Source organism: Nocardia sp. BMG111209 (assembly GCF_000381925.1).
GTDB lineage: Bacteria > Actinomycetota > Actinomycetes > Mycobacteriales > Mycobacteriaceae > Nocardia.
In genome coordinates this window covers 1,657,876-1,714,599 of sequence record NZ_KB907308.1, presented here as the reverse complement: position 1 = coordinate 1,714,599, position 56,724 = coordinate 1,657,876, and the positions used below count along the sequence as shown (strand labels likewise).

The 56,724-nt window shown below is 68.5% G+C and carries 53 protein-coding genes (1 of these 53 only partly in view); 35 read left to right on the top strand and 18 right to left on the bottom strand.

Annotated features, from left to right (window positions below):
* Positions 1 to 81: 81 nt before the first annotated feature.
* Both G361_RS0131210 and G361_RS0131205 read left to right on the top strand, forming a co-directional pair.
* Positions 82 to 1,266, top strand: a complete 1,185-nt coding sequence (locus G361_RS0131210; RefSeq protein WP_231387141.1) for a sensor histidine kinase — start codon at positions 82 to 84, stop codon at positions 1,264 to 1,266.
* Positions 1,263 to 1,919 carry a response regulator transcription factor gene (locus tag G361_RS0131205; protein WP_036496104.1) on the top strand — a complete coding sequence of 219 codons (657 nt, stop codon included), beginning with the start codon at positions 1,263 to 1,265 and terminating at the stop codon, positions 1,917 to 1,919. Before G361_RS0131210 ends, G361_RS0131205 begins: the two co-directional genes overlap by 4 nt.
* Here the strand turns inward: G361_RS0131205 and G361_RS0131200 are convergent.
* Both G361_RS0131200 and G361_RS0131195 read right to left on the bottom strand, forming a co-directional pair.
* On the bottom strand, positions 1,892 to 2,614 hold the full coding sequence (locus G361_RS0131200) for a VIT family protein (RefSeq protein WP_019931067.1): 723 nt from the start codon (positions 2,612 to 2,614) through the stop codon (positions 1,892 to 1,894). The two genes, G361_RS0131205 and G361_RS0131200, sit on opposite strands and share 28 nt — an antisense overlap.
* Before the next feature lie 99 nt (positions 2,615 to 2,713).
* Positions 2,714 to 3,283: a YbhB/YbcL family Raf kinase inhibitor-like protein gene (locus tag G361_RS0131195; RefSeq protein ID WP_026343726.1), complete on the bottom strand. Its 570-nt coding sequence runs from the start codon at positions 3,281 to 3,283 to the stop codon at positions 2,714 to 2,716.
* A 591-nt stretch (positions 3,284 to 3,874) separates the two neighbouring features.
* On the opposite strand from G361_RS0131195, the gene G361_RS0131190 reads away from it, so the two are divergent.
* From G361_RS0131190 to yidC, 11 genes are all read left to right on the top strand, one after another.
* Positions 3,875 to 4,720 carry an ABC transporter permease gene (locus G361_RS0131190; protein ID WP_026343725.1) on the top strand — a complete coding sequence of 282 codons (846 nt, stop codon included), beginning with the start codon at positions 3,875 to 3,877 and terminating at the stop codon, positions 4,718 to 4,720.
* 1 nt (position 4,721) lies between these two features.
* On the top strand, positions 4,722 to 5,588 hold the full coding sequence (locus tag G361_RS0131185) for an ABC transporter permease (RefSeq protein ID WP_019931064.1): 867 nt from the start codon (positions 4,722 to 4,724) through the stop codon (positions 5,586 to 5,588).
* Positions 5,589 to 5,592: 4 nt separating this feature from the next.
* A complete protein-coding gene (locus G361_RS0131180; RefSeq protein WP_019931063.1) occupies positions 5,593 to 6,618 on the top strand; it encodes an MlaD family protein in 1,026 nt (341 codons plus the stop codon).
* Entirely contained in the window at positions 6,615 to 7,613 is a 999-nt protein-coding gene (locus tag G361_RS0131175) for an MlaD family protein (RefSeq protein ID WP_019931062.1), read from the top strand. Before G361_RS0131180 ends, G361_RS0131175 begins: the two co-directional genes overlap by 4 nt.
* Entirely contained in the window at positions 7,601 to 8,683 is a 1,083-nt protein-coding gene (locus tag G361_RS0131170; protein WP_231387140.1) for an MlaD family protein, read from the top strand. The genes G361_RS0131175 and G361_RS0131170 overlap by 13 nt, the downstream gene beginning before the upstream one ends.
* Positions 8,683 to 9,774, top strand: a complete 1,092-nt coding sequence (locus tag G361_RS0131165) for an MlaD family protein (RefSeq protein ID WP_019931060.1) — start codon at positions 8,683 to 8,685, stop codon at positions 9,772 to 9,774. Before G361_RS0131170 ends, G361_RS0131165 begins: the two co-directional genes overlap by 1 nt.
* The gene (locus tag G361_RS0131160; protein WP_081635651.1) at positions 9,771 to 10,832 is read left to right on the top strand and encodes an MlaD family protein; all 1,062 of its coding nucleotides are present in this window, start codon (positions 9,771 to 9,773) and stop codon (positions 10,830 to 10,832) included. The genes G361_RS0131165 and G361_RS0131160 overlap by 4 nt, the downstream gene beginning before the upstream one ends.
* Positions 10,829 to 11,785: an MlaD family protein gene (locus G361_RS0131155; protein ID WP_019931058.1), complete on the top strand. Its 957-nt coding sequence runs from the start codon at positions 10,829 to 10,831 to the stop codon at positions 11,783 to 11,785. Before G361_RS0131160 ends, G361_RS0131155 begins: the two co-directional genes overlap by 4 nt.
* Positions 11,786 to 11,799: 14 nt before the next feature.
* Positions 11,800 to 12,420, top strand: coding sequence for a hypothetical protein (locus G361_RS0131150; RefSeq protein WP_019931057.1), 621 nt, complete (start codon positions 11,800 to 11,802; stop codon positions 12,418 to 12,420).
* Between the two features lie 121 nt (positions 12,421 to 12,541).
* A complete protein-coding gene (locus G361_RS0131145) occupies positions 12,542 to 12,838 on the top strand; it encodes a DUF6412 domain-containing protein (protein ID WP_019931056.1) in 297 nt (98 codons plus the stop codon).
* Between the two features lie 85 nt (positions 12,839 to 12,923).
* Positions 12,924 to 13,757, top strand: coding sequence for a membrane protein insertase YidC (gene yidC / locus G361_RS0131140; RefSeq protein ID WP_019931055.1), 834 nt, complete (start codon positions 12,924 to 12,926; stop codon positions 13,755 to 13,757).
* Positions 13,758 to 13,796: 39 nt separating this feature from the next.
* Here the strand turns inward: yidC and G361_RS0131135 are convergent, their stop codons facing one another.
* The 4 genes from G361_RS0131135 to G361_RS0131120 all read right to left on the bottom strand — a co-directional run bounded on the left by G361_RS0131135 (position 13,797) and on the right by G361_RS0131120 (position 16,058).
* Complete coding sequence (locus G361_RS0131135; RefSeq protein ID WP_155981870.1) at positions 13,797 to 14,102, bottom strand: hypothetical protein; 306 nt, start codon at positions 14,100 to 14,102, stop codon at positions 13,797 to 13,799.
* A gap of 135 nt (positions 14,103 to 14,237) precedes the next feature.
* Positions 14,238 to 14,465: a hypothetical protein gene (locus G361_RS0131130; protein ID WP_026343724.1), complete on the bottom strand. Its 228-nt coding sequence runs from the start codon at positions 14,463 to 14,465 to the stop codon at positions 14,238 to 14,240.
* A 276-nt stretch (positions 14,466 to 14,741) separates the two neighbouring features.
* Positions 14,742 to 15,257 (bottom strand): hypothetical protein, encoded by a 516-nt coding sequence (locus G361_RS0131125; RefSeq protein ID WP_019931052.1) that lies wholly within the window; start codon positions 15,255 to 15,257, stop codon positions 14,742 to 14,744.
* Positions 15,258 to 15,404: 147 nt separating this feature from the next.
* Positions 15,405 to 16,058: a class II aldolase/adducin family protein gene (locus G361_RS0131120; protein ID WP_019931051.1), complete on the bottom strand. Its 654-nt coding sequence runs from the start codon at positions 16,056 to 16,058 to the stop codon at positions 15,405 to 15,407.
* Between the two features lie 139 nt (positions 16,059 to 16,197).
* Here G361_RS0131120 and G361_RS0131115 point away from each other — a divergent pair, with 139 nt between their 5' ends.
* Together G361_RS0131115 and G361_RS0131110 are read left to right on the top strand one after the other, a co-directional pair.
* Positions 16,198 to 16,944: an SDR family NAD(P)-dependent oxidoreductase gene (locus G361_RS0131115; protein WP_019931050.1), complete on the top strand. Its 747-nt coding sequence runs from the start codon at positions 16,198 to 16,200 to the stop codon at positions 16,942 to 16,944.
* Between the two features lie 371 nt (positions 16,945 to 17,315).
* Positions 17,316 to 18,275, top strand: coding sequence for a Fic family protein (locus tag G361_RS0131110; protein WP_231387139.1), 960 nt, complete (start codon positions 17,316 to 17,318; stop codon positions 18,273 to 18,275).
* 39 nt (positions 18,276 to 18,314) lie between these two features.
* Here the strand turns inward: G361_RS0131110 and ctaD are convergent, their stop codons facing one another.
* Complete coding sequence (gene ctaD / locus G361_RS0131105; RefSeq protein WP_081635650.1) at positions 18,315 to 20,084, bottom strand: cytochrome c oxidase subunit I; 1,770 nt, start codon at positions 20,082 to 20,084, stop codon at positions 18,315 to 18,317.
* A 258-nt stretch (positions 20,085 to 20,342) separates the two neighbouring features.
* Between ctaD and G361_RS0131100 the strand changes: the two genes are divergently transcribed.
* Positions 20,343 to 22,937 (top strand): ATP-dependent Clp protease ATP-binding subunit, encoded by a 2,595-nt coding sequence (locus G361_RS0131100; RefSeq protein ID WP_019931047.1) that lies wholly within the window; start codon positions 20,343 to 20,345, stop codon positions 22,935 to 22,937.
* Between the two features lie 70 nt (positions 22,938 to 23,007).
* On the opposite strand, the gene G361_RS0131095 is transcribed toward G361_RS0131100, so the two are convergent.
* The 4 genes from G361_RS0131095 to G361_RS45530 all read right to left on the bottom strand — a co-directional run bounded on the left by G361_RS0131095 (position 23,008) and on the right by G361_RS45530 (position 28,770).
* Positions 23,008 to 24,258 (bottom strand): CaiB/BaiF CoA-transferase family protein, encoded by a 1,251-nt coding sequence (locus tag G361_RS0131095; RefSeq protein WP_019931046.1) that lies wholly within the window; start codon positions 24,256 to 24,258, stop codon positions 23,008 to 23,010.
* Positions 24,259 to 24,346: 88 nt separating this feature from the next.
* Positions 24,347 to 26,395, bottom strand: coding sequence for a hypothetical protein (locus G361_RS0131090; RefSeq protein ID WP_026343720.1), 2,049 nt, complete (start codon positions 26,393 to 26,395; stop codon positions 24,347 to 24,349).
* A gap of 117 nt (positions 26,396 to 26,512) precedes the next feature.
* Complete coding sequence (locus G361_RS0131085) at positions 26,513 to 27,811, bottom strand: NtaA/DmoA family FMN-dependent monooxygenase (protein ID WP_019931044.1); 1,299 nt, start codon at positions 27,809 to 27,811, stop codon at positions 26,513 to 26,515.
* An 11-nt stretch (positions 27,812 to 27,822) separates the two neighbouring features.
* Positions 27,823 to 28,770 carry an LLM class flavin-dependent oxidoreductase gene (locus tag G361_RS45530; RefSeq protein ID WP_196814664.1) on the bottom strand — a complete coding sequence of 316 codons (948 nt, stop codon included), beginning with the start codon at positions 28,768 to 28,770 and terminating at the stop codon, positions 27,823 to 27,825.
* Positions 28,771 to 29,041: 271 nt separating this feature from the next.
* On the opposite strand from G361_RS45530, the gene G361_RS0131075 reads away from it, so the two are divergent.
* From G361_RS0131075 to G361_RS0131040, 9 genes are all read left to right on the top strand, one after another.
* Entirely contained in the window at positions 29,042 to 30,445 is a 1,404-nt protein-coding gene (locus G361_RS0131075) for an IS1380 family transposase (RefSeq protein ID WP_019925568.1), read from the top strand.
* A 360-nt stretch (positions 30,446 to 30,805) separates the two neighbouring features.
* The gene (locus G361_RS0131070) at positions 30,806 to 31,075 is read left to right on the top strand and encodes an ADP-ribosyltransferase (RefSeq protein WP_019931042.1); all 270 of its coding nucleotides are present in this window, start codon (positions 30,806 to 30,808) and stop codon (positions 31,073 to 31,075) included.
* Complete coding sequence (locus tag G361_RS48710; RefSeq protein WP_081635648.1) at positions 31,072 to 31,395, top strand: ADP-ribosyltransferase; 324 nt, start codon at positions 31,072 to 31,074, stop codon at positions 31,393 to 31,395. The genes G361_RS0131070 and G361_RS48710 overlap by 4 nt, the downstream gene beginning before the upstream one ends.
* A complete protein-coding gene (locus G361_RS0131065) occupies positions 31,382 to 31,618 on the top strand; it encodes a hypothetical protein (RefSeq protein WP_019931041.1) in 237 nt (78 codons plus the stop codon). The genes G361_RS48710 and G361_RS0131065 overlap by 14 nt, the downstream gene beginning before the upstream one ends.
* 228 nt (positions 31,619 to 31,846) lie before the next feature.
* Positions 31,847 to 32,431, top strand: a complete 585-nt coding sequence (locus G361_RS0131060) for a VOC family protein (RefSeq protein ID WP_036496095.1) — start codon at positions 31,847 to 31,849, stop codon at positions 32,429 to 32,431.
* A complete protein-coding gene (locus G361_RS0131055) occupies positions 32,428 to 33,354 on the top strand; it encodes an acyl-CoA thioesterase II (protein ID WP_019931039.1) in 927 nt (308 codons plus the stop codon). Before G361_RS0131060 ends, G361_RS0131055 begins: the two co-directional genes overlap by 4 nt.
* Before the next feature lie 58 nt (positions 33,355 to 33,412).
* Positions 33,413 to 34,492 carry a dihydrodipicolinate reductase gene (locus G361_RS0131050; RefSeq protein WP_019931038.1) on the top strand — a complete coding sequence of 360 codons (1,080 nt, stop codon included), beginning with the start codon at positions 33,413 to 33,415 and terminating at the stop codon, positions 34,490 to 34,492.
* Positions 34,489 to 34,986 (top strand): carboxymuconolactone decarboxylase family protein, encoded by a 498-nt coding sequence (locus G361_RS0131045; RefSeq protein WP_019931037.1) that lies wholly within the window; start codon positions 34,489 to 34,491, stop codon positions 34,984 to 34,986. The genes G361_RS0131050 and G361_RS0131045 overlap by 4 nt, the downstream gene beginning before the upstream one ends.
* Positions 34,987 to 35,016: 30 nt before the next feature.
* On the top strand, positions 35,017 to 35,361 hold the full coding sequence (locus G361_RS0131040; protein ID WP_019931036.1) for an MmcQ/YjbR family DNA-binding protein: 345 nt from the start codon (positions 35,017 to 35,019) through the stop codon (positions 35,359 to 35,361).
* Positions 35,362 to 35,365: 4 nt separating this feature from the next.
* On the opposite strand, the gene G361_RS0131035 is transcribed toward G361_RS0131040, so the two are convergent.
* Positions 35,366 to 35,971 carry a TetR/AcrR family transcriptional regulator gene (locus G361_RS0131035; RefSeq protein ID WP_019931035.1) on the bottom strand — a complete coding sequence of 202 codons (606 nt, stop codon included), beginning with the start codon at positions 35,969 to 35,971 and terminating at the stop codon, positions 35,366 to 35,368.
* A 197-nt stretch (positions 35,972 to 36,168) separates the two neighbouring features.
* Between G361_RS0131035 and G361_RS0131030 the strand changes: the two genes are divergently transcribed.
* Entirely contained in the window at positions 36,169 to 37,362 is a 1,194-nt protein-coding gene (locus tag G361_RS0131030) for an amidohydrolase family protein (protein ID WP_019931034.1), read from the top strand.
* Positions 37,363 to 37,481: 119 nt separating this feature from the next.
* Here G361_RS0131030 and G361_RS0131025 read toward each other — a convergent pair whose 3' ends face one another.
* Positions 37,482 to 38,441 carry a TauD/TfdA family dioxygenase gene (locus tag G361_RS0131025; protein WP_019931033.1) on the bottom strand — a complete coding sequence of 320 codons (960 nt, stop codon included), beginning with the start codon at positions 38,439 to 38,441 and terminating at the stop codon, positions 37,482 to 37,484.
* Between the two features lie 286 nt (positions 38,442 to 38,727).
* Here G361_RS0131025 and G361_RS0131020 point away from each other — a divergent pair, with 286 nt between their 5' ends.
* The 6 genes from G361_RS0131020 to G361_RS0130995 are packed head-to-tail and all read left to right on the top strand — an operon-like array spanning position 38,728 to position 46,685.
* Positions 38,728 to 39,813, top strand: coding sequence for a PotD/PotF family extracellular solute-binding protein (locus tag G361_RS0131020; RefSeq protein WP_019931032.1), 1,086 nt, complete (start codon positions 38,728 to 38,730; stop codon positions 39,811 to 39,813).
* Positions 39,810 to 40,856 (top strand): ABC transporter ATP-binding protein, encoded by a 1,047-nt coding sequence (locus tag G361_RS0131015; RefSeq protein WP_019931031.1) that lies wholly within the window; start codon positions 39,810 to 39,812, stop codon positions 40,854 to 40,856. The genes G361_RS0131020 and G361_RS0131015 overlap by 4 nt, the downstream gene beginning before the upstream one ends.
* Positions 40,837 to 41,742 (top strand): ABC transporter permease, encoded by a 906-nt coding sequence (locus G361_RS0131010; RefSeq protein WP_155981869.1) that lies wholly within the window; start codon positions 40,837 to 40,839, stop codon positions 41,740 to 41,742. The genes G361_RS0131015 and G361_RS0131010 overlap by 20 nt, the downstream gene beginning before the upstream one ends.
* A complete protein-coding gene (locus G361_RS0131005) occupies positions 41,735 to 42,550 on the top strand; it encodes an ABC transporter permease (RefSeq protein WP_036495615.1) in 816 nt (271 codons plus the stop codon). The genes G361_RS0131010 and G361_RS0131005 overlap by 8 nt, the downstream gene beginning before the upstream one ends.
* Positions 42,547 to 44,739 carry a hydantoinase/oxoprolinase family protein gene (locus tag G361_RS0131000; protein ID WP_019931028.1) on the top strand — a complete coding sequence of 731 codons (2,193 nt, stop codon included), beginning with the start codon at positions 42,547 to 42,549 and terminating at the stop codon, positions 44,737 to 44,739. Before G361_RS0131005 ends, G361_RS0131000 begins: the two co-directional genes overlap by 4 nt.
* A complete protein-coding gene (locus tag G361_RS0130995; protein WP_019931027.1) occupies positions 44,736 to 46,685 on the top strand; it encodes a hydantoinase B/oxoprolinase family protein in 1,950 nt (649 codons plus the stop codon). Before G361_RS0131000 ends, G361_RS0130995 begins: the two co-directional genes overlap by 4 nt.
* A gap of 52 nt (positions 46,686 to 46,737) precedes the next feature.
* Here G361_RS0130995 and G361_RS0130990 read toward each other — a convergent pair whose 3' ends face one another.
* Both G361_RS0130990 and G361_RS0130985 read right to left on the bottom strand, forming a co-directional pair.
* Positions 46,738 to 47,505: a deoxyribonuclease IV gene (locus tag G361_RS0130990; RefSeq protein ID WP_019931026.1), complete on the bottom strand. Its 768-nt coding sequence runs from the start codon at positions 47,503 to 47,505 to the stop codon at positions 46,738 to 46,740.
* A gap of 74 nt (positions 47,506 to 47,579) precedes the next feature.
* Positions 47,580 to 47,825: a hypothetical protein gene (locus G361_RS0130985; protein WP_026343717.1), complete on the bottom strand. Its 246-nt coding sequence runs from the start codon at positions 47,823 to 47,825 to the stop codon at positions 47,580 to 47,582.
* 372 nt (positions 47,826 to 48,197) lie between these two features.
* Between G361_RS0130985 and G361_RS0130980 the strand changes: the two genes are divergently transcribed.
* Entirely contained in the window at positions 48,198 to 49,565 is a 1,368-nt protein-coding gene (locus G361_RS0130980) for a serine/threonine-protein kinase (protein WP_155981868.1), read from the top strand.
* On the opposite strand, the gene G361_RS45525 is transcribed toward G361_RS0130980, so the two are convergent.
* Positions 49,562 to 50,284, bottom strand: a complete 723-nt coding sequence (locus tag G361_RS45525; protein ID WP_196814663.1) for a phosphatase PAP2 family protein — start codon at positions 50,282 to 50,284, stop codon at positions 49,562 to 49,564. The two genes, G361_RS0130980 and G361_RS45525, sit on opposite strands and share 4 nt — an antisense overlap.
* A gap of 101 nt (positions 50,285 to 50,385) precedes the next feature.
* Here G361_RS45525 and G361_RS0130970 point away from each other — a divergent pair, with 101 nt between their 5' ends.
* Complete coding sequence (locus G361_RS0130970) at positions 50,386 to 51,156, top strand: ABC transporter ATP-binding protein (protein ID WP_026343716.1); 771 nt, start codon at positions 50,386 to 50,388, stop codon at positions 51,154 to 51,156.
* 3 nt (positions 51,157 to 51,159) lie between these two features.
* Complete coding sequence (locus G361_RS0130965) at positions 51,160 to 53,676, top strand: ABC transporter permease (RefSeq protein WP_019931021.1); 2,517 nt, start codon at positions 51,160 to 51,162, stop codon at positions 53,674 to 53,676.
* Positions 53,677 to 53,986: 310 nt separating this feature from the next.
* On the opposite strand, the gene G361_RS0130955 is transcribed toward G361_RS0130965, so the two are convergent.
* Complete coding sequence (locus G361_RS0130955) at positions 53,987 to 55,201, bottom strand: VWA domain-containing protein (RefSeq protein WP_019931020.1); 1,215 nt, start codon at positions 55,199 to 55,201, stop codon at positions 53,987 to 53,989.
* A gap of 190 nt (positions 55,202 to 55,391) precedes the next feature.
* A protein-coding gene (locus G361_RS0130950) for a DUF5682 family protein (RefSeq protein WP_019931019.1) crosses the window boundary here: on the bottom strand, positions 55,392 to 56,724 show its 3' portion. 1,031 nt of this gene lie beyond the right edge of the window; only the last 1,333 of its 2,364 coding nucleotides appear in the window; the start codon falls outside the window, past its right edge — the gene reads right to left on this strand; it ends in the stop codon at positions 55,392 to 55,394.

Genomic DNA, 56,724 nt, shown 5'->3' with positions numbered 1-56,724 from the left:
CCGGGATCGACGCCGGGCGGGGGAGCGGATCTCCTCCTTCGGGAGGAGTCGCCCGCCGCCGGTGGGCGGCATCATGGGGTGGTGGATGTGTCGGCGGCGTGGTCCCGGAGGCCGGAGCCGGCCGGGGTCGCGCGCGGGATCGAATGGTTGTTCCACGAGCGGTCGCTGCCGGTGCGGCTGCCCGCGTTGCTGTTGCTGGCCACGGGATGCCTGCTGTGGCTGGGCAATTCGCCGACCATCGTGGATTGGGCACTCGGACTGCTCGCGGTGGCGGCGACCGTGGGTGGCGCCCGTCGGCCGCTGACCACCTCGCTGCTGACCACGGGACTGCTGGTCCTCGGTTTCGAGTTGGGGCACACCGGCCCGCTGGTCGGTAAGGCGGCCGCGGCGGTGGCGTTGACCGAACTGGCGCTGCGCCGGGGCGGATGGCGGCCGTGGCTGGGTGCGGGCGCGCTGGCCGCCGCCTATCTGCTGCATCCGGCCGGTGGCGCCGCGGCGATCGGTTACCGGGCCGTGGTGATGGCCGGGTTGCCGTTGGTGATCGGTGCGCTGCTGCGCAACGCGCTCGACAGCGCTGCCCGCGCGCATCGGATCGCGGACGAGATCGCCGCGCGGCGGCGGGCCGAGGTCGCGGCGGCGCGGACCGCCGAGCGTTCCGCGATCGCCCGGGAACTGCACGATCTGATCGCCCATCACGTGTCGTCGACGGTGCTGCGGGTCGGGGTGGCGCGGCACGCGCTGCCGCAGGCGCCGGCTGCCGTGCTGGAGGTGCTCGACGATATCCACTCCAGTGGCCGGGAAACCCTTGCGGATCTGCGCAAACTCGTTGCCGTGCTGCGTGATCCGAGGCAGACCGACACCACGCTGATCACGGCCGCCGAACTGCCCGAGGCGATCGAGGCGGTGGTGCGCCGCACCTGCCGGCTGGGACCGGTGGTGACGACGGAGATCGGTGACGTGGCCACGGTGGACCCGGTCACCGCGCACACCCTGCTCCGGCTCACCCAGGAGGGACTGGCGAACGTGGTGCGGCACGCCGGCCTCGGCGCGACCGCCCGGCTGACCGTCACGGTCGGCGACGGGATCGATTTCTCGTTGTCCGACAACGGTTCCGGTGCCGAGCCGGCGCCGGCCGGACCCGGCCCGGCCGGGTTGGGACTGATCGGGCTGGCCGAGCGGGTGGAACTGCTCGGCGGCAGTATGACGGCCGGTCCGGTGGCGACCGGGTGGCGGTTGCACGCCTGCCTGCCGGGACGCGCGAGATGACCGTCCGGGTGCTGCTGGTCGACGATCAGCAGTTGGTACGGGCGGGCCTGCGGATGCTGTGCGACAGCGCCGATGATCTGGAGGTGGTGGGTGAGGCCGGTAACGGCGCCGGCGGGGTCCGGCTGGCGGACCGGCTGCGCCCGGATGTCGTCCTGATGGATCTGCGGATGCCGGGCATGGACGGAATCCGCTGTACCGAAACGATTCTCGCCGCGAATCCCGCCGCCCGGGTACTGGTGCTCACCACCTTCGACGACGACGAACATCTGTACCCCGCGTTGGCCGCCGGGGCCTGTGGGTTCCTGGTCAAGGACGCCTCACCCGCGGAACTGCTCGACGGGATCCGCCGCGCGGCAGCGGGTCAGCGGCCGTTCTCGCCGGATGTGCTGGGCCGCGTGGTGGATTCGGCGGTCACCGCGCGGACGGCGACGCCGCCCCCGGTGCCGCTACCTGCGCTCACGCGACGGGAAACCGAAGTCCTGCACCTCGTTTCGCTCGGCATGTCCAATGCCGAGATCGCCGCGGCCCTGCATCTCGGGATCACCACGGTGAAAACCCATGTCGCGGGCCTGCTGTCGAAGACCGGCGCCGTCAACCGGGTGCGCCTGGCGTTGCTGGCGCGCGGTCACAGCCCGGACACTCCCAGCAGCTGACCGATGCCGTAGGTGATCGCCATCGCCAATGCGCCCCCGACCACCACGCGCAGCACCGCGCGCCGGGGCCGGCTGCCGCCGAGCCGTGCGCTGACCGTGCCGGTGATCGCCAGTGCGATCAGCACGGCGACGATGGTGACCGGTACCCGCCAGGTCGCGGGCGGCAGCGTGATCGCCAGCAGCGGCAGCAGCGCGCCGAGGGTGAACGCCACCGCCGAGGATGCCGCCGCCTGCCACGGATCGGTGAGATCCTCGGGGTTCAAACCCAATTCGGCGTCGGCGTGCGCGGCGAACGCGTCGTGTGCGGTGAGTTCCCGGGCGACCTGCCGTGCGGTGGCGGCGGACAATCCCTTGCCCACGTAGATCGCGGCCAGTTCCCGTAATTCGTAGTCGGGTTCTTCGGCCAGTTCGCGTCTCTCCTTCGACAGCACCGCCCGTTCGGTGTCGCGCTGGGTGCTCACCGAGACGTATTCGCCCGCGGCCATGGAGATCGCGCCCGACACCAGCCCCGCGAGCCCGGCGGTGAGGATCGGCGTGACATCGGCCGATACCGCCGCGACACCGACGACCAGGCCCGCGGTGGACACGATCCCGTCGTTCGCGCCGAGCACGCCCGCCCGCAACCAGTTCAGCCGGGCATTGACGCTCTCGCCGTGCGGTTCCCGCGGATGGGTCCGGTGCCGGATCTCGTTCACGTACCGACACTATGCCCGCCCGGTCCGCCTTTCCCGGATTTGCCGCGGTGCTGCCCGCGTCACCGGATCCGCCGCTCGCCGGCGACGGAGGGGATTCGTTCAGGTGCGTTCGTAGAAGCCGTCGATGCGGCCGCGGCCCAGCGGAGTCGTTGCGGCGGTGAGGATGTCGCGCGGCTTGGCGGCCTCGGGCATCCGGCCGCCCGCCGAGGTGATCGGCTCGGCGAGGGCGAACAGCTGGAAGGCGTAGCGGTGCGGGCCGTGACCCTTGATCGGCGCCGGGCCGAGATAGCCGCGGCCCATACCGGAGCGGAGTACCCGCACACCCGGGATCGTGGTGCCCGCGCGCAGCGCGTCCTGCGGCAGCGTGGTGAGGGTCGGTTCCAGCAGGGCGACACAGTGCACGAACGGGCGGCCGGTCGGGGCGTCGGGATCCTCGACGACCAGCAGCAACTGGGATGCGCGGCCCGGCGGCGGCGCCCAGATCAGCGCGGGGGACAGATCGGCGCCGCCGGCCCGCTTGGACGCGTGCACGGGCGGCAGCGGCTGCTCGTGGGTGAAGTCCGGGCTGGTGAGCTCGAATACGGTGTCGCAGGCCAGATTCGGCAGATTCCAGGCCATGCGGTCTTCTCCGGCGTGCCGGTTCCGCAGCAGGGTGCCGAGAACGGCCATCACGTAACTCCTCGGGAGATGGGTGTCACAATTGTCGCGCTTCGTATGGTCGGTGCGATTCTGCCCGATCGGGCCTGCCCACGGCAGCTGCATGGCGTGACCGACACCGGCGTTGCGGTCGGCAGCGTGCGAATCGGCGCGGCACGGATATTCTGCAAACTTCTGGTGAATGCATCTGGATGGATGCCTGATCGTGCGCTGGGCACTGTCCGGGCAGAGGCTTCGGGTCGGTCGATACGGTGAGGCTCGGGTGCGGAAAAGGTTTGCCGATCGCGGCGATTTCGCTGGGAAGAAATCTTGTTCGAGGCTCGTCCGGAGGTCCGTACAGGTCTCTCGGATTCGGTGACGCAGATCATATTGATAGCCGATATCGCATAGTCTTTCGGCATATCGGCTGATAGATAATCAGACTCTCGGTAAGTTACCAGCGAGTTCAGGAAGCTCTCAGCTCCCGTCCGTGAGGCGCACCTCACACCATGATCGGCTTTACTGTTACCATCGGTCACCGATAGCTTCGATGTGGCAGTGTCGCCGATCACGAAAGAGTTCCGCCTTGATGCCCGAGACCCACCCCGCACGCCGGAGTTGCGTATGACGCCGGTAACTCGGGAACGCTCGAGCGCATCGGCGGTCCGCATCGTTCGCAGAAATTTCTCCGCAACCGTGCTGTCGTCGCTGCGTACCTTCGGCCGGGCGGTCGATATCGCCCGTGAATCGGTCTTCGGCGCGCTCGGCGATATCGCGCGCGGACGATTCCAGTGGCGGGAAGCGGTGCTGCAGGCGTGGCGGCTGGTCACGGTGACGGCGATTCCGGCCGTGCTCATCGCCATTCCGTTCGGCGTCATCGTCTCCGTGCAGGTCGGCAACCTCATCCACACTCTCGGCGCGGATTCGCTGCTCGGCGCGACCGGCGGCCTGGGCGTGATCAAACAGGGCGCGCCGCTGGCCACCGGCTTCCTGCTCGGCGGCGCGGGAGCGGCCGCGATCGCCGCCGATCTCGGCGCGCGCACCATCCGCGAGGAGATCGACGCGCTGAACACCATGGGTATCAGCCCGATTCACCGCCTGGTGATCCCGCGGCTGGCGGCGATGCTGTTCGTCGCGCCGCTGCTCAACATCCTGATCATCTTCGTCGGCATCGTGGCCGGATACGCCGTCGCCGTCGGCGGGCAGAACGTCACACCGGGCAGCTACTGGGCCACCTTCGGCTCGTTCACCACCACCGCCGACGTGTGGGTGTCGCTGCTGAAGGCGGTGCTGTTCGGTTTCATCGTGGTGGTCGTGGCCTGTCAGCGCGGGCTGGAGGCCAAGGGCGGGCCGCGCGGCGTCGCGGACGCGGTAAACGCGGCTGTGGTGCTGTCGGTGGTGTCGATCGTCGTGGTGAATCTCGGCATCACCCAGGTGACCGAGATGTTCCTGCCCACGAGGCTGGTGTGAGGTGACCGTCTCCGCCTATCGCCCGAAGGGACTGGCCTGGGCCGGGCGCGTGTACCGGCGCCGGGGCCTGATCCTCACCCGGGTCGAATCGCTGGGCTTCGTGCTCTCGTTCGTGTGGCAGGTGTTGTCGTCGATTCCGGTGACGCTCGAGCGATATCGCAACGAGACGCTGCGCATCATCTCCGATATGACCTGGGGTCGCGGCTCGGTCATCGTCGGCGGCGGCACCGTGCCGATGATGGTCGTGCTGGGCCTGGTCATGGGCGCCTCGGTGGCCGTGGAGTCGTTCACGCTGCTGAACATGCTGGGCATGGGCCCGGTGACCGGCATCGTGTCCGCCTACGCCACCACCCGGGAACTGGCCCCGATCATCGCGGCCATCGGCTTTGCCGCACAGGCGGGTTGCCGCATCACCGCGGAGATCGGCTCGATGCGGATCTCCGAGGAGATAGACGCGATCGAGTCGCTCGGCCTGCGCTCGGTGCCGTTCGTCGTCACCACCCGGGTGATCTCCGGGGCGATCGCCATCGTGCCGACCTTCCTGATCGGGCTGATCCTCTCGTATTTCGCGTGCCGTGGACTGATCACCGTGGTGCACGGGCAGTCCGCCGGGGTCTACGACCACTACTTCTTCCAGTTCGTCTCCGGCTTCGACGTGATCGCCGCGGTGCTCAAGGTGGCCGTGTTCGCCACCGTCGTGATCCTGATCCACAGCTATTACGGCTTTTTCGCCACCGGCGGGCCCGAAGGCGTGGGGATCGCGTCCGGGCGTGCGGTGCGTGCGTCGTCGGTGGCGATCATCGCGCTGGATATGGTGCTCACCCTGCTGTTCTGGGGTGTCGACTCGACCGTGACGTTCACGGGGTAGCGCGATGCCGGGTTACGGAATGCCGGGAGTGGCGGTCGACAAGCGGCGGTCGATGGTCGTGGGGACCGTCGCGATCGCCGTCGTGGTGGCGGTCTTCGCCGCGGTGACGCTGTATCACGAAGTGCGCGGCGACGATTCGCTGCGGGTCTCGCTGCACACCGAGCAGATCGGCGACGGGGTGCTCGCCGGGACGGCGGTGCGGGTGGACGGCGTGCAGGTCGGCACCGTCACCGACATCACCCCCGCCGACGGGGGCACCCAGCGAATCGGCTTGCGGCTGGACCGATCCCAGCTGCACGGCATCGACGACAGTATGCACGTCGACTACGCGCCCGCGAATCTGTTCGGTATCAGCGAGATCGAGCTGCGCCGCGGATCCGGCGGATCGCCGTTGCGCGCCGGCGGCGTCGTGGACCTGACCGGTGATCGCTCCGCGGCCGTCTTCGACGCCACCATGGGCGCCCTGCTGCGCAACCTGTCGCGGACCGGGGACGCGCTGCTGACTCCGCAACTCGCCACCGTCATCGCGCAACTCGCCGGGGATGTGCAGGCGTTCACGCCACTGGTGCAGGCGATCATCTCCGTCGCCCAGACCGTCACCGACAACCAGCGGATGGCCGCCTCGGATCTGGTGGGCCGGCTGGGGCCCGCCTTCGCCGGTGGCGGGCAGTTCGCGGGCGCCACCATCCAAGTGCTGGATCTGCTGCGCAATATCCCACGGCTGCAACAGGATCGGGCGTCCTACGACGCCGGGGTGTCGACGCTGACCGGGCAACTGCTGCCCGGACTGGCGACCTTCGCCGGCGAAGCCGGACCGCAGTTGTCCGGCGCCACAGACGCGCTGGCGCCGCTCCTCACGCTGCTGGCCCGGACGGTGCCGCGGCCGCAGCAGTCCGGCGCCGACCTCGCCGAGTTGCTGCGGCGGCTGAACGCGGCGCTGCCCGACACCCCGGACGGTCCGGTGCTGAACACCGAGATCGATGTGCGCGGGGTTCCGGTACTGGCGCCGCTGCTGGGAGGTGCCCGATGAAGACCGGTGCGGCGCTGTGGCGGCTGGGCCTGTTCGCGGTGGTGATGGTCCTGGTGCTGACCGTGGTGTGCACCGCGATCAAGCGGCCGGTGTCCGGCCCCACCGAGGCGCACGACGCGCTGTTCACCGATGCCAACGGGCTGAAGGTGGGTGACGACGTCCGGCTGTACGGCGTGCAGGTCGGCAAGGTCGGCGGCCTCCGGCTGGACGGCACGCTCGCGCGGGTTCGCCTGTCGCTGAAGACGAATACCCCGGTCTACGACAATTCGAAGCTCGCCATCCGCTACCAGAACCTCACCGGGCAGCGCTATGTCGACCTGCAACAGCAGGCGCAACCCGGTGCGCGGCTGGCCGCCGGCGCCACCGTCGGCACCGACCACACCGTGCCGTCCTTCGATGTGACCAGCATGTTCAACGGGCTGAAACCGGTGCTGGCCACCATCTCTCCGGAGGAGATCAACCAATTCAGCGCCGGCATGGTCGCTTTGATCGAGGGGGACGGCAGCGGCGTCGGGCCCGCGCTGGACGCCATCGAGAAGCTCGCCTCCTACGTCGAGGACCGGCAGCAGGTGATCGGCACCCTGATCCACAACATGTCCGACCTCTCGGACAAGGTCGGTGGCCGGGTGCACTATCTGGTGCCGTTGCTGGCGCGGCTCACCGACGTGTTCCAGGGGTTGCAGCAGAACATCGGCGGGCTGGCGCAATTCGCGATGGCCGCACCGTCGGTGCTGGGGCCGCTGGACAGCCTGTTCACCGCGCTGGGCCTGGACACCGGCAGCGATGTGGACGCGTTGATCCGCAACCTGTTTCCCGATCCGCAGGAGGCGGTGGACGTCCTCGGCAAGCTGCCCGGCCTGCTCGCCGGTGTCGACGCGGCGACACCACACGGACCGGCGGGCTGGAAGGCGCAGTGCAGCAAGGGCGCGGCCGAGGTACCGCCGGTACTGCGGGTGCTGATCTCCGGACAGCAGGTGGCGATATGCAACGGATGACATTGCGGCGCAACGCCGCCGACGGAAACCCGCGGCACCGGCGCACGACCGCCGCGCCGCCCACGACCGCCCGTACGGCGCGCAGGCAGTTGCGGCTGGGCCTGATCGGCGCGGCGCTGGTGCTGGTGTGCGCGGTGGCGGCGGGCCTGCTGTACGTGGTGCCGTTCGGCAAGAAGACCTACACCGCGGAACTGTCCGAGGCGCAATCGGTTCGGGCCGGTGACGATGTGCGCGTCGCCGGGATCATCGTCGGCAGCGTGAAATCGCTGCGACTGAAACCGGATCGGGTGGTCATGCGGTTCACCGTCGACTCGGGGGTGTTCGTCGGCGACGAATCATCGCTGGACGTACGGATGCTCACCGTCATCGGCGGTCACTACGTGGCGCTGTTCCCCTCGGGCAGCGCACCGCTGGGCGGCAAGGCGATTCCGCCGGAGCGGGTCCGGCTGCCGTACAGCCTGACCCAGACCTTCCAGGACGCGATCCGGCCGTTGCAGACCGTCGACGGGGATACCCTGCGGCGCAACCTGTCCGCGCTGGACTCCTCGATCGAGCGGGCGCCGGACGCACTACGGACCACCCTGGACACCGTCGACACATATGTCGAGGCGCTGAACCGGCAGCGCACCCAGGTGTCGAACGCCCTGGCGGTGGCCGACGAGTACGTCACCATGTACGACGGCGCGAAGACCGACCTCGGCCGGTTGATGGACAGCGTCAACCTGCTGGAGAACGTGCTCGTCGACAAGCGCGCCGAACTGCGCGAGGGAATTCGGTTGCTGCGGGCCGTGATCGACCGGCTGGCCGCCCTCGCGCCGACCTGGAATGCCACGCTGAAGCCGAAACTGCAGGAGCTCACCGACGCCCTGCCGCGGCTGGAACAGCTGGGCGGGCAACTGGAACCGGTCATCGGCACGGTCGCGGGCCTGCAGGACAAGGTGCGGCAGTGGACTACGCCGGACGGCCTGACCGTCGACCGGTCCGGCGAAACCGTCACCGCGCCCGCCGGTACCGATCTGCCGGCCGCGCTGCCCGGCGTCTGCGTCCCGGTGCCGGGGAGGGACTGCTGATGAGCGCACTGCACCGGATGCTCGGCTCCCGGGCCTTCATGTCCCTGGTCGGCGCGATCGCGCTCGTCCTGCTGGTCGGCGTCGGCTACCTCGTGATCTTCCAGCCGGCGAAGCGGACCGACTCGTACTGCGCGATCATGCCCGACAGCATCGGGCTGTACGTCGGCAATCAGGTGACGATGCGCGGCCTCCCGGTCGGCTCGGTCACCTCGATCACCCCGCAGAACGGTGCGGTGCGGGTCGAATTCGCCGTCGCCGCAGACAAACCCGTCTACGCCGATGCGGGCGCGACCACACTGTCGGACAGTGTCGTCGCCTCGCGGCAACTCGCGGTGGTGGCCGGTGGACTGAACACCGACCGGTGGAACCGCTCGCAGTGCATCACGAAGACGCTGACCCCCAAGAGCATCACCGAAACCCTGAACGCGCTGGCGCAGTTGTCGGCTCAGCTCGACGGACCCGATCGGGACCATCCGGATGCCCTGGCCCGCGGACTGTCCTCGCTGAACGACGCCACCTCCGGTACCGGGCCGCAGATCAACGCGATCGTGCAGAAGCTCAGCGGCGCGCTGTCCGCGCCGGACGCCGACATCGCCCATCTGGCAGGCACTTTCGACGCGTTCGCCGCGGTGGCGAAACAGGTCGAACTGCACTGGGGTGATCTGACCACCATGCTGACCCGCCTGGCGCCCGTCCTGGACCAGGCCGGTGACGACCTGCTCGCGCCCGGTGCGCAGATCATGGACGGGCTGCGGCAGGTGCTGCCGATGCTGAACGATCTGACCACCGCGTTCGGCGACCCGATCATGAAGGCGCTCGACGATACCGTGCCGCTGGTGAAGTTCCTGCGCGCGAATGTGGGCTCGCTGGCGCAGATCATCTCGATGACACCGGTTCTGGCCCAGGCGTTCCGGACCGTGAGCGGCTCCGGCATCGGTTACGCGCCACCGAAAGTGGCGGTGCCGCAGGCGAATGCCGATCAGGTGTGCGCGGTCGTGAACACCCTCGACCCCGGGCATTGCGATGCGGCCGGTGGGCTGGCGAAGGTCGATCTGGTGCCGCTGGTGCTCGGAACGGCGGGTGTGCGATGAGGATTCGGGGCCGTCGCTGGGCGGCTGCCACCGCGCTGGGGTTGGCCGTCGTACTGCCGGCGGCGGGCTGTGCCTTCGACCCGTCCTCCGTGCCGATGCCGGGCACCACGGTGCCGGGCCCGACCTACCGCCTGCACATCCAGTTCAGCAGTGCGCTGAACCTGCCCGCGCGGGCGAAGATCATGGCCAACGGCGCACAGGTCGGCACGGTGTCGGCGGTGTCGGTGGTGCAGCCGAGCGCGGGCGCCGCCGGTTACGTCGTGGTCGACGCCGATATCTCGAAATCCGTACGGCTGCCGGTGAACACGGTCGCGGAACTGCGGCAGGACACCGTACTCGGCGATATCCACGTCGGGCTCACCACGCCGACGAACGGATTCGGCGCGCTGCTCGGCGCGGGCGGCACCATCACCCTCGCGCACACCAAACCGCCGGTGCAACTGGAGGACACGATGGCGGCCATCGCGACCTTCACCCAGGGCGGCGCGGTGTCCCAGTTGCAGGACATCATCGGCAAACTGAACGCCGTGCTGCCGCGCGATCCGGCCGACACCGCGCGCATCTCCGCGACCCTGGGTGGCGACGCCGCCGATCTGGCGGCCCATCTCGATCGGGTGGACCTGCTGCTGAACGGAATCGGCGCGAATGCCGAAGTGCTGCACGGGATCCAGCCGGAACTCGACGACATCCTCAGCCAGCGGTCGGTGGACGAGCTGAACGGTATCGCCGCCTCGGTCATCGGGGTCTCCGGGATCTTCGGCGCCCTCGGGCCGGTCGGTACGTCGCTGACCTGGCTGGCGCCGCTGCTCGGCAGTGCGGACGGCGCCGTCCGGGCGTTCGTACCGCTGGTGGCCGGCGGCCGCCCACTGGATCTGAGCCGCCCCTCGAATCTGCAGGCGTTGCTGGAGCTGTTGCGCGACAAGGTCATTCCGTTCGTGGCGCACGGGCCGAAGGTGAACGTCACCGGCGTGCACACCGAGGACGCGAGCGGAATCTCCACCCGGGACCAGACCGACTCCATGGTCGCGACACTGCGCATGATCGGCGTCGTGCGATGAAATTCGGCACCCTCACCTCGCTCGGCGGCATCGCCGCGATCACGATCGTGGGCGCGAGCTACCTGACCTTCGGCGTGGTCCGCGCCGGCCCGTTCGCCGACTACACGAACGCCACCATGGTCCTCACCAATTCCGGTGGGCTGGGGGTGAATTCGCCGATCCTGCTGACCGGGATCGAGGTCGGCCGGGTCAGCGCCGTCCGCGCCGGCGCGGGAGGTGTGGAGGTCGGTCTGCGGATCGACGCCGACCGCCGGGTACCCACCGACAGCACCGTCACCATCGAACATCTGTCGGCGCTCGGCGAGCCGTACGTGGAGTTCCGTCCCCGCACCGGCGCCGGACCGTATCTGCGCGACGGGCAACGGCTCGAGACCGCGAATGTGCGCATGCCGCTGTCGATCCCGGATGTCGCGCGACTGGTCGCGAAGACCATCGACCAGCTCGATCCCGCGGTGATGACCTCGCTGGTCGGCACCGCGAGCCAGGCCCTCACCGGCACCGACGGCGCCATCCCCAACCTGGCCCGCTCCGGTGACCTGCTGGCCGCCGCCATCATGAGCCGAAGTCCGCGAATCGCCGACCTGCTCAACAGTTTCCAGGCCGCGGCGGCCGATATGGACTGGGCCGGACCGGCGACCAGCGCGGCGGCGCCGGCCTTCGTGCGCTTCACGCAGACCCTGGACGACCTGGTCGCCGCCGTCGGCCGGCTGGTCGACGCGCAACCACCGCAGAGCTACACCGACGGCAACGGGCTGGTGCCGTTCCTCGGCAAGCTCACCGACGCGCTGCACCGGCTCGGCCCCGAACTGCGATCGCTGGGCCCCGCCCTGCAACCGCTGGCCGACGCCGCGGCCGGCGCGGCACCGAATCTGGACATTTCCACCCTGATCACGCAGGCCCTCGACGACGTCACCCCCGACGGCGCCGTGCGGCTGCGGGTCACCGTCAAATAGAACTGGAGGACCCGATGTCCGACGACATGGGAACCGAACCGAAGCGGGCAGTCGACGCGGCGGGGACCGTCGAGTCCTCCGCGGTGGCCCCCGCACCCGCTGCCCCGGCGCCGCGCACCGTGTCGCTGCGGTTGTCGACGGTGCTGACCACCGTCGTCGTGGTGGCGCTGCTGGCCCTGTCGGTGACCTTCGGCGCGCTGTGGCTGTCCGCGCGGGGGCAGTTGCACGACCACGACACCGCACAGGCGGCCGGGCAGCACGCTCAGCAGGTCGCCACCGACTACGCCGTCGGCGCGTCCACCATCAACTATCAGGACGTCAACTCCTGGCTGACCAAGTTGAAGGCCAACACCAGCCCGCAGCTGTCCACCAAATTCGACGCCACCGGACCGAAATTGCAGCAGATCCTCGTCCCGCTGCAATGGACCTCCAGCGCGACGCCGATCGCGTCCACCGTGCTCGGCCGGGACAACGGCGTCTACAAGGTGGACGTATTCCTCAACGTCACCTCCACCAGCGCTCAGACCCCCGACGGCGCGCAGACCACCGTCACCTACACCGTGAACGTCGACCCGGGCAGCGGCTGGAAGGTGACCGACGTCGGCGGCATGACGGGAGCGCTGCCGAAGCAGTGATCGCCCGAGTTCGCCTGGTGCACAGGCGGTTACCGGACGAAACCGGCACCGCCGATTGCCGTTGGCGTGTCGGGCGGTTCGCAGCGCCGGTGGAATCCGCTCTGCGGGTACGCTCGAACCCATGGTGATCCGGATCCGATCGTCGGCGCTGATGCTGTGCGCCCTGATCGTGTCCGGCTGGGCGGCGGTTCTGCTGCCCGCCAGTGAGCCCAATTCGCTACTGGCGATGAGCGCCGCGGCCCTGCTGGCCCTGGCGGTGGTCACCACCCAACCGGGTCGCGCCGCGCTACCATCCGTGGCCACCTGCACCGGCCCGCCGGTATCGGCCCAGCGCAGACGACGCGGATCCTTTCTCCGGCAGAGCAATCCGGACACGGCGGGCAGAGCCCGCCCGAGGGCGCCGGGTCACGCGGGCTGACCACGCGCAGTGACGTGGTCGGCGAATCCGCTGCCCCTGTTCACCTCACCCGAATCCCGGGTGCCTCTCGACGAGGTGTCGTCCCATGCTCGATTTCGTCTACTATCCCGTGTCCGCCCTGCTGTGGTTGTGGCACACCGGTTTCGCCACCGTGCTCGGCGCCGCCGGCGGCGCGGCCTGGATCCTGGCGATCGTCTTCCTGGTGCTCACGCTGCGCGCGGCCCTCTACCGCCCGTTCCTGGCCCAGGTGAAGTTCTCCCGCACCATGGCGGTGCTGCAACCCCAGGTCCGCCGCCTGCAGGCCGAATTCGCCGACGACCGTGAACGTCTCACCGCCGAGGTGCGAAAACTCCAGCAGCAGCACGATTTCAACATCCTGCGCGCCTTCGCCCCCATGATCGTCCAACTCCTGATCTTCCTGGGCCTCTACCACGTCCTGCGCTCCTTCGACCGCACCGGCCCCGCCGCGAATCTCCTCTTCGGCCACCCCGTCACCCGCACACCCGGCCCGATCACCGCCAACTACGTCTTCGCCCCCGACCAGGTCCAATCGTTCCTGCACGCGAAAATCCTGTCCGCCCCCCTCACCGCAACCCTGGCCACCTCCGGCGGCGCATTCGGCGCCGTAGCCGCGGTAGCCCTCCCCCTGATCGCGATCGCCGCCCTCGCCACCCACTCCACCGCCCGCGCCGCCGCCACCCGCCAAACCACCACCACCCCCCAGACCCGCCTGATCACCTGGATGACGATGTGGTTGTTCCCCCTCGGCACCATCGTCGCCGGCCTGGTCATGCCGATCGGCATCCTGGTCTACTTCGCCACCAGCAACACCTGGACCTTCGCCCAGCAACACTGGGTACACCGTCGACTGGGCCCGATCCCGACCGCGGTCCCGGTGGTGGAGCCACAGGAGGACTGAACTACGCCGGCCGGCGCATCCGGAGAACCGTGCGTTCGTTCACGCCTCAGTGGCGGGCCCGGCGACCAGATACTCCTTGAGCAGCACCGCACCGGGGCCGAGCTCCGGAAATTCCTTGTCGGCGGGAGCGCTGAGGAACGTGATTTTGATGTAAGTATCCGGATCCAGCCCGGCGAAGGGCGACAACGAGAACCGTTGCTTGATTCCGAAGCCGTCGAACAACTCGATCTCCATATCAGCGCTGCCGCTGACACCGAACTTGCGGGTGAGATTGGCCAAGGTCGGCGGTGCCGGCGCATCCTCGGTCAGCCGCAGAAAGTGGCTGTTGGAATCGGGATCGCTCACCTCGGCGACGATCCGAATTTTGCTGATCAACGCTGTGTTCCTTCGCATCGCGGCAGGCGGGCGACTACCGCCCCGATCTCCCCGAATGCCTGTATGCCCGTGCGCTCCACGGACACACAGGCTACTCATCTCCGGTCAGGAATGGCCGAGCAGCACTCGCTGTTCGAGCCCGCCGCAGTTCTCGATACCCCAAACCGAACCATCGGAGTACTTCTGCACCGCGATCGGCACACATCCCGGGCCTACCCAGTTCGCCTCTACCACCTGCACCGGCGGTGGAGCCGCTTGTACGGAGCCGGCCGCCACACCCGCGACTCCCATTGCCGCGATCACGCCTATCGTCAGCTTCTGCAATATGGTCATGGATCGATCCCCGTCTATCCACTGAAAACAGAAAAAGGGGTCAAAAACCAACTCCCCCTCAGCGCACTCTTCGAGTGACGCCGAACGAACAATAGTTCTTTCGCCGGGCTCCGACAACGGCAATACGCGCAAAACATGATGGGACACTTCGGATGTCGCCCGAGATGTCGGCTTTATCCAGGCTGTCCGGTGCTGAGCTGGAAGGCGAGATCGCAGCGGGAGAGCGGCCGAGCGGCCGGTGTGGTGCTACCGGCCGCTCGGTGTGGGGATCGGCGTTCAGCGGGGTGCGACCGCTCGGGTGCAGCCCGCGGCGAGGTGTTCACCGCTGCCTGTCCGGGCGTGCTCGCCGATCGGCGCGCCCGGGTCGCCGGGGTGGGTGGCGACCACCGCCGCGACGGTGAGGATCTGGTCCAGGTCTACGCCCGCGGCGGCCAGCCGGGCGATGATGCCCAGTCGCCGCTCCGGGCCGTCAGGCCGGATCGATACCTCGCGCTTGCCACGTTGCGCGACGAAGACGCGTTGCCGCGTGTCGTAGCGCACGGCCAGCCCGTCGCGCATGGCTCGGTAGGCGTCCACGTCCAGGTCGCGATCCCGCTCCGGATCGATCATCAGAGCAGTGATGTGCCGCTCTGCCTGCTCGATCAGAATCGGCCCGGCCTGGCCGAAGTACCGAGCCCGCTGCGCAACCCGTTCCCGATATTCCGCGACGGGGCCACGCAACAGCTCCCGGTGCCGGTCGGCCACAGCGGCCATCCGGTCATCGGCATCGGACGTCGAGTACAGCTCGGACATGTTGGACACGCCTTTCGTGTGGTTGCTGATTACTTTGTGGTGCAACCTGATCGGCGTCCGATGCTCATGAGTGTGCCAGAGGGGTCCGACAAGTTCGGTGGGGTGGGATCGGCGCAGGTGAGGGGCGGCGGGTGCGTGGCGGACGTTCTAGACGGACTTCGTTGTGCCGTAGCCGGTTCGCGCGATCACCGCGCGGACGGCGTCCTGTTGTTCGGCCGACAACGCACGCGGCGTGCCGATCGTGTGGGCGTCGAGGTAGATCCCGCAGGCCCATTCCAGGAGTTCGGTGTGCTCGACCGCTCGGCGCAGGGTGGCGCCGATGCTGACCGCGCCGTGGTTCGCCAGGAGTGCCGCCTGCCGGCCGGTCAGTGCATCACGCACGGCCGCAGCCAGTTCCGGAGTTCCGAACGGGAAGAACGGGACCACCGGGGTCGCTCCGCCCAGCGGTAGCTGCTGGTAGTGGATCACCGGGAGTTCGTCGCACACCAGGCCCACCGCGGTGGATCGCGGTGCATGGGTGTGCACCACCGCGCCGACCGGGAATTCGCGGTAGATCCCCAGGTGCAGCGCCAATTCCGAGGTGGGCGCCAATCGGCCGGACACCACGGTCCCGTCCGGGTCGACCACGGTGACCTCGTCCGCGGTCAGCTCGGCGAGCACCGTTCCGGTGGCGGTCACCGCGATCAGGTCCCCGGCTCGCACACTCACATTGCCGGCGGTCCCGATCAGCAATCCCGCCGCGGCCAGGGCCCGGCAGGTCGCCGCCACCTCGGCCCGTTCGGCCGCCGCGATACTCGCCATGCGGTGAGCCTACGTCGGCCCGGCGCGGGAGCCGTTCGGCGACCTCGGCGTTGCGATACCGGCGAGTTTTACCGTCGCCACGCCGCAGTGCCGTGACGTAGGTTCGGTCGGTTCACGATCGGCAGAGATGGGAGCGACGATGACACGACTCGCGGTGGTCACCGGTGGCGGCACCGGTATCGGCAAGGCGGTGGCGCGCCGTCTGGCAACCGACGGGGACGAGGTCGTCATCGTCGGCCGCCGCGCCACGGTGCTGGAAGCGACTGCGGCAGAGATCAATTCCGGCCTCGGCGCCGATCGTGTCACCATCGCGGTCGCCGATCTCACCGTGCCCGAGCAGGTCCGAGCGCTTGCCGTTCGAATCACGGCCGCCGGCAAGGGGATCGATGTTCTGGTGAACAACGCCGGCGGCAATCCGGCAGCGGGGCAAGGCGATCTGGCGGCGGTCGCGGACGCCTATCTGGAGAGCTACCGCTTGAACGTCGTCACCGCGGTGCTGGTGACCGAAGCACTGCTCCCGCATTTCACCCGCCCCGGCGGTCGGATCGTCTCGATCAGTTCGATCGCCGCGCTCCGTGGCGCGGGCGCCTACGGGGCCGCGAAGGCGGCGCTGCACGGCTGGTCCCTGGGCCTGGCGCAACAACTCGCCCCCGAGGGCATCACCGTGAACGTCGTCGCCCCCGGCTTCGTCCCCGACACCGAATTCTGGGCCGATCGCCTCACCCCGGAACTCGAAGCGGACCGCGTCGCGCAGATTCCGGCCGGACGTGCGGGCACACCGGACGAAATCGCCGCTGGCACAGCTCATCTCGTCTCGGCGGAGGCCGGATGGACCACCGGCCAGATCCTCCAGATCAACGGTGGAACCCTGCTCGGCCGCGGCTGAGCGAAAGCGATAGTGAACCAACGGCTTTGCCGTCAACGGTCGGGTATGACTCGGCGGCATGCCCGAGTCGCTCTGATCCGAAGATGGACAGTGCTCGTTCCACTGCAGCCTCGGGGGCTTCGGTCACCGATCGATTTGCCTCTGGTCGTCAGGTTTGATATACCTCTACGCCAGGCAATGGAACTTATCAAACCTTCATAGTTCGGCCTGTTAAAAGCCGGTTTGATAACCTTGTCCAAGACTCAAATGAACGTATCAAACTTGATCGCGGGTAACTTGCTCGCGCCGGCTGATGTCGACATCCGGGAGGGAGCTTGACGGGTAGGGGACGGCCGACCAGGGCGACGGTGTACCGCCGACTCGATCACGCCTTGTCCGAGCTGAACGAGCGTTTCGGTGGGCTGCCGAATCCGAAAGAGGCGCAGTCGATCTGGGATGACATCTGGCATCTCGAAGCCCACCATTCGACTGCTCTCGAAGGTAACACCCTCGTCTTGCGCGAGGTCCAGGCGCTGTTGGACGAAGGACGCGCTGTCGGAGCGAAGCCGCTTGCGGAGTACAACGAGGTGCAAGGTTATGCCGACGCCGCGAAGTGGGTGTATCGCCAAGCGTTGGAACCGGATGAGTGGCACGACGGCCATCTGCTCACCATCACCGAGGTTCGGCGGATTCACCACATGGCCATGACTCCGGTGTGGGATGTCGCAGCACATCCCGAGGCAACCGATCGGGAACGGCCCGGCAGCTTCAGGGAGCACGATATCCATCCGTTTTCGGCAGGTATGAAACCGCCGAGCTGGCCGTTGGTGCCGGAACAGATGCAGCAATGGACCGAGGATGTTTGCCGATTGGGCAGTCTGATCGAATCCGGTGCCACGTTGTCTTCGCCGTTACCCGAAGAATTGGCACGGTTACACAACCGGTTCGAGTGCATCCATCCGTTTCTCGACGGCAACGGCCGAACGGGTCGTCTCGTGCTGAACCTCTCGCTCGTTCGCCTCGGATATCCACCGGTCGTGATATTCAAACGGCAACGCAACGCTTATTTGTCTGCACTGCAGAGGGCCGACGTCGCCGATTTCGGTGCGCTGGGCGAATTGATCGCACGGGCGATGTACGACAATCTCGTTCGCTTCATCGTGCCGAATGTTGCGGGCCCGGCCCGACTTGTTCCGTTGCCCTCACTCGCCGACACCGAATTTTCGCTTGCTGCGTTGCGTCAAGCCGCGCAGCGCGGCCGGCTGGATGCTGTTCAGGGTGGGGACGGAATCTGGCGCAGTTCTCGTAAGGCGGTCGAGGAGTATCGGAAAACGAAGCATCGGCCGAAGTGAGTGATGCGGACCGGGGTGCGAAATCGCCGACCCGACCTGTCAGGACTCATGATCTTCTGCCAGAACTGTCGGGGGGTCGGATTGCACGGGTGGTGAACCCCAGCCCGCGTGCGCCTCGGCACGCATCCGGTCGACCATGTGTGGGTAGTGGAGTTCGAAAGCGGGGCGTTCGGAGCGGATTCGGGGGAGTTCGTGGAAGTTGTGGCGGGGTGGGGGGCTGGTGGTGGCCCATTCGAGGGAGTTGCCGTAGCCCCAGGGGTCGTCGGCGGTGGCCATCTCGCCGTAGCGGTAGCTCTTGAAGACGTTCCAGACGAAGGTGATCATCGACAGGCCGAGGATGAAGGAGCCGATCGTGGAAATCGTGTTGAGCGTGGTGAATCCGTCGGTGGGGAGGTAGTCGGCGTAGCGGCGGGGCATGCCCTCGGCGCCCAGCCAGTGCTGGACCAGGAAGGTGGTGTGGAAGCCGATGAAGGTGGTCCAGAAGTGGATGCGGCCCATCCGCTCGTCGAGATAGCGGCCCGTCATCTTGGGGAACCAGAAATAGATTCCGCCGAAGGTGGCGAAGACGATGGTGCCGAACAGCACGTAGTGGAAGTGGGCGACCACGAAATAGCTGTCGGAGACGTGGAAGTCCAGCGGCGGGCTGGCGAGGATGACGCCGGACAGGCCGCCGAAGAGGAAGGTCACGATGAAGCCCAGTGACCAGAGCATGGGTGTCTCGAAGGTCAGGGTGCCGCGCCACATCGTGCCGATCCAGTTGAAGAACTTCACGCCGGTGGGTACCGCGATCAGGAACGTCATGAACGAGAAGTACGGCAGCAGAACCGATCCCGTCGCGTACATGTGGTGGGCCCAGACCGCGATCGACAGCGCCGCGATGGCGAGGGTCGCGTACACCAGTGTGGTGTAACCGAACAGCGGTTTGCGGCTGAACACCGGGAGGATCTCGGTGATGATGCCGAAGAACGGCAGCGCGACGATGTACACCTCGGGATGGCCGAAATACCAGAAGAGGTGCTGGAACAGGATCGTGCCGCCGGTGGCCGGATCGTAGATGTGACCACCCAGGTGCCGATCGACGGCCAGGGCCATCAGCGCCGCGGTGAGGATCGGGAAGGCCAGCAGCACAAGCACACTGGTGACGGCGATGTTCCAGGTGAAGATCGGCATCCGGAACATCGTCATACCGGGACAGCGCAGGCACACCACGGTGGTGAGCATGTTGACGCCGCCCAGGATGGTGCCGACGCCGGACACCACGACGCCCATGATCCACAGATCGCCGCCGACTCCGGGGGAGTGCACGGCCTCACTGAGCGGGGTGTAGGCCGTCCAGCCGAAATCGGCTGCGCCACCGGGGGAGATGAAGCCCGCCGTCGCGATCGTCGCGCCGAACAGGTACAGCCAGTAGCTGAACGCGTTCAGCCGCGGGAACGCCACATCGGGGGCGCCGATCTGCAGCGGCAGAATGCAATTGGCGAAGCCGAACACGATCGGGGTGGCATAGAACAGCAGCATGATCGTGCCGTGCATGGTGAACAGCTGGTTGAACTGCTCCGGGGAGAGGAACTGCAGGCCGGGGCGGGCCAGCTCGGTGCGCATCAGCAGGGCCATCAGCCCGCCGATCAGGAAGAACGCGATCGAGGTGACGATGTACATCACCCCGAGCAGCTTCGGATCGGTGGTGGTGACCACATCCCAGATGTAGGCGCCCTTCGGCCTGCCCCGGGGTGGATACGGTCTGGTGGATTCGAGTGCCGGCCCCTGCGGTGGTGCTGTGGTCACGGATCCGCTCCCGGTTCGCCGCATTGTGGTTCGTGTCCAACGACTTTCGAGTGTGGCACCGGAGGAAGATCAAGTGGTCGGAATGCCGCGGGCCGCGAGGTCGCCGCCGATTGGCCCGGGTCGCAGTTGGATCACGACCCCGGGCGGGGGATGCGGGTCGAGAGTACGGTGTTGGCGATAGCTGGAGATTCGCCATACCTTCCCGTCGTGCCGGCAGATTTTCCGCGTGCCGGGCCGGGCAGGGCCCACGGCCCGCGACGCCGACGACCTGACGAGGTGGACATGACCGCAGCATGGCCCGGATCCTTCGGATCGATCGACGAGATCTTCAACCGGTTCTTCGGGCCGGGATCCTCCGCGCAGCCCCCGGTGCAGCGCATCGACGTCGGCCGGCTGCTCAGCGACAACGCCAAGACGGTCGTCGCCAAGGCCCGCGACGCGGCCGAGGAGTGGGGCAACGCGGAGATCACCCCCGAACATCTGCTCTATGCGGCCGCGCAGGTCCAGCCCTCGCGCAGCGTCATCTCCCGGCTCGATCTCGATCCCGACAAGATCGGCGCGCAGATGCGCGGCGCGGCCGGCAGCGGGCAGGCCACCGCCACCACGACCGGCGGCGGCGTGGTCCTGAGCCCGGCGGCCAAACTGGCCCTCCGCAACGCGCAGCGCACCGCCGCCGAGGCGGGCAGCAGCTACATCGGCCCGGAACATCTGCTGGTCGGCATCGCCGACAATCCGGAGAGCCCGGCCGCGCAGGCGCTCGGCGGCGCGAAACTGCCGGTGGCCGAAGGCAATCGGCGGCCCAGCGACACACCCACCCTCGACGAATACGGCCGCGATCTGACCGCCGAGGCCCGCGCGGGCAAGGTCGACCCCGTGGTCGGGCGCGCCCAGGAGATCGAGCAGACCGTGGAGATCCTCTCCCGGCGACGCAAGAACAATCCGGTGCTGATCGGCGATCCGGGCGTCGGCAAGACCGCGATCGTCGAGGGACTCGCGCAGCGCATCGTCAACGGGGATGTGCCGAGTACGCTCGCCGACCGGCGCGTCGTCGCCCTCGACGTCGGCTCGCTGGTCGCGGGCAGCAAATATCGCGGCGAGTTCGAGGAGCGGCTCACCAAGGTCCTGGACGAGGTGCGGGAGCACTCCGACGAGCTGGTGATCTTCATCGACGAGTTGCACACCATCGTCGGCGCCGGATCCGGCGGCGAGGGCTCGATGGATGCCGGTAATTTGCTCAAGCCCGCCCTGGCCCGTGGCGAGCTGCACGCCATCGGCGCCACCACCATCGACGAGTACCGCAAGTACATCGAGAAGGACGCCGCACTGGAACGCCGTTTCCAGCCGGTGATGGTGTCGGAGCCGTCGGTGCCCGACACCATCGAGATCCTGCGCGGGCTGGTCGACGTCTACGAGGAACATCATCAGGTCCGTTACGAGGACGAGGCGTTGATCGCCGCGGCCGAACTGTCCGACCGCTACATCACCGACAGGTTCATGCCCGACAAGGCGATCGATCTGGTCGACCAGGCCGGCGCGCGGGTGCGGCTGCGCACCCGGATGCCCGAACCCGATCTGCGCGAGGCCGAGGAGGAGCTGGCCCGGCTGCGGCGGGAGAAGGACGCGGCGGTCGCCGACGAGGACTACACGCACGCGGACACATTGAAGGCCGAGATCGTCGCTGCCGAGGATCGGGTCGACCACATCGAGAATTCGGCATCGCCGACGGTGACGGTCGAGGATGTGGCAGAGGTGATCTCGCGGCAGACCGGTATCCCGGTCGCGGAACTCACAGTGGAGGAACGGGAACGGCTGCTTCGGCTGGAAGATGTGTTGCACCGCAGGGTGATCGGGCAGGACGAGGCGATCGTGGCCGTCGCCGAGGCGGTGCGGCGCGCTCGCTCCGGGATGAAGGATCCGAACCGGCCGATCGGCTCGTTCCTGTTCCTCGGGCCCACCGGCGTCGGCAAGACCGAACTCGCGAAAGCCTTGGCGGAGGCCGTATTCGGTGACGAGGATCGGATGATCCGGTTCGACATGAGCGAATTCCAGGAGAAGCACACGGTGTCGCGGCTCGTCGGCGCCCCGCCCGGATACATCGGTTACGACGATGCCGCGCAGCTCACCGATCGGGTTCGCCGCCGGCCGTATTCGGTGATCCTGTTCGACGAGGTGGAGAAGGCGCATCCGGACGTGTTCAACGTGCTGCTGCAGCTGCTCGACGATGGCCGGGTCACCGATGCGAAGGGCCGCACCGTCGATTTCAAGAACACCATCGTCATCATGACCAGCAATATCGGCTCGGACATGATCCTGAACGCGCCCGCGGGCAATCTGGACGCGCTGATGCCGAAGCTGATGGACCGGCTGCGCGGCCACTTCCGGCCCGAATTCCTCAACCGTATCGACGAGACCATCGTGTTCCATCGGCTCGATCGCGACGAGTTGCGCCACATCGTGGACCTGGTGCTCGACGGGCCGCGGCGACGGCTGCACGCGCAGGACATCGGGATGGACGTCACCGATCAGGCCCGGGACTGGCTGGCGGACAACGGATATCAGCCCGAATTCGGCGCGCGACCGTTGAAGCGCACCGTGCAGAAGGAACTGGAGAACCGGGTTTCGCGGCTGGTGCTCGGCGGCGAGATCGGCGACGGTGACACCCTGCGGGTGGATGCCGACGATTCCGGGCTGCTGGTCAGCGCGGTGTCACCGAAGAGCGGACGGCAGCAATCGGTGGCCGCGGTGCCCGGCCGGGGCCGCGGCGACGGGCTCGGCGCGCGGGATAAGCCGGACACTGCCGGCGGACGCGGCAAGCCGGACACCGCCGCGAAGGATTCCGAGAAGGCGCGGGCGGGTACCCCGGCGGCGGAACGCTGAGGTACCGGCGAGGCCGGCGCGGGGATCGGCGGGCTCGTCGGGGGCCCGCCGATCCCCGCGCCGGCCTCGCTCAGTTCGTGCCGAGCGCGTCGATCTCGGTGTCGGACATGCCCAGCAGCTGCGACAGCACCTCGTCGGTGTGCTCGCCGAGGTCGGGCCCGACGTTGCGGATCGGCAGCGACTGCGCACCGATCACCGGGACGATGCCCGGGAACCCGACCGACTTCGGTTCCGCCGCACCCACATCCACGGTGAAGTTCTGAATCATGTTGCGCGCCTTGTACTGCTCGTCCTCGACGATATCCGCGGCGGTGTAGATCGGACCGCAGGGGATGCTCGCCGCCTCCAGGACGCGCAGCGCCTCGTCGCGGGTGTGCAGGCGGGTCCACTCGGCGATGGCCGCGTCGAGCCGTTCGCGGTTGCGCCACCGCCCCGCGTTGTCGGCCAGCTCCGGATCCGCGGCCAGATCCGGCCGTTCGATCACCTGCATGTAGCGCTGGAAGATGGCATCGCCGTTGCCGCCGATGATCACGCTGAGCCCGTCGCTGCACGGATAGGCATTGCTCGGCGCGATACCCTCCATCCGTCCACCCACCCGCTCGCGCCGGATCCCGTAGGCGAGATAGTCCGGCACCAGCGACTCCATCACGGAGAGAATGGATTCGTTGAGCGCGACGTCGATGATGCGCTGCGGCAACGGAATCGGCGCCTCGGTGCGTCCGCGCTGGAACAACGCCATCACGGTGCCGAACGCGGCGTAGATTCCGGCGATCGAATCCCCGATCGACACCCCGACCCGCACCGGCGGCCGATCGGGATCGCCGACCAGTTCCCGCAATCCGCCGACCGCCTCCGCCACCGCCGCGAACCCGGCCCGCTGCGCCAGCGGCCCGGTCTGCCCGTACGCGGAGATCCGGGTGATCACGAGCTCCGGATTCGCGGCGCCGAGCACCTCCGGCCCGAGCCCCCACTTCTCCAGCATCCCCGGCCGGAAGTTCTCGAGCAGCACATCGCAGCGCCGGACCAGATCCAGCACGACCTTGCGCCCGGCGTCCGTCCGCAGATCCAGCACGATCGACTTCTTGTTGCGGTTGACCGTCCGGTACAGCATCGAGGTGTCGCCGCCGTAGAGCCGCCAATTCCGCAACTCGTCCCCGGTTTTCGGCCGCTCCACCTTGATCACCTCGGCCCCGAAATCGCCGAGGATGCGGCCGGCGGTGGGGGCGGCGATGTAGTTGCCGAGCTCCAGTACCCGCACGCCTGCCAGCGGCAATGCGGTGGAATCGGACTGGGATGCGGTGGCGTGCTGGCTCTCGGTCACGGGTGACACCCTAGTTGCCGACCGCGCCGGAGCCGTTGTGCGTGCCGATGGTCAGGCGCTGCCGGAATCCGAGCCGTTCCGTGACAGGTCACGACGGCGGGGTCAGCGCGAGGTAGGCGGTGCTCCACAGTTGGGCCGCATCGGATTCCGTGATGTCGTCGGCGTGAGCGCCGAACGGGACCGGCTGGTAACGGTTTTCGGCGTAGCGCCAGCTCCAGAGTTCGGAATTCTGCATATCGCGGACCGCGTCGATCGACTGCCAGAGGGTCCGGCGGGCGGCCTCGAGGTGTTCGCGTACCGGGTTCGGTAGATCCGGACGGTGCAACTGCCGGTCCAGCCCGGCCGCGAAAGCCGCCTGCACCCAGGACCATACGACGGTGCCGTGATAGTGATGAGCGGTGAACCGGTCCCGGAGTTCGGGTGTCGCGAACACCGGATCGGCCACGACCGGTCCGACACCGGTCATCAAGCCCAGGGGGAACGGCCGGATCATCGTCGTCACTTCGGCGTCCAGGTTCGCGGGCGGTGGTGTGCCGTAGAGCAGGTCGAGTACCGCGTCGGAATGCAGTACGGGTATCGGGGCGCCGTCCGCGGTGAGCGCGAGGGCCGGGAACGAGATCGGGTCCGGGCCGAGCGCCGCGGTCGCGTCGGGCACGGGTACGCCGATGTGCTCGGCGTAGGTGGTGAGTGCGGCGCGGGCGCGCTCCGGGTCGATCGTGACCGTGAACAGTTTCGGCGCTTCGGCACGCCAGACCGTCGCGTCGCCGGCCGCGTGGGTCAGCAGGGCTCGATCGTCCTGTGTCAGATACGGATCGAGCAGGCCGCTGGCGAGCAGGTGGGCGGTCGCCTCCAGTGCCGCGGGGACCAGGACGACGTCGACGTCGTAGGGGTACCGGCCGCCGCCCAAACCTGTTGTGCTGTCCCGCCATTCACCGGCATCGCGGCCGGGTTGCAGGGCGATCAGCGTCTCGCGTCCGGGCCGGTTCGCGAACGGTTCGGCGCTGGTGACGGCGAGCCGCAGGTTGCGTACCAGGGCGGCGCCGATCGAGGGTGCGGTGCCCTCGGGGGTCCCGGCAGTCGATCGCAGGAATGCCGCGGCACGGTTGGCGGCGGCGGGCTCGTCGAGGAGGTATGCGGCGAGCGTGGGGGCCAGCAGGTAGCTCTCGTCCACCATGCTGTAGTCGAAAATCGGTGCGTCGGTAAGTGTTCCGGTCTGCTCACGGTGAGCGAGGATCGCGTATTCGCCGATGCTCTCCTCGTGGGCGACGGTGCCGTCCGGGGCCAGCCGGGTGAGCACCGACCGCAATCCGGCCTCGATCGCGTCGCCGGTCAGCACCGGCGACAACAGCTTCAGCGAGATCAAGGTGTCCCGGCCGAAATACGTGTCGAATCGCCAGGAGCCGGCCAGGAACTTCTCCCGGTAGCCGAGGAAGCCGAGCGTGTCGATCGCACTGTCCAGCTTGCGTTCCCGGCCGTTCAACAGTTCGCCCGCCAGCGACGACAGGGGTGGTTCGCCGCTCGACGCCTCGACGCGCACCTTGATGCGGCCGTCCGTTCCGGCGGTGATCACTCCTGCGCGGGACACCCGTCCGTCGAGTACTCGCATATCGAGCCGGTAGCCCGGTGCTCCGTCGAGACGATCGCGCTCCCAGGTGATCGAGTCGTCCGAAATCGACGGTGCCGCGGCAACTCCGGCGGGTAGGCGGGCATCCTGTTCGTAGTCGCGCAATACGCGGACGCTGGACAGGACCCCTTCTCGCGGGTGTAGTTCCGCGGCCGTGATCGATGCCACGAATGCCATGCCGTGCCGGGGTCTGCCGTGAGAGTCGTTGTCCCGGTGACTTTTCGGTGCCTCGTCGAGCACCCACTCGGCGGGGCTCGGCAGTCGGTCGAACCATACGCCGGTCCCGCTGTTGCCCGCCGGAAACGCCACGAGCAGCCGCGGATCGAGGCCCGATCGCAGCACCAGATGTCCGGCTGTCACACCGTCGCGCAGGAAGTAGTTGAGATTCAACCCTTCTCGGACCGCGAACCGAGACTCCGGGCGATCTGTTCGCACCCCGCATCCCGCGGTCAGGACGAGCGCTCCCGTGAGCCCCGCCACCGCGATCCGGCTGCCGATCCGACCCACCGACACGAGGGCACAGCGTAGGCGTGCGGGTGGGCCTCCCGGCGGAAGCGCAGGTTCGCCGGGCGAGCCGCGGTGGGGGTGCTCCGGCAGCGAACGTGCGTCCGGGACCGCACTGCGGGACGGTCAGGCCGCGTCGCGCGCTCGTGCCGCGCTGATCCCGAAGCGTTCGCGCAGGGTGACCTCGGCGTATTCGTGCCGGAACAGGCCGCGGCGGCGCAGGATCGGTACGACCTCGTCGACGAAGATCTCCAGGCCGGACGGGAATGCGTCCGGCATGAGGTTGAATCCGTCCGCGGCGCCGGCCCGGAACCACTGCTCGATCGTGTCCGCCACCTGCTCGGGCGTGCCGATGATGCGGCGGTGGCCGCCCGCGCCGAATTCGAGTACGGCGTCGCGCAGGGTGTATCCGGGATTGTCGGCGAGGCGGTCGCCGATCGCGCGGACCAAGGATTCGCGGAAGCCGAGCGAGGCGGTGAAGGCGTTCGGGTCGTCGAGGTCGGCGAGCACCTCCTGCGGGAAGGGGGCGTCGACGGGGTAGGTGTGCAGATCGCGCGCCAGTTGGGTGCCGAGGATGGCCAGTTCCTGGTCGAGGCCCTGGAGTTCCCTTGCGGTGCGGTACCTTTCGGCGGCCTCCGCTTCGGTGCTGCCGATGACGGTGATCAGGCCGGGCAGGATCGCGACATCGCTGCGCGGCCGGCCGTGCCGGGCGGCAACCTGTTTCACCTGTTCGTAGTGTTCCAGCCCGGCGGGCAGCGTCCATTCGGCGGTGAACACGGCATTCGCGGTGCGGCCGGCCAGATCCCGGCCCTGCGGCGAGCCGCCGGCCTGCACGATCAGCGGATGGCCCTGCGGTGAGCCGTCCAGCGGCAAAAGGCCACGGGCGTCGAAGAATTCGTCGCGGTGGGCGATGTCGTGGCCGTCGATCGCCGCGCGCCACAACGCGAGGACGAGGTCCACGAAGCTGTCGGCGCGGCGGTATCGGGTCGCGCGATCGGGGTTCGCGGTGAGTCCGAAATTGCCGCCGGCCGCGGGGTTGTAGGTGGTCACCGCATTCCAGGCGGCGCGGCCGCCGCTGAGGTGGTCGAGGGACAGGAAGCGCTCGGCCAGCTCGACGGGATCGTTGAAGGTCGTGGACAGGGTGCCGATCAGGCCGAGATGGCTGGTCGCGGCGGCCACGGTGGCGAGGATCGTCGTGGGTTCCAGGGCCCGGCCACCGGGCCGCACCAGCGGGTCCTCCCGGATCGCGGGATTGTCGGCGAGGAAGAACGCGTCGAGGGTGCCTCGTTCGGCGATGCGGCCGATCTCGGCGAAATAGTCGCCGGTGGTCGTCGCCGTCTTCGGCAGCCCGGACAGTTGCCAGGCGACGGGGCTGATGCCCAGGTCCAGGACGTTGATGTTGAGGATCACATGGTCGCGGCTCACGCCGAACTCCTTCAGGCAGAGACGTAGACGGGGCGCAGGTGCAACGGATCGGGTTCGGTTCGGCGGGTGATGCCGAGGTGATCGCGCAGAGTGGTTGCGCTGGAACGCAATCGGAGCACACCTTGGTCGGCCAGCACGGGGGCGGTGTTGTCCAGGAAGGTGGGGATGTCGCCGAGGTCGAGTCGAATCAGCACGCCTGCAACGGGTTCCGGCTCGCGTGCCCAATCACGCAGGCGTGCGGGCAATTCGGGATCCCGGCCGTCGGCGCGCAGATGGACGGCCACTGTTGGCGGCAATTCGGCTGCCGCGGCGCGATCATCGTGCGCCACCAAGGCGACATCGGCTGCCGCGGCATGGTCCCCGTCGCCGGGGCGGTAGTCCCACAGCACGATCGGCTCACCCTGCGGTGTCGTCGGCACGTTCAGTGGTCCGATGGTCGCGAAAACGCCGGTGTGATCGGCATATCGGACCTCGGCCTCGGCCGGCCGGCTCGCCGGGTCGGCGGTGGTGAGCGATTCGATCGGCCAGGTCCGCCAGAGCGCGCGGGCCGCGGCGACAGCCTCGGCCGGTAGCGCGGGCCCCGCCGGTGCGTCCGCGGCTGCCCAACTGCCCTGTTCCGTGGCGCCGAGTGCGATGCCCTGATCGGCCCGCAAGGCCAGCCATCCGGCCCGACCACCCGAGATGTGATCCAGCGACGCCACGCGCCGCGCCAGGTTGTACGGATGGTCGCGCTGCGCGGCGGCCGCCGTGACGATGCCGAGTCCCTGCGTGCGCCGCGCGAACACCACACCCAGCAGCGCCGGATTCAGCGATCGGGTGAGTGGCGCGGCCCGATCGCCACCCAGCACCACGTAACCCACCCCGGCCCGATCGAGCAGCTCGGGAATCCGATCGAATCCCGTACCGGCCGCACGGACCAGCTGTTCGTCCGGAATCTGCACTCCGAGAACAAGTGTCACATCAATCTCGCTTCGGTCGACGATGCCGGCGGACCGGGCCCAGCGGGGCCGGAGCGTATTCCGGACAGGCACCGAAGTTATCGGCGCCACGAGGACGCGACAATGTTTGCTCTCCTCAGGAGTTTTAACGGAGTCGTTAAGCGGGGCTTAACCTGAATCCACCGATGAATTCGGTGTATTTGGGTGTGTCGAAATGAAGAAAGTGCCTTCTGACCTGGGATGATTGGAGTTACCACACAACAACCAAGACAAGTTCCGAAAGACACTTTCAGTGCGATTGTTCCACAGGTTCGCCGAGTCCTCGGCGAGGTTCGATGATGATGGCCTCGTGTCGGTGGCGGGGTTGGTTCCGGTGATGACCCTGGCCGAGCAGACGGGTCTGACCAGGCTGTTGACCGAGAAAATTGCCATCGACGCGCCACGAGTCAAGTCCGGGTCGGTGAACCCGGCACCGAAACTGGCCACGTTGATCGCCGGGATGTGTGCGGGTGCGGACAGCATCGACGATATCGGTCTGCTGCGCAGCGGCGGGTGCAAGACGCTGTTCAGTGGCGTGTATGCGCCCTCGACGGTCGGGACTCTGTTGCGGGAGTTCACATTCGGTCACGCCAAGCAGTTGGAGTCGGTGATGCGCGAGCATCTGCTGGCCTTGACCGCGCGCGCGGATCTGTTGCCCGGTGCGGCTGTGCGGACCTTCGTCGATATCGATTCGCTGCTGCGCCCGGTCTATGGCCACCAGAAGCAGGGCGCGTCGTACGGGCACACGAAGATTGCTGGGAAAAAGGTTCTCCGCAAAGGACTTTCACCCCTGGCAACCACGATCAGCACCGACCTGGCGGCACCGGTGATCGCCGGGATACGGCTACGCGCAGGTAAGACCGGCTCGGGCAAAGGTGCCGCATCGATGGTTACCGCCGCGATCGGCACCGCTCGTGCCGCCCGCGCCACCGGCATCGTGCTGGTGCGTGGGGACTCCGCATACGGCACCCGCAAAGTCGTGTGCGCCGCGTTGCGCGCCGGGGCACAGTTCTCGCTGGTACTGACCAAGAATTCGGCGGTCAACGCCGCGATCACCGCGATCGGCGAAGACCAATGGACTCCGGTGCGGTATCCCGGTGCCGTGCGTGATCCCGATACCGGTGAGTGGATCTCCGACGCCGAGGTCGCCGAAATCTCTTATACCGCTTTCGCTTCCACGAAAGACCGGACCACCGCGAGGCTGATCGTGCGCCGGGTGAAAGACGCCCGATACCCCGATGCCCTGTTCCCGGTCTGGCGGTATCACCCGTTCTTCACCAACTCCACCGAGCCCGTCGCCGATGCCGACATCACCCACCGCAAACACGCCATCATCGAAACCGTGTTCGCCGACCTGATCGACGGGCCACTGGCTCACATTCCGTCCGGGAAATTCGGCGCCAACTTCGCCTGGGTCCTGTGCGCCGCGATCGCCCACAACCTGCTGCGCACCGCCGGAATACTGGCCGGTGGCCGACTCGGCCGGGCCCGCGGATCGACCCTGCGCCGCAAAATCATCACCATCCCCGCCCGGCTCGCTCGCCCTCAACGGCGTCCCATCCTGCACCTGCCCCGCTGCTGGCCCTGGGCGGACGCATGGCTCACGTTGTGGCACAACACAATCGGTTACACACCACCACAACCCGACAGCATCTGACCATCCCCGCCCGACGGGCCCGAACCGAGGACTCACGTGGAAAAGCTGGCCAGGCCAGCGGCTACTCCACGCCCGAAACCCGCTGGTCCGCGCGCCGCAGGCGCGCGGACCAGCACGAAACCCCCGTCAGTGGATTCAGGCTTAACGCCGGAGGTGATCGGTATATGCTGTCGCCGACAACCCCGTTGTGGCCGTTGCGGGCAACCGAATCGCATTGATTCCCTGATGGTTCGAGACGGAGTCGCCATCCGTGCGGTCGATCGCGATGAGGTGGGCGATGCCGCAGTGCGCAATTGGGCATGTACAGTTCCGGCGGGGCGTAGGCCGTTACACATGTCGGTTTGTCGGGGTGGGGGCCGTGTGGTGGTGGGGAATGTCGGGGATGGCCGGGACAACCTCTGGGATGGCGGCGAGGACGATTTCGACCGCATCCCGATCGCAAATATTCGCCACGACCTGTCCAGATTGGCCGAAGGCGAGCGTGATGCGTTGGATACCTACCTGTTGTCTCCGGACCGCATCAACGGCGCTCTGCGTGGTCAGCGAGAGGCGACCCCGTTGATCCAGCGGTCGATCGACCGCATCCGATCGGCGCTCACCAAATATTCTGTGCCTGACACAGTCGTGTGACCCGCGAGATCGATGGCAATGTGTACGGCATCACCGGGGAGGCCGGTGCTCGGGCAATGGTCGGTAAGGACATTGTCGAACCAGGGTTCTTGTCCACCAGCATGTCGGTCGACCCACCACGCAACCCGTCTCGCGGCAATCCAGCGATCCTGGATCTGGTGGTACCCGCCGGCACGCAGGCGCTCGCGGTCGGTGAGCTTGCCGAGTTCCCTGCGGAACGCGAGTTGCTCGTGATCGATGCTCGTCGCCTTCGCATCTTGGGGGTATCATTCGACCAGGCCAGACGGGTGTGGAGGCTACGAGGATATGTTGTCGATTGACGAGTTCGACAAGCTGAGCCGCGCGGAGAAGCTGACTGCTCTGCGTCGGCTCGACGACCAGGAATCCGGAATGGCAAGCCGTCCCTCGCCGAAAGAGATCCAGGCGTACCGGGACGAAGGCAGGACTCCGCCCGCCGCTGGAAGCGGCCCCTTCCGCACGCCGCTGTCATCCCTGCAGACCGACCTGTCGCCGCTCGTGGTCGACTCACCCCGGCGGCGCTGATCGGAGCCGAGGACGGGTCCCTGCCGACGGTGTGATTCGCCCGGTGTCGGGTGCGGGGGCTATACCTGTGCACAGGCTCGTCGTTGTACGCCGGATCGGGCCATGGTTCGCCTCGCTACGTCGCTCCGCGATGGGTCTTCTTCGGGCCGGAATCCGCGCCTTTCGCGGTCGGGTACGTTACCGGTAGGTGATTCCGATCACCGGTGTTCGTAGACAGTGAGGTCCGTCATGGGTTTCGAGCCGGATGTGCCGGTTCCGCCGTTGTTCGAGCAGTCGTGGCCGGAGGGGGAGTTCCGGTTCTTTCAGCTCGGGCATGTGGTTGCGGCGGCGCGGCGGTGGGTGGCGGCGTTCGGGGTGGGGCCGTTTCATGTGTTGCCGGTGGTGGAGCAGCGGGCCGTGTACGGGGACGAGGAGCGGGTGGTTCGGTTGCAGGTGGCGGTGGCGCAGGCGGGGCCGGTGCAGATCGAGTTGATTCAGCAGCATTGCGAGACGCCGAGTATTTTTCTCGAGTGGAGTCGGGGCGGGACTTCCGCGTTTCATCAGATCGCTACTGTGACAAGCGATTACGACGGTAAGGTGGCCGGGTTGCGGGGGCTCGGGTATCCGGTGGTTGCCGAGAGTCTGGCGGGGAGCTTCCGGGTGGCCTATGTGGATACCGCGGCGGAGTTCGGCTTCTATACCGAGATCGTGGAGAGCACGCCGAAATTTCTCGGGCAGGTGCGGGCGATATCCGAGACCTGTGCGGGGTGGGACGGTAGCGATCCGGTGCGGTTGCTGACCCGTGACGGCTATCGGGTTCCGGAGCAGGCATGACCGCGACTCGTCTCGAACCGGCGGAGCCGTTGCGGGGGTCGGGTGTCGCTCTGGAGCGGGCCATGCTGGACTCGCTGGACGATCTGGAGGGGGCGTTGCGGCTGGAAGTGATGGGGGAGAACGAGTTTCGGGTTCGGAACGAGCGGAGCCGGTTCGGGCGGGCGTTCGGTGGGCAGTTGCTGGCGCAGGCGATGCTCGCGGCGGCGGCCACCGTCGACGGTCAGCTGCCGCACTCTCTGCATGCGTATTTCGTGCGGAGTGGGGATTCGGATGTGCCGCTGGACATCTCGGTCGAGCGCACTCGGGACGGTCGGTCGATGTCGACTCGGCAGGTGACCGTGCGGCAATCGGGGCGCGAGATACTCACCGCGATCGTGTCTTTCCATACGAATCCGGCGGAACCCGAACTGTTCCAGGGGTCTTCGGGGGGAGTCCGGCCGGAGGAGTTGCCGTTGCTGCAACAGTGGGTGGACTTCGCGCCGGAGGAGATGCGGCCGACCGCGCGGAAGTGGATCGAGTTGCCGCCGCCGGTGGAGATGCGGATCGGGGAGGCGCCCACATTCGTTGTGCCGGGGCGGGATTCGGATGAGCGGGAGCACTGGATGCGGTTGCCGCGCGAGATCGGGGATCGGCCGGCGGCGCATATCGCGATGCTCGCTTACGCCAGTGATTATCTGTTGCTGGACATGGCTTTCCGGAATCATCCCGAGCAAGTGGATCATCGGGGGTTCGTGGGGCTGAGTCTGGATCACTCGATCTGGGTGCACCGGGCCGTGCGGTTCGACGAGTGGCATCGGTACACGCAGCGGATCGGGGCCGTGTCGGGGCATCGGGCGCTCGTGCACGGGACCCTGCACGATCTCGCGGGGCATCTCGTGGCCACTACGGCGCAGGAGGTGCTCGTGCGGCCGGTGTCTCGCTGACCGGAACGGTTTCGTCGTTCCCGCCGATGCTCTACCAAGCGCTTGCTACATTCGGCAGATGATCCCCACGGTCGTCTGGGGCACCGGCAATGTCGGCCGGGCCGCCATCCGGGCGGTGGCGGCGCATCCGGCGTTGTCGCTGGCCGCCGTCCTCGTCCACGATCCGGCCAAGGTCGGCCGTGATGCAGGTGAATTGTCCGGTGCCGGAATCGAATTGGGTGTGGCCGCGACCGATGATGTCGAGGCGGTGCTGCGGTCGGAACCTGTCGCGGTGGTGTACGCGGCCTCCGGCGATATCCGGCCCGATGCGGCGTTGGACGATGTGATCGCGGCGATCCGGGCGGGGGTCGTGGTCGTGACGCCGGCCTTGTACGCCTTCTACGATCAGCGCAGCGCTCCGGAGGCGGATCGCGAGCGGGTGCTGGCGGCGATCGCGGCCGGGGGTGGGTCGTTGTTCGTGTCGGGGGTGGATCCGGGGTGGGGTAACGATGTGCTGCCGCTGCTGATGAGCGGGCTGGGCGGGGCGATCGATATCGTTCGCTGCCAGGAGATCTTCGACTACACCACCTACGATCAGCCGGATTCCGTGCGGTATCTGGTCGGGATGGGGCAGCCGCTGACGTACGAGCCGCCGATGCTGGCGGCGGGAGTGCCGACCATGGTGTGGGGCGGGCAGATTCGGCTGCTGGCCCGCGCGCTGGGGGCGCCGCTGGACGGGATCCGGGAGACGTTGGAGCGACGTGCGTTGGAGCGCACCGTCGTCACCGCGCGGATGGGCGAATTCGTTTCCGGCACACAGGGAGCCGTGCGGTTCGAGGTGCAGGGGATCATCGGCGGGGTGCCTCGGCTGGTGATCGAGCACGTCACCCGGATCGATCCGGCGTGCGCGCCGGACTGGCCCTCGCCGCCGGACGGTGACGGCGCGCATCGGGTGATCATCGAGGGGCGACCGCGCATCGAGGTGACCGTGACCGCCACCGACGAGGACGGCAACCGGTCGGCAGGCGGAAACGCCACGGCGGTGGGACGTCTCGTGGGGGCGATCGACTGGCTGGTCGAGGCCGAGCCCGGCCTCTACGACGCCCTGGACGTTCCGGTGCGACCACCGGCGGGGCTGTTCGGAAGGAGCACGACATGATCATCGATGTGCCGGAGGGCCGCGATCCGATCGAATACGTCTGGGGTGAGATGGTCCCCGGAATCGGGCCCGCCGCAGGGAAATTCGCGATGGCGGTGTACACGCACAGCACACTGGGGCTGCGCGAGTTCGAGGCCGCCCGGCTGCGGATCGCGCAGATCAACGGGTGCCTGTTCTGCCAGGACTGGCGGACCGAGCGGGACGGGGTGAAGGTCGAGCCGGAATTCGCCGAGGCGGTGAGCGATTGGCGCACAACGGATCTCTTCGACGACCGGACCCGGCTGGCCGCCGAGTACGCCGAGCGGTACGCGCTGGACCATCACGGCATCAATGACGAATTCTGGGACCGGTTCCTGGCGGACTACTCGCAGCGGGAGGCGGTGGAGCTCACCATGTGCCTGGGCTCGTGGCTCGGGTTCGGCCGGCTCAACCGGGTCTTCGGGCTGGACGCGGTCTGTGTGCTGCCCAGCCATCTGCAATCCCGGAGCTCGTAGTCTGTCGGTCCCTCCTGGCAGGATCCAGGTATGAGCCTGAGCGGGGACGATGTCCGGCGGTTGGTGTCGGAGTTGCCGGAGACGGTGGAGGAGTTCGCGTGGGGGATGCCGGTGTTCCGGGTGGCGGGGAAGTTGTTCCTGACGTTGCCGGAGGGGGAGACGTCGATGGCGGTACGGTGTCCGATCGTCGATCGGGACGAGTTGGTGGTGGCCGAGCCGGAGAAGTTCTGGATCGCGGCGCACGAGGCGTGGAATGCGTGGGTTCGGGTTCGGTTGGCGGCGTTGGAGGATCGGGGCGAGTTGCGCGATATCGTGCTGGATTCGTGGCGGCAGGCGGCGCCGCGGCCGCTGGTCGAGGAGGGGGAGGGGGAGTGAGGGGTCAGGGGGTTGCGAGGCCCTGGACGACGGTGTCGTAGAAGTATTGCGCGATCTCCTCGGCGGTGCGGGGGCCGCCGGGGCGGTACCAGTAGTAGACGGAATCGCACATGCCGAGGATGGCCAGCGCGGTGAGGTTGGTGTCGGTGATCGCGAAGGCGCCGTCGGCGACGCCGCGGTCGAGGACCTCGGCGAGCATGCGGCGGTATTGGTTGCTCTGCTCGGAGATTCGTTCGCGGCCCTCCTCCGGGAGTTCGCGGACGCGTTCGAAGAACAGGCGTAGGTGGCGGGGGTGGTTGGCGACCAGGGAGACCAGGTCGGTCATCATCGTGAGGAGTAGGGCCGGGGGGTCCAGTGCGCCGGCGGTCACCAGGTCGCGGTGGGCGGTGACGATGGATTCGACCCGCTCGCTGTGCATCTGGGCCAGCAGGTCGTCCTTGCTGGTGAAGTAGTAGTACAGCGAGGCCTTGCGGATGCCGACCTTCTCCGCGATGGCCTCCATCGAGGTGTCCTCGTACGCGCCGACGGCGAACAGATCGGTTGCCACCTGCATGATCTGTGCCCGGCGCGATTGCGCGGGGAGCCGGTTGCGGCTTCGCTGATCGGCCACGTCTGTTCTCCGTTCTCGTGTCGCGGCCGATCCTAGGGCAGCCGTGATCAGGGGATCCGGTGCGGCGTTGACAGGTCGCGCACGGCCATTCTATGTTATCTACCGACGGTCGGTAGATAGTGAGCGAGCGGATGTGACCGCGGCGCCCCGTCTGCCCCGCCGTGAGAATCGATATCGGCATTTCCCGGAGGTCGACCATGCCGTCCCGCCAGCTCCCGTTCCCGGTGTTCGACGCCGACAACCACATGTACGAGACACAGGAGGCGCTGACCAAGTTCCTGCCCGACAACCGCAAGCACGTCATCGACTACGTGCAGGTGCGCAACCGCACCAAGATCGTGGTGCGCGGGCAGATCAGCGAATACATTCCCAATCCGACCTTCGAGGTCGTGGCCCGGCCCGGCGCGCAGGAGGAGTACTTCCGAAACGGCAGCGGCGGCAAGAGTTTCCGCGAGGTGATGGGCGAGCCGATGAAGTCGATCGCCGCCTTCCGGGAGCCCGGTGCGCGGCTCGAGGTGATGAACGAACTCGGGCTCGACCATGCGCTGATGTTCCCGACGCTGGCCAGCCTGATCGAGGAACGGATGAAGGACGATCCGGACCTCGTCCACGACGTGATCCACGCGCTCAACCGGTGGATGCACGAGACGTGGACCTTCAACTACGAGAACCGGATCTTCGCCACTCCGGTGATCACGCTGCCGATCGTGGATCGCGCGCTCGAGGAACTCGAGTGGTGCCTGGCACGCGGTGCGCGCACGGTGCTGGTGCGGCCGGCGCCGGTGCCCGGGTATCGCGGCAGCCGGTCACCCGGACTGCCGGAATTCGATCCGTTCTGGCAGGCCTGCGTGGACGCGGGTATCCCGGTCTCGATGCACGCCTCGGACAGTGGATACGCCGAACAGCTCAAGCCCTGGGAGGGCGGCACCGAATATCTGCCGTTCCGGCCCAGCGCGTTCCGGATGATGGCCATCGGGCATCGGCCGATCGAGGACACGTTGTCCGCGATGGTCTGCCACGGCGCGTTCTCCCGTAATCCCGATCTGCGGGTGCTGTCCATCGAGAACGGCGCGGACTGGGTGCCGAACCTGATCCACGGGTTCGAGAGCGTCTACAAGAAGATGCCGCAGGAGTTCTCCGAGCATCCGGTCGACGCCTTCAAGCGCTGCACCTACATCACGCCGTTCTGGGAGGACAACTTCGTCGACATCGCGAAGCAGATGGGCACCGATCGGGTCGTATTCGGTTCGGACTGGCCGCATCCGGAGGGTATGGGCGATCCGATCAGCTTCGTCGACGAACTGGCCGGGCTGTCCGACGAGGACCAGGCCAAGATCATGGGCGGAAATATGTTGCAGCTGTTCAAGATCGGGCAGACGGCCGCCGCCTGACCGGCGCGGACCGGCGGGGAACCCGGGACAGGCCGAAGAAGAGGACGGGTATCGGCGCCGTCTCCCGGGTTCCCCGCCACTGCCGCGAGACGGCCCGCGGTCGGTGGTCGCGACGGCGCTCAGGCCGCCGCGGAACCGGCTTCCTCGACGATCGAGTAGTCGGTCGCGTCGCCGGCGAGAATCCTGCTGGGCACCCCGTCGATGCCGACCGGGATATCGCCGGCCAGCGTGATCCGGGTCAGCTTGCGGTGCTCGCTCGCGTCGTAGTCGTCGATGGCGTAGTGCTGGGTGGAGCGGTTGTCCCAGATGGCGACATCGCCCGGTTCCCAGTTCCAGCGGGTGGTGTGCTCGAGGCGGATCACCCGGTCCTGGAACAGCTTGTACAGGGTCTGGGATTCGTTACTGGACAGCCCGACGAAATCGGCCACGAAATGTCCGAGCAGCAGGGCGCGCTCACCGGTCTCCGGATGCACCCGGACCACGGGATGTTCGGTCTCGTAGTTGGTGGAGACGAACTCGTCCCGGTAAGCCTTCACGTTCTCGGCCACCTCGTCCGAGACGGCCTGCAGCCGCTGTTCGACCGCGTGCCGGGCCGCGTAGTCGTACTGGTTGGTGTGCCGGGCGCGCAGCGATTCCGCCAGCCGCTTCAGCGGTTCCGGCAGGGCCTCGTAGGCGGCCACGGTCGAGGCCCAGGTGGTCGAGCCGCCGTAGCTGGGCAGTTCCACCGCCCGCAGGATCGAGGCCTTCGGCGGACGGTCCACGAAGGTGACGTCGGCGTGCCAGCTGTTGGCGCGGCCGTGGTGCGAGTCGATCGCCAGGGTCTTCACGCCGTGTGACTTCACCGTGGGGTGCGGCGTCGTGGGGGTGCCGAGCAGTTCGGCGAACTCGTACTGGCCGTCCTCGGTGAGGTGCTGCTGACCGCGGAAGAAGATCACCTTGTGCTCGTTGAGCGCGGCGCGGATGCGCTCGACCGTCTCCGGCGCCAGATCGCCCCCGAGCCGTACTCCCTCGATACGAGCGCCGATGTGCCGGCCGAGTTTGACGACGGCGAACGGTTCGGTTGCGGATTCGACGGACATGGGCGTCCTTTCCTCGACGGGTGATGCTGCCGTCGAGCACACCATCGGGTGGCGGCCGCGGGCCAGGATTACCGTCAGCCGGATCGAAAACCCGGCAGGAGAACGGCCGGAATCGGTCCGCACGGCCCTCACCAGCGGAAATCCGCCTCGCCGCGCGTGGCCCGGTGGCCGTCTGATAGTCCAAGGGGTGACGCGGCGAATTTCGATCAGACCGATCGGTGTTATTTTCGTCAGCGGCAACCACGGGTCCGGCCCGCCCGGATCTCTTTCGGCCTGAGGACGACGCATGATGTTCAAGCGCGTAGGCGCGATTCTGGCCGCGACGACAGCTCTGTTCGCCGCGGCCTGCTCGGTGAATACCGGCAGTACCGGCGGTAGTGGCGATTCCGGTGGGTCCATCACGGTGACCGCGTTCGCCGGCGCCTGGAGCGAGGCCTTCAAGTCCGCCTTCGTCGAACCGTTCGAGAAGGACACCGGCATCAAGGTCAACCTGGTGCTCGGCGCGGACGCGGACTGGCTGACCAAGCTGCGGGCCGCGGGCGGGAAGAATCCGCCGTTCGACCTCGTCGCCTTCACCTCGGAATCGGTCCGCGCGGCCGTCGGCGGCAATCTGCTGCAGCCGCTGGACACCGGCAAGATCCAGACGTGGAATCAGTTGTCCGACACACTGGTTCAGCAGTCCGTGGTCGACGGTAAGGTGTACGGCGCCCCGCTGACCACCGGATCCCTGGGCTGGCTGTACCGCACCGACAAGATCACCACCGCGCCCGCGGACTGGAAGGCCGTCTTCGATCCGGCCTACTGCGGGCATATCGCGCTGGCGCCGCTCACCTACAACGCCGGGATGCAGTTCTTCTCCGCGCTGGTGCACAGCGAGGGCGGGACGCTGGCCGATCCGGCCGCCGTCGACCGGGCATTCACCGAGCTGGCGAAGCTGAAGGGCTGCGTGTCCTCCTTCCCGGCCGACGCCGGCAGCGTCGCCACCGCCGTACAGAACGGCGACGCCTGGCTGGTGCCGTACTGGGACGGCCGCGCGCTGGCCATGTCGAAGGCCGGGCAGCCGATCGGGTTCACCTATCCGACCTCGGGCGCCGTCGGCGCGCTGACCTCGTACTACGTCCCGGCCGGGACCACGCACAGCGATCAGGTGTACAAGTTCCTGAACTACCTGACCGCCGCGGCGCATCAGAAGCCGTTCGCGGAGGCCACCTTCTACGGCGCGGGCAACAACACGATCGCCTACAGCCCCGACTTCGAGGCCAAGATCAAGCACGGCGAAGACGTGTACAAGACCTTCACCTGGGTCGACTACAACACCGCGACGCCGAACCTGAACCGCTGGCAGCAGCGATGGAACCAGATCTTCGGGTGAGCGAGCACCACGAAGCACCGCAGGCCGGCGATCATCTCGAGATCGCCGGCCTGACGGCCGGATACGACGGGCACGGCGTGCTGGATGTGGACCGGCTGACCGTGGCCCGCGGTGAGTTCCTGTCCGTCCTCGGGCCCAGCGGTTGCGGTAAGACCACACTGCTCAACACCCTGGCCGGCTTCGTCCGGCCGGATTCCGGCACGATCCGGCTGGCGGGTGCGGATCTGACCGAGGTGCCGCCGCATCGGCGCGGGCTCGGGCTGGTGTTCCAGAACTACGCGCTGTTCCCGCATCTCAGCGTCGCCGACAACATCGCCTACGGGCTGAAGGCCCGCCGGATTGCGAAAGCCGAACGCGCGCAACGGGTCGAGGAGGCCCTGAAGCTGGTCGACCTCGCCGGGTACGCGAATCGCCGGCCGCGGCAGCTGTCCGGCGGGCAGCAGCAGCGGGTGGCGGTCGCGCGGGCGCTGGCGATCCGGCCGGAACTGGTCCTGCTCGACGAGCCGCTGTCCAATCTGGACGCGAAACTGCGCCGGGAGATGCGGGTCGAACTGCGGGCATTGCAGCAGCGGCTGGGCATCACGATGGTGTTCGTGACCCACGACCAGGAGGAGGCGCTGTCGCTGTCCGACCGGATCGCGGTGATGAACGCGGGCCGGGTGGAACAGGTCGGCACCCCGGAGACGGTGTACCGGCGGCCGGCGACCCGGTTCGTGGCCGAATTCCTGGGTGCGGCGAATGTGCTCGACGGCCACGCCGCCGACGGGGTGCTGACCGTCGGCGCGGTACGTATTCCCTGGCAGCGGGATCGGATCGGTCCGGTGACCGTCGCCGTGCGGCCCGAACGAGTGCGGCTCGGCGCGGCGACCGGGCCGTGGCCGGCCGCGATCGTGCGGCTGCGATCCTTTCTCGGCGACGGCTGGCAACTCGAACTCGAACTGGCCGGTGGGCTGTCGCTGTCGGTACGCGCGGAACATGCTCCGGCAGTGGGCAGTTCGGTGACGGTGAGCTGGGAGGACGACGATGTCATCGTCCTCGGGTGATGCGGTGACGGACGCGCGCCCGGCCTGGGCCCCGAGCCGGTGGCGCGGCGCCGGGCTGGTACTGCCGCTGCTGATCTTCCTGCTGCTCATGCTCGTGCTGCCGATGATCCGGATGCTGATCATGAGCTTCCGGCCCGTGGACGAATACGGGCAGGCCGAACCGGGTTTCACCGCCGGGCAGTACCGGCGGGTGTTCGCCGAGTCCTTCTTCTCGCAGGCGCTGGTGCACAGCGTGCTGGTCGCGCTGGTGGTGACGGCGTTGTGCCTGGTGCTCGGCTATCCCGCCGCCTACGTGCTGGCGCATCGGCGGCCGGGTGTGCTGCGGACGCTGCTGTTGCTGGTGGTGGTGTCACCGTTGCTGACCAGTGTGGTGGTGCGCAGCTACGGCTGGTCGATCCTGTTGTCCGGCAACGGGCTGGTGAATCGGATCCTGGTCGGGTCGGGGCTGCGGTCGCAGCCGGCGCATCTGCTCGGCAGCACGCTCGCGGTGGTGATCTCGGTGACCCATGTGCTGTTGCCGTTCGCGATCATCCCGCTCACCACCGCGCTGCGCGGTATCGAACCGAATCTGACCCGGGCGTCGCTGTCGCTCGGCGCCGGTCCGGTCCGCACGTTCTGGCGGGTCACCGTGCCGTTGAGCCTGCCGGGTATCGCGGCCGGGGTGCTGATCGTGTTCGCGCTGTCGATGGGCATCTACATCACGCCGCGGCTGATCGGCGGGACCAATCAGGCGCTGGCCGGGATCCGGATCTACGACCAGGTGTCGAGTGTGTACGACTATCCGATGGCGGCGGCGCTGAGTTTCGTGCTGCTGGTCCTGACCGGGATCTGCACCGCGCTGTTCGGTGGCGGGTTGCGGCTGTGGGCGCGGAGGTTGCATGGCTAGCCGGTGGCCGGCCGCGTCCGTCGTGGGCCGGATCGGGGTGTGGTGCGGCCGGATCGCGGTCGCGCTGGTGTTCGTCTTCCTGCTGGCGCCGTTGGTGGTGCTGGTGGTGGCCTCGTTCAACGCCGCGGATTCGGTGGCGTTCCCGCCGTCGGGCTTCTCGCTGCGGTGGTACTCGTCGGTGCTGTCGTCGCGGGATTGGCTGGTGTCGTTCCAGCTGTCCGGATTGCTGCTGGTATCGGTGGTGCTGACCACCGTGGTGCTGGGGACCGCCGCCGCCTACGGGCTGGCGCGCGGCACATTTCCCGGGCGCGGGGTGCTGTCCGGTATCGCGTTGAGCCCGTTGCTGGTTCCGGAGATCATCGTCGCGCTCGGGCTGCTGTACTACCTGCAGGGCCTGCACCTGACCAATACGATCACCGGTCTGTGGCTGGCGCATTCGCTGATCGCGCTGCCGTATGTGGTGCGGGCGACGCTGGTCAGCGCGGCCGGGCTGGATCCGACGCTGGAGCGGGCCGCGGCGAGCCTGGGTGCGGGGCGGGCCCGGGTGTTCCGGACCGTGACGCTGCCGCTGCTGCGGCCGGGCATCATCGCCGGGGCCGTCTTCGCCGCGGTGACCTCGCTGGGGGAGGTGGCGATCACCGCCCTGGTCGCGGGCGCCAATACCACCACCGTGCCGTTGCGGATCTACTCCGCGGTCCAGTTCGAACTGGATCCGTCGGTCGCGGCGGTGTCCACCCTGCTGTTGCTCGTCAGCGTCGTCGTGATGCTGGTGCTGGAACGGTTCGTACGTCTGTCGGAGTTGTTGTGACCTCTCGATCACCGATCGTCTCGAACGGCGCGCGTGCGGGTATCGATGTCGGGGGGACGTTCACCGATTTCGTGCTGGTGCTGCCCGGGGAGAGCCGGGTGCTGCACCACAAGGAGCCCAGTACCCCGGCGGATCCGACCGTCGCCGTGGCGCGCGGGCTGGCCGCGATCGCCGCACAGGCCGGGATCGCGCCGAGCGAATTCGCGGCCGTGGCGCACGGGACGACGATCGGGCTCAACACGATCATCCAGCGTCGCGGGGCGCGGCTGGCCCTGGTGGTGACCGAGGGGTACCGGGACATCCTGGAGATCGGGCGCAGCCGGATGCCGTCGTCGTTCGACCTGCACGCGGCCAAGGAGGAGCCGTTGGTGCCGCGGGAATCGGTGGTGGAACTGCCGGCTCGGCTGCGGCCCGACGGCAGCCCGTCCCGGATTCCCACGGACGCCGAATTGGCCACGGCCGCAGCCGGTATCGACGCCGACGCGGTGGCCGTCGTGGTGCTGCACGCGCATACCGATCCGGCGTTCGAGGCCGGGGTCGCGGCGCGGCTGGCGGCCTTGCTGCCCGGTATCGAGGTCGCGGCCTCGGCGACGGTGTGGCCGGAGGTGCGCGAATACGAACGCACGCTGGTCACCTGCCTCAACGCCTACATCCAGCCGTTGATGCACGACTATTTCGCGCGGCTCGAGCAGCGGCTGGCCGAACTCGGGATCACGGCGCCGGTGACGATCACCGGATCCAACGGGGGTGCGCTGAGCCTGCGGGCCGCCGGTGATCGGCCCCTGGAGACGGTGCTGTCCGGGCCCGCGTCCGGGGTGACCGCCGCCGCCGCGCTCGCCGCCGAGGCCGGAATCGATCGGCTGGTCACCTTCGATATGGGCGGTACCAGTAGCGATATCTCCGTCGCGGTGGCCGGTGTCCCGGAGATCACCACCGGCACCACGATCGGCGGATTGCCGCTGGTGCTGCCGGTGGTGGCGGTGGACGCCATCGGCGCGGGCGGCGGATCGGTTGTGCGCGTCGATGATCAGGGATTGCTGAAGGTCGGGCCGGAGAGCGCGGGTGCGGATCCGGGACCGGCCGCGTACGGGCGCGGCGGCACCCGGCCGACCGTCACCGACTGCTACCTGCGCACCGGAATGCTCTCTCCCACCGGCTTTCTCGGTGGTCGCATGACGCTGGACGCCGCGGCCGCCGATCGGGCCCTGGGTGCGGTGGGTGCCGGTCTCGGGCTCGACGGACTCGCGACCGCCGCTGCCGCCTTGCGGATCGCCACCGCGGGGATGGCCGTGGAACTCCAGAAAGTCTTGGTACAGCGCGGTTTCGATCCGGCCGAATTCACGCTGGTGCCGTTCGGCGGGGCCGGGCCGACGCATGCCGCGGCCCTGGCCGAGGAGGTCGGGATCACCGAGATCGTGGTGCCGCCGGCCGCCGCGACCTTCTGCGCACTGGGTGCGGCGACGGCCGATCTGCGCCGCGACTTCGCGCGCAGCCTGCGGCGGCCGCTGGACGAGGACGGCCTCGCCCGGTTGCGGGAGATCGTCGCCGATCTGGCGCAGCAGGCCCGGAATTGGCTTACGGAACAAGGAGTTTCGACCGGCGAGCCGCGGCTGACGGCCGCGGCGGATCTGAGCTATCACGGGCAGGCCTTCGAATTGCGGGTGCCACTGGGCGAATTGACCGTGGCGGCCGTCGCCGAGGCGCTGCACACGGAACATGAACGGCTGTACGGGTTCCGGGATCCGGACGCGGCGATCCGCCTGGGGACGGCGCGGTTGACCGTGGTGGGACCGCTGGCGGGGCGGTCGCCGCGTGATGATGTGGCAGCCGAGGCGGCGGAGGCCGTCGGAACCCTCCCGGCCGAGACGGCCGCGATCGGGTCGGCGGAGACGACGGATATCGCGCCGGAGGTCGATCGGGTGAGCGGGCAGCGCGCGGACCGGACGGTGGAGACATCCCGGCTGGGGGATGGGCGTTCCGGCTCGGAGGTGCCGTGGGGAACCGCGACGCGGCCGGTGTTCCTCGGCGGCGAATGGGTGACGGCGCGGGTCGTGCAGCGAGCGGGTCTGGGAACCGGGGATCGGTTCGACGGGCCCGCCATCGTGGAACAGGAGGACACCACCGTGGTCGTGCCGGGAGGCTGGACGGTGACCGTGGACGCATTCGGCAATCTGCGGGTGCGGCGATGAAACTCGATCCGGTCACCCTGGAGATCGTGGGCAACAAGTTCTCGGCGCTGGCCGAGGAGATGTGCCTGACCCTGCAGCGCACCAGCCGCTCGCTCTACGTCAAGGAGACCGCCGACTTCTGTTGTGCGCTGGCCGCTCCCGACGGCGGATTCTTCGCCTATCCGCGCGGGATCGGGGTGTCCGGGTTCGTCGGGCTCGACGTCGCCACGGCCGCCGCGGCCGTCGGGCCGCTGGAACCGGGGGACGTGATCATCACCAACGATCCGTTCACCTCCGGCGGGCTGGCCACGCACCTCACCGACATCCAGCTCATCGAGCCGTATTTCCACGACGGTGCGCTGATCGGATACGGCTGGGCGTTCATCCACTGCTCCGATATCGGCGGGCGGGTGCCGAGCAGCCTCTCACCGACCAACGACGAGATCTTCCAGGAGGGACTGCAGATCCCGCCGGTGAAGCTCGTGCGAGCGGGGGTGCCGGACGTCAGCGTGGAGCGACTGCTGGCGGCGAATACCCGTACGCCCGAGGCCAATCGGGGCGATCTGCAGGCCATGCTCGCGGCGTTGCGCACCGGGCGGGCCGGACTGGGCGCGATCGTCGCGCGGCACGGCGTCGGCGATGTGCTCGCCGCGCAGGTCGATGTGGTCGAGTACACGGCGGCGAAGGCCCGTGCCGCGCTGGCGACGCTGGCCGACGGGCAGTTCCGGTTCGTCGACTATCTCGACGACGACGCGGTGTCGCCGATCCCGGTCCGGATCTCGGTCACCGCGACCCTCACCGCGGGACGTCTGCACCTGGACTTCACCGGTACCGATCCGCAGGTCGCGGCGGCGTTCAATATCGCCAGTCTCGGTCGCCCGCACGCGTGGATCACCACCCGGGTACTCGCCCTGATCTGCACCCTCGATCCGGCCATCGACCTGAACGCGGGCCTGGTGCGGCCGATCAGCGTGCACGCGCCGGAGGGCAGCGTGGTCAACGCCGTGCGGCCCGCCGCGGTCGGGGTGCGGCATGCCACGGCCTCGCGGGTCAACGACGCCCTCGGCGGGGCGCTCGGGCTCGCGGCGCCGGATGTGCTGCCGGCGGCGTCCAGCGGCCTGGTGGTGCCGGTGGTGGTCGCCGAACAGGACAACGTGCAGGTGCTGGAACCGATGGTCGGCGGCACCGGCGCCCGATTCGGCGCCGACGGGGTGGACGGCCGGGACAGCGGCATCTCCAATCTGTCCAACAATCCGGTGGAAACCGTCGAGACCGAGATCGGCGTGGAGATCCTGCGGTACGGCCTCATCCCGGATTCCGGCGGCGCCGGGCGCTGGCGCGGCGGTTGCGGGCTGGAACTGAGCTTCCGGGTGCTCGACGACGGCGCGCGGCTGCTGGCGCGGGGTCTGGAGCGGCAGTGCTTCCGGCCCTGGGGTGTGCACGGCGGCGGTCCCGGGGCTCCGGCGCGGCTGCTGGTCAACGGTGTCGCGGTGGCCAAGGTGGATGTGCTGCCGCTGCGTCGCGGCGACGTCGTCACGCTGTGCACCTCGGGGGCCGGTGGTTACGGCGATCCGTTCGACCGCGACCCGGCGGCGGTGCTGCGCGATGTGCGGCGCGGGGTGGTCTCGGCCGCGGCCGCGAGTGCCGCGTACGGCGTGGTGCTCGACGGTGACCGGGTAAATGCCGAGGCCACCGCTCGTGCTCGAACAGGTTCGGCGCGTACCGGATTCGGGTTCGGGCCGGAGCGGGTGGCCTGGGAATCGGTATTCGATCTCGACAGTGCCGACGCATTGGTGAGCGCGTTGTTCACCCTGCCGGCCCGGGAGCGGTATCGCCGGCGCGCCGAGATCGTCGGCGCGGTGCTGACCGAACTGCCGCAAGGCTTTCCGCGCAGCCCGGCCGGCGAGCCGGAACTCGCTCGGGCCCGGGAGGTGTTACGCGCCGCGATCGGCGCGGTCGTGGCCTGACGGACCGGCCGCGGTGCGCGCGGAGCCTGTCCGCACCGATGCGGCGCCTGCCTCAGCCGAGATGCTCGCGCAGGTAGGCGAGATCCTCGGCCATCCCCTCGCTCGGCGTCTCCAGGACGACGGGTGCGCCGGCGGTGCGGCACACCTCCGCCAGCAGCTGCGGATCGATGGTGCCCTCGGAGAAGTTGGCGTGCCGGTCCGCGCCGGAATTGAACTCGTCGCGGGAGGAGTTCAGGTGCACCAGGTCGATGCGGCCGGTGATGCCCTTGATCCGGTCGACCACGCCGACCAGCTCCTCGCCGCCGGCCCACGCGTGGCAGGTGTCCAGGCAGAAGCCGGCGCCGAACTCGCCGATGGCCTCCCACAGCCGCGCGATGGAGTCGAAATGCCGTGCCATGGCGTGATTTCCGCCGGCGGTGTTCTCGACGATGATCGGGACGGCGAACCCGCCCTTCTCCGCCTGGCGTTCGAACAGCTTGCGCCAGTTGACGATTCCGGCCTCGATCTCGGCATCGGAACGGACGTGGCCGCCGTGCACGACCAGGCCGAAGGCGCCGAGTTCGGCTGCGGCCTGCGCCTGCTGCGCCACCGCGCTGCGCGAGGGCATGCGCAGCCGGTTGTTCGTACTCGCCACATTGATCTGATACGAGGAGTGGACCACCACCTCGATGGGGCTGGCCTTGATCTCCTCGGCGCGTGGGTGCGGCCGGGGTTTGTCCCAGCTCTGCGGATCGACCACGAAAAGCTGGATGACCTCGGCTCCGAGCTGTTCAGCGAGACCTATCGGATCACTGTCTTCCCGTACGTGGGCACCAATCATGCCGTGGAGCGTAACGGGTGCCACCGACAACCGGGGCACCCCCGCTCCGGTGGTGGCCGGAGCGGGGGCCGGAATCAGGAACCGGCCTGGATACCGAGGTTCACCTCGGCGATGGCCTGGTCGATCAGGTTCATGGCGTTGACGCGATGGCCGCCCTTGTCGGGGATCGCCGCGTCGAGTTCGCCGTGCGCCGCCTGCAGGTCGTCCCGGGCGGCGGTCATGTGCGGCTGCAGGGCGACCGCGGTACCGGCGCCGATACCGGTGAAGAGCAGGGCACCGCAGACGCCGGCGACGGCCAGCCGGAGCTTGGAGATCCGCATGATGTTCACACTTCCTGTGCGGGGTGGGGACGTCGGTCGTGAATACGACCGGATCCGAGCGTAATCGGCGGCCGGGTCCGGTCCGTTCACCGGAAAACCCTGTCCTACATGCGAAAACGGCGCGAATTCCAGAGTGCTGCGGTGCGCTCGGTTCTCAGCCGGTCTTCAGCTTGTACCAAGGTTCGTCGGAGTCCCGTTCCGGGCGGCGGCGGATGGTTCCGGCCTCGGCCGACGGTGACCACCGCCCGCTCGACACCGGATGCGTTGTATGGTGGGCCGTGTTCGGCGGTCGGCAGTGACGACGGCCGGTTGTTCATGCGGTACTTGCCGCGCATCGGCGGCGGATGTGCGGCACCGGAATTGGGAGCGGGGATGCAGACCAACGGTGACGTTTTCGCTGGGTATGTCATCGAGCGGCTGCTCGGCCGTGGCGGTATGGGTCAGGTGTATCTGGCCAAGCACCCTCGCCTGCCCCGGATGACGGCGCTGAAGCTGCTGAATCGGGAGATGGTGTCCGACCACGAGATTCGCGCGCGCTTCGAGCGTGAGGCGGATCTGGTCGCGCAGCTGGATCATCCGAATATCGTCACCGTGTACGACCGGGGGCTCGAGGACGGTCAGCTGTGGATCTCCATGCAGTTCATCGACGGTATCGATGCCGCCAGCGTGGATCCGAAGCGGTTGCCGCCGGAGCGCGCGGTGCAGATCATCGCCGAGGTCGCCGAGGCGCTGGACTACGCGCATCGCAACGGGGTGCTGCACCGTGACGTGAAACCGGCCAACATGCTGCTCGCGCGGTCCACCGGCGGTAAGGGCGAGCGGGTCTACCTCACCGACTTCGGTATCGCGCGACTGCGTGACGACGGCGGCCATCTCACCCAGACCGGAACCTTCACCGCGACGCTGGCGTACGCCTCGCCGGAACAGCTCACCGGCGCCTCGCTGGACGGCCGCGCCGACCAGTATTCGCTGGCGTGCAGCCTGTTCTGGCTGCTCACCGGCAGCGGTCCGTTCTCCGCGCCGAATCCGGCCGCGGTCATCCGCGGCCATCTCCAGTCGCCGCCACCGACCTTGAGCAGTGTGCGGTCCGGGCTGCCGTTGGCGCTGGACGGCATATTGGTCAAGGCAATGTCGAAGCGACCCGACGAGCGATTCGGCACCTGTGCGGAATTCGCCGCCGCCGCGCGCCGGGCGCTCGCGCAGTCCAGCGCACCGCATCAGCAGGTGGCGCCGCGGCCGTCCACCGGCCCGTCGATGCCGACCATCGGTATGCCCGCGCACGGGATGCCCACCACCGGACCCGGCCACGGCATGCCGTCGACCGGTCCCGCGCACGGTATGCCGTCGACCGGACCCGGACATCCGGTGGCGCCGCGGCCCTCGACCGGGCCCGCCAATCCGATCGCGCCGCGGCCGATGACCGGGCCGGGCAATCCGATTCCGCAGCCGATGCGGCAGCCCACTCCGGCGCCGCAGCCCGTGTACCAGTCGGCGCCGCGCTATCCGCAGCCCCAGTCCGGCGGTTCGTACTATCAGCCGCCGCGGCCGATGCCGCAGCGGCGGAAGTCGAATGGCGGGCTGATCATCGGGATCATCGCGGTGGTCGTGGTGCTGCTGTTGATCGTGCTGGCGATCATCGGCGCGATGTCGAACAACAACAACACGTCCTCGTCGCTGCATCACCCGGCCGGGCCGGCTCCGACGCTGACCCACCAGCCGCAGCCGGGCCCCCGCAGCTAGGCCGGTTGTGCGGTGGCGGCCGGGGCGGGCCGCCGCAGGCGCAGATAGCCGGCCACGCACACCGTCGTCCACAGCGCGCCGATCGCCCAGCCCGCCAGCACATCGGTCGGCCAGTGCACGCCCAGGTACAGCCGCGACACCCCGACCAGCAGGACGAATACGGTCGCCGCCGCCACGGCCGCGACCGCGGCGGACCGTCGCCGCATCGCCAGCACCACCAGCGCGGTGAGCACGCCGATCACGACGGTCGAGCCGAGGGTGTGCCCGGACGGGTAGGACTGATTGGTCTCGAGGACCAGGCGGTCCACCATCGGCGGTCGCTGCCGGCCGACGATCGTCTTCAGCGCGAGGACGATGATGCCCGCACCGGCCGCCGCGACGCCGGTCAGCAGGAACTGCGGCCACCGCCGCCGATAGGCGAACCACGCGCAGGCGGCGATCGCCACCGCGGCCATCGTGGTGGTGTCACCCAGATCGCTGATCGTCTTCGCGATCGCGGTCAGCCATCCGGTGCGGTGCGGGATCACCCAGTCGAGGGTGGTCGCGTCGATACCGGTGGCACCGTCGCGGTCGACCACATTGTCGGTGAGTTCCGCCACGCCGGCGGTCAGCAACGCGATCACGGCCAGCGCCAGGCCGCCCGCCCAGCGCAGCACGCCGCGGCGGACGAGCACCACGGTCACGACGGCGATACCCAGTGCCAAGACGAGCAGAACCATGCCGGCCAGCATACAAACGACGATGCCGGCGGCCGGTCCCGCTCATGATTGGGGGACAACCCCGATGGCGCGTACGCCGACGGGCCGCAACACTGGTGGGCATGACTGCCGAAGCTCTTGGCACCGAAACTGCCGTTGGCGCAATCACCGCCGCGGCACGCGCGACAGACCTGGTGAAGCTGTACGGATCGGGAGACACCCAGGTCCGGGCATTGGACGGAGTATCAGCCGAATTCGCACAGCGGGAGTTCACCGCGATCATGGGCCCCTCGGGTTCCGGCAAGTCGACGCTCATGCACTGCCTGGCCGGGCTGGACAGCGCCACCTCCGGCACGGTCCACATCGGTGACACCGAACTCACCGGCCTCTCGGACAAGCAGATGACCAGGATGCGGCGCGACCGCATCGGTTTCGTCTTCCAGGCGTTCAACCTGGTACCGACCCTGACGGCGCTGGAGAACATCACCCTGCCGCTGGATATCGCGGGCCGCAAACCCGATGCGCAGTGGCTCGACACCGTCATCGAGCGGCTGGGCCTGCGGGATCGCCTGAGCCATCGGCCCAGTGAGCTGTCGGGCGGACAGCAGCAGCGGGTGGCCTGCGCGCGGGCGCTCGCCGGCCGGCCCGACATCATCTTCGGCGACGAGCCCACCGGCAATCTGGATTCGCGCTCCTCCAACGAGGTGCTGTCGATCCTGCGCGCGGCGGTGGACGAATTCGGTCAGACCGTGATGATCGTCACACATGAGCCGCACGCCGCCTCCTACGCCGACCGGGTGGTGTTCCTCGCCGACGGCCGCCTCGTGGACGAACTGCGGGATCCGACCGCCGATTCGGTGCTGGAGCGGATGAAGTCGATGGAGAAGAAGTAAGCGATGGCCGCCTCCCCGATGCGCAGGGTCACCCTGCGCAACCTCGCCGCGCACAAGGTGCGGCTGGCGCTGACCCTGTTGTCGGTGGTGCTGGGCACCGCCTTCATCGCCGGGTCGTTCGTGTTCACCGACACCCTGCAGAACACTTTCGACGGCATCTTCGGCGATCAGGCCAAGGGTGTGGATGTGCGGGTGTCGCCGAAGGAGCGGCAGTCGCTCGGCGTTCCGCAACAGGTGGTGACCCAGCTCACCGCGACCGACGGCGTGCGGGCCGTGGCGCCGGCGGTGCAGGGCCCGACCGTGCTGCTGAAGGACGGGCACGCGGTGCAGACCGGCGGCGCGCCGACCTTCGGGCAGTCGTATCTGCCGCCGGAGCAGTCGGTTTCGCCGTCGCAGAAATTCGTCGACGGGGCCGCGCCCGCCGCGGGGCAGATCGCCATCAATGTCGGGGGTGCGAATCGGGCCGGGCTGGCGGTCGGTGACAAGGCCAAGGTGCTGGTGCCCTCGCACGGGATCGTCGATGTCACCGTCAGCGGGATCTACGAACTGCCCTCCGACTCCGGGGGTTACATCGGACTGCTGTTCCAGGACGCGCAGGCGCGGCAGCTGTTCACCGACGGGCAGCACGTCGCCTTCGTCGATCTGGCCGCGGCGCCCGGGGTGAACGCCGACGCGCTGCGCGACCGGATCGCGAAGACGCTGCCCGACTACAAGGTGCTCGACGGTGCGCAGGTCCGGGCCGATCTGAAGGCACAGGTCGGGCAGGCGCTGAAGTTCGTGAACTACTTCCTGCTCGCCTTCGGCGCGATCGCGCTGCTGGTCGGCACGTTCATCATCTACAACACCTTCTCGATGATCGTCGCGCAGCGGCTGCGGGAGTTGGCGCTGTTGCGGGCGATCGGCGCGAGCAGCGGTCAGGTCGGCGGATCGGTGGTGGCCGAGGCGTCGGTGATCGGACTGCTGGGCAGCGCGATCGGCCTGGGCTGCGGCGTCGGACTCGCATTCGGGTTGTCCGCGCTGCTCAACGCGTTCCATCTGGGATTGCCGACCGGCACCATGCAGGTGCTGCCGCGGACCGTGCTGGTATCGCTGGGCGTCGGCCTGGTGGTGACGGTGGTCAGTGCCTACGCGCCGGCCCGCCGGGCGGCGCGGATCCCACCGGTCGAGGCGATGCGGGAGGAGTTCGCCTCGGTCGGCGACTCGCTGCGGATGCGGACGATCGCGGGTGCGATACTCGCGATACTCGGTGTGGCGCTGGTGATCCCGGCCTCGCGCGGCACCGGCGGCAATGCCGCGATCGTGGTCGGTATCGGTGCGGTGGCGCTGATCTTCGCGGTGCTGCTGGCCTCGCCCGCGCTGTCGCGGCCGATGATCGGCGCGCTCGGGGTGCTGGTGCGGCCGTTCGGCGCGATCGGGCGGATGGCGCACAACAACGCCGTGCGCAATCCGCGCCGCACCGCCGCCACCGCATTCGCCCTCACCCTCGGGCTGATGCTGGTCACCGCGATCGCGATGCTCGGATCCTCCGCCAAGGCCAGCGTCGGCGAACTGGTCGACAAGGGGGTGAAGGCCGATTACCTGCTGGCCGGGCCACAGCTGATCGGCGTGCCGCCCGGCGCCGCGCAGGCGTCGAAATCCGTTGCGGGCGTACAGGATGTCGTGTCGTTCCGGGGCGTGGCGATGAAGGCCGGCGACGATCAGATCACCGGTATCTCGCCCGACGGCTCGATGAATCGGGTGCTGAACTACGACATCCGCCGCGGCACCGGCACTCTCGGCGACACCGATATCCTGGTCTCGGAAACCGAAGCCGCGGACCGCAATTGGCATGCCGGCGACAGTGTCGTGCTGACCAGTGTGGACAACAAGAAGTTCACGCTGAACGTGTCCGGCATCTACAAGGACACCCAGCTGCTCGGTCCGCTGGTGATCGCGCCCGCGCTGTACGACCAGGTGATGCCGGTGGCGTTCCGCACCGATGTGGTGGTGCTGATCACCGCCGCGCCCGGCACCGACCTCGGCACGCTGCGGACCGGACTGGAGAAGGCGACTGCACCCTATGTGGTCGTGCAGGTGGAGAACCGCGACGAGTTCAAGGGCGCGCAGGGTAAACAGGTCGACACCATGCTGGCGATCCTCTACGGATTGCTCGCGCTGGCGGTGGTGATCGCGATCCTCGGCATCGTCAACACCCTCGCGCTGTCGGTGGTGGAGCGGCGCCGGGAGATCGGCATGTTGCGCGCGGTCGGCACGATGCGACGGCAGGTGCGGCGGGCCATCTATCTGGAATCGATGCTGATCGCGGTGTTCGGCGCCGTGGTCGGTGTGGTGCTCGGGCTGGGGCTCGGGGTCGGATTCCTGCGCACACTGCGGGATCTGGGGCTGGGCACGATCGCGGTGCCGTGGAGTCAGGTCGTGCTGATGCTCGTCGGCGCCGGCGTGGTCGGGGTGCTGGCCGCGTTGTGGCCGGCGATCCGGGCCGCTCGCACGCCACCCCTGGCCGCGATCGCCGATCTGTAGGGCGGCGCGCCGGTGACCCAGTTCTGGTAGAACGACCGGTTCACAGCGGTAGCATTCCGCCTGCTGTCTCTTTTGTCTGTTCCAACGATGCTCGGACAGGAGATCGGTCATGGAGGTTCTCACCGTAGTTCTCGACCTGGCGACCAAGGGTATGGGTGCGGCCGGGCAGCTGCTGACGCTGATGGTCGGCGGCTGATTGCCGGCCACGGATTCCCGGCCCGCAGGCCGGGTCTCCGCTGACCCCGGTGCGAGGCGTCGTCGGTGCGGTACGCAACCGCGCGGACGGCGCCTCGTGTCGTTGTGAACTCGTTCAGTGCGTCCCGTGCCGCAGGGCCGCGGTCCGGGCCCAGCCGGCCACATCACCGCGATCCAGTGCGACGGCGAGCAGTTCCGGGAAGGCGTCCGGGGTACAGGCGAAGGCCGGCACCCCCAATGCCGCCAACGCCGCGGCGTTGTCGTGGTCGTAGGCGGGCGCGCCGTCGTCGGACAGGGCCAGGAGTACCAGCACCTGCACACCGGCCTCCTTCATGGCGGCCACCCGGCGCAGCATCTCGTCGCGGATGCCGCCCTCGTACAGGTCGGAGATCAGGACGAACAGCGTGTCGGCCGGCCGGGTGATCAGTTGCCCGCAGTAGGCGATCGCGCGATTGATATCGGTGCCGCCGCCGAGTTGGGTGCCGAACAGCACGTCCACCGGATCGTGCAGGTCCTCGGTGAGATCGACGACCGCCGTGTCGAACACCACCAGCGAGGTCCGCAACGATCGCATCGACGCCAGTACCGCCCCGAACACCGAGGCATAGACGACGCTCGACGCCATCGACCCCGACTGGTCGATCGCCAGTACCACGTCCCGGCGCACCGCATTCGACTTGCGGCCGTGGCCGACCAGGCGCTCCGGCACCACCGTGCGCTGCTCGGGCAGGTAGTGCGCGAGGTTGCGGCGAATGGTGCGGTCCCAGTCGATATCTCGTAACCGGGGACGGGTGGTCCGCGCGGCGCGATCCAGCGCGCCGGACACGGCCGCGACGGTGCGATCCGCGATCCGGCGCTCGATCTCCCGCACCACCTTCTCGACCACCACGCGGGCGGTGGCGCGGGTGGTCTCGGGCATCACCCGGTTCAGGCTCAGCAGCGTGCCGACCAGATGCACGTCCGGCTCGACCGCCTCGAGCAGTTCGGGTTCCAGCAGCAACTGGGTCAGGTGCAGGCGTTCCACCGCGTCGCGCTGCATCACCTCCACCACCGTGGACGGGAAATAGTTGCGGATGTCGCCGAGCCAGCGCGCCACCTTGGGCGCCGAACCGCCCAGTCCCGCCGAGCGTTTCTCGCCGGGCGTCTGCTCGTCGGAGTTGTACAGGGCCGACAGCGCTCGATCCATCGCCACATCGTCGGCCGAATCCAGGCCGCCCAGACCGGCTTCGGCCGGGGCGCCGAGTACCAGTCGCCAACGGCGCGAACGTGTTTCGTCGTCGGGATCCGGGTGCGGAGCTGCTGCGACGGGGTTGTCCGAGGTGTCGCTCATCGCTGGACTTCCTTTCTCCGATGCCGGTGATGCCGTGGCCGAGTTCGGTGTTCGGTCGCGCCGGTCCGTGCGGGTCGCGTCGGCGAGTACCGTGGTCCGATCGCCGGAACCGCGTGTTTTCCCTTGCGGCCCAACGGCTTCGCGACACCGTCGGCCGCCTGATCGGAGCGGAGGAGCAAGGCCGGTTCGTTCATCGGGCGACCACCAGGATGTCCAAGGCGGCGGTGAGGGCCAGGGCGCCCCGTTCGGCATCGTGCTCGGCCGATGCCGTGGCGGTGTGGGCGGCCGTCCGTGCGCCGCCGCGAAGGGCCTGGGCGATCGCGCGGCGCTCACCGGCTTCGAAGCTGCCGAAGGTGCGGCGCAGCAGGGGCAGGGTGGCGGTGAACTGATCGTCGTCGAGGCTGCGCAGCCAGGTGTCGACCAGCCCGAGCAGTTCGGCGTCGTGGACCAGGAGCAGGCCGCGGCCGCCGAGGAAGCCGTCGATCCACGCGGCCTTCTCGGCGGGGGAGTGGCCGATCGAGAGGGCGGCCGACACTCGGCGGGCCGCCTCGGCGTCGTCGAAAATGCCTGCGTCGCACAGCAACCGGACCATACGGCCCACGAGTGCGCCGTGCACGTCGGTGCGATCGGCCGAGGCGCGCAGCGCCGCGAGCCAGGTGCCGGTGGCGTGGGCGTCGTCGCGGGTGGCGATGGCCAGGTGGGCCGCGTCGAGCAGGGTGCGGACGGCGATCGCGGCGTCGGTGTCCAGGCCGGTGACCGCCCCGGCCAGGCCGGCGCAGATGCGGATCAACAAACCGTCGGCGACCCGCGCCAGCGCCCCGACATCGGTGCCCCGCACATCGCCGTAGCGCAGCGTGCGGATCACCCCGGGCAGTGCCGCCAGCAGATGGGTGACGTCGTGATCCAGTGCCGCAACGGATTCCAGGCGTGCGACCAGACCTTCGATCGCGTCGTCGAGGGCTGCCAGCAGTGCCGATTCCAGCGCGCGGCCGACCGTTTCGACCGTCGCGCCCTCGTCGGCGACGACGTCGAGAAGTTTGGCCCGGGCGGCCGCCGCGATGGTGGTACCCCAGCGCGAGGCCTCGACGACGGCAATCGACAGTTGCGGTTCCCAGCGCAGGGCCCAGGTCTCCCGGAAGGTGCCGGTGCTGCGCACCTCACTGGAAGTGGGTGTACCCCAGTCGATTCCGAGCAGCCGCAGGCGATGCAGCAGATGTGATCGCGCGACCTCGCGATCCTTGCGCAGATCCAGGTCCAGAAGTTGTTCGTGGGCCTGCTGTTTCAGCCGTAGCGTCCGGGCCTGGGCCCGCAGGTCCGCGTCGAGGGGTACGGTCGGCGCGTCGTCGGGGACCGATCCGAGCGCCTCGCCGACGACCAGATCGGCGCCGATCAGGCGCAGCAGCGACTCGTCGCCGTCGCACAGCACCGCGCGGGTCGCGTCGGTCACCTCCGACAGGCCGGGCAGGGGACGTTCGCGCAGGACCGCCAGAGTGTCCGCCAGCCGGACGGATTCGATGATGTGC

Bases quoted from the DNA above. Each gene is read 5' to 3' on its own strand.
- G361_RS0131150 (WP_019931057.1), top strand. From the start codon at position 11,800: ATGTCCGACGACATGGGAACCGAACCGAAGCGGGCAGTCGACGCGGCG.
- G361_RS0131040 (WP_019931036.1), top strand. From the start codon at position 35,017: ATGAGCCTGAGCGGGGACGATGTCCGGCGGTTGGTGTCGGAGTTGCCG.
- ctaD (WP_081635650.1), bottom strand. From the start codon at position 20,084: ATGCGGCGAACCGGGAGCGGATCCGTGACCACAGCACCACCGCAGGGG.
- G361_RS0130995 (WP_019931027.1), top strand. From the start codon at position 44,736: ATGAAACTCGATCCGGTCACCCTGGAGATCGTGGGCAACAAGTTCTCG.
- G361_RS0131030 (WP_019931034.1), top strand. From the start codon at position 36,169: ATGCCGTCCCGCCAGCTCCCGTTCCCGGTGTTCGACGCCGACAACCAC.
- G361_RS0131195 (WP_026343726.1), bottom strand. From the start codon at position 3,283: ATGGCCGTTCTCGGCACCCTGCTGCGGAACCGGCACGCCGGAGAAGAC.
- G361_RS0131115 (WP_019931050.1), top strand. From the start codon at position 16,198: ATGACACGACTCGCGGTGGTCACCGGTGGCGGCACCGGTATCGGCAAG.
- G361_RS0131010 (WP_155981869.1), top strand. From the start codon at position 40,837: ATGTCATCGTCCTCGGGTGATGCGGTGACGGACGCGCGCCCGGCCTGG.
- G361_RS0131175 (WP_019931062.1), top strand. From the start codon at position 6,615: ATGAAGACCGGTGCGGCGCTGTGGCGGCTGGGCCTGTTCGCGGTGGTG.
- G361_RS0131020 (WP_019931032.1), top strand. From the start codon at position 38,728: ATGATGTTCAAGCGCGTAGGCGCGATTCTGGCCGCGACGACAGCTCTG.
- G361_RS0131060 (WP_036496095.1), top strand. From the start codon at position 31,847: ATGGGTTTCGAGCCGGATGTGCCGGTTCCGCCGTTGTTCGAGCAGTCG.
- G361_RS0130965 (WP_019931021.1), top strand. From the start codon at position 51,160: ATGGCCGCCTCCCCGATGCGCAGGGTCACCCTGCGCAACCTCGCCGCG.
- G361_RS0131125 (WP_019931052.1), bottom strand. From the start codon at position 15,257: ATGTCCGAGCTGTACTCGACGTCCGATGCCGATGACCGGATGGCCGCT.
- G361_RS0131005 (WP_036495615.1), top strand. From the start codon at position 41,735: ATGGCTAGCCGGTGGCCGGCCGCGTCCGTCGTGGGCCGGATCGGGGTG.
- G361_RS0130985 (WP_026343717.1), bottom strand. From the start codon at position 47,825: ATGCGGATCTCCAAGCTCCGGCTGGCCGTCGCCGGCGTCTGCGGTGCC.
- G361_RS0131055 (WP_019931039.1), top strand. From the start codon at position 32,428: ATGACCGCGACTCGTCTCGAACCGGCGGAGCCGTTGCGGGGGTCGGGT.
- G361_RS0131155 (WP_019931058.1), top strand. From the start codon at position 10,829: ATGAAATTCGGCACCCTCACCTCGCTCGGCGGCATCGCCGCGATCACG.
- G361_RS0131160 (WP_081635651.1), top strand. From the start codon at position 9,771: ATGAGGATTCGGGGCCGTCGCTGGGCGGCTGCCACCGCGCTGGGGTTG.
- G361_RS0131025 (WP_019931033.1), bottom strand. From the start codon at position 38,441: ATGTCCGTCGAATCCGCAACCGAACCGTTCGCCGTCGTCAAACTCGGC.
- G361_RS0131100 (WP_019931047.1), top strand. From the start codon at position 20,343: ATGACCGCAGCATGGCCCGGATCCTTCGGATCGATCGACGAGATCTTC.
- G361_RS0131120 (WP_019931051.1), bottom strand. From the start codon at position 16,058: ATGGCGAGTATCGCGGCGGCCGAACGGGCCGAGGTGGCGGCGACCTGC.
- G361_RS0130980 (WP_155981868.1), top strand. From the start codon at position 48,198: ATGCAGACCAACGGTGACGTTTTCGCTGGGTATGTCATCGAGCGGCTG.
- G361_RS0131170 (WP_231387140.1), top strand. From the start codon at position 7,601: ATGCAACGGATGACATTGCGGCGCAACGCCGCCGACGGAAACCCGCGG.
- G361_RS0130955 (WP_019931020.1), bottom strand. From the start codon at position 55,201: ATGAGCGACACCTCGGACAACCCCGTCGCAGCAGCTCCGCACCCGGAT.
- G361_RS0131050 (WP_019931038.1), top strand. From the start codon at position 33,413: ATGATCCCCACGGTCGTCTGGGGCACCGGCAATGTCGGCCGGGCCGCC.
- G361_RS0131130 (WP_026343724.1), bottom strand. From the start codon at position 14,465: ATGACCATATTGCAGAAGCTGACGATAGGCGTGATCGCGGCAATGGGA.
- G361_RS45525 (WP_196814663.1), bottom strand. From the start codon at position 50,284: ATGGTTCTGCTCGTCTTGGCACTGGGTATCGCCGTCGTGACCGTGGTG.
- G361_RS0130990 (WP_019931026.1), bottom strand. From the start codon at position 47,505: ATGATTGGTGCCCACGTACGGGAAGACAGTGATCCGATAGGTCTCGCT.
- G361_RS0130970 (WP_026343716.1), top strand. From the start codon at position 50,386: ATGACTGCCGAAGCTCTTGGCACCGAAACTGCCGTTGGCGCAATCACC.
- G361_RS0131205 (WP_036496104.1), top strand. From the start codon at position 1,263: ATGACCGTCCGGGTGCTGCTGGTCGACGATCAGCAGTTGGTACGGGCG.
- G361_RS0131145 (WP_019931056.1), top strand. From the start codon at position 12,542: ATGGTGATCCGGATCCGATCGTCGGCGCTGATGCTGTGCGCCCTGATC.
- yidC (WP_019931055.1), top strand. From the start codon at position 12,924: ATGCTCGATTTCGTCTACTATCCCGTGTCCGCCCTGCTGTGGTTGTGG.
- G361_RS0131190 (WP_026343725.1), top strand. From the start codon at position 3,875: ATGACGCCGGTAACTCGGGAACGCTCGAGCGCATCGGCGGTCCGCATC.
- G361_RS0131165 (WP_019931060.1), top strand. From the start codon at position 8,683: ATGAGCGCACTGCACCGGATGCTCGGCTCCCGGGCCTTCATGTCCCTG.
- G361_RS0131045 (WP_019931037.1), top strand. From the start codon at position 34,489: ATGATCATCGATGTGCCGGAGGGCCGCGATCCGATCGAATACGTCTGG.
- G361_RS0131065 (WP_019931041.1), top strand. From the start codon at position 31,382: ATGTTGTCGATTGACGAGTTCGACAAGCTGAGCCGCGCGGAGAAGCTG.
- G361_RS0131180 (WP_019931063.1), top strand. From the start codon at position 5,593: ATGCCGGGTTACGGAATGCCGGGAGTGGCGGTCGACAAGCGGCGGTCG.